The organism is Mycobacterium shigaense (assembly GCF_002356315.1).
In the GTDB taxonomy this organism is placed as follows: domain Bacteria; phylum Actinomycetota; class Actinomycetes; order Mycobacteriales; family Mycobacteriaceae; genus Mycobacterium; species Mycobacterium shigaense.
On the sequence record NZ_AP018164.1, the window covers coordinates 2356146 to 2413816 of the forward strand.

The 57671-nt window shown below is 68.1% G+C and carries 52 protein-coding genes and 2 pseudogenes (2 of these 54 cut by a window edge); 35 read left to right on the forward strand and 19 right to left on the reverse strand.

Annotation, left to right across the window (positions count from 1 at the left end):
* A protein-coding gene (gene dnaE, locus MSG_RS10995) for a DNA polymerase III subunit alpha (RefSeq protein WP_096439541.1) crosses the window boundary here: on the forward strand, positions 1-680 show its final stretch. It extends 2860 nt beyond the left edge of the window; the window shows 680 of its 3540 coding nt (coding positions 2861-3540); its start codon lies beyond the left edge, outside the window; the stop codon is at positions 678-680.
* Positions 681-872: 192 nt separating this feature from the next.
* Here dnaE and MSG_RS11000 read toward each other — a convergent pair whose 3' ends face one another.
* A complete protein-coding gene (locus MSG_RS11000) occupies positions 873-1718 on the reverse strand; it encodes a class I SAM-dependent methyltransferase (RefSeq protein WP_096439543.1) in 846 nt (281 codons plus the stop codon).
* 175 nt (positions 1719-1893) lie between these two features.
* Between MSG_RS11000 and MSG_RS11005 the strand changes: the two genes are divergently transcribed.
* From MSG_RS11005 to ilvA, 3 genes are read left to right on the forward strand one after another with little or no spacing between them, the layout of a single operon-like run.
* The gene (locus MSG_RS11005; protein ID WP_096439545.1) at positions 1894-3765 is read left to right on the forward strand and encodes a lysophospholipid acyltransferase; all 1872 of its coding nucleotides are present in this window, start codon (positions 1894-1896) and stop codon (positions 3763-3765) included.
* A gap of 10 nt (positions 3766-3775) precedes the next feature.
* Positions 3776-4213: a nitroreductase family deazaflavin-dependent oxidoreductase gene (locus tag MSG_RS11010; RefSeq protein ID WP_096444350.1), complete on the forward strand. Its 438-nt coding sequence runs from the start codon at positions 3776-3778 to the stop codon at positions 4211-4213.
* Positions 4214-4256: 43 nt separating this feature from the next.
* Positions 4257-5549, forward strand: coding sequence for a threonine ammonia-lyase (gene ilvA, locus MSG_RS11015; protein ID WP_096439547.1), 1293 nt, complete (start codon positions 4257-4259; stop codon positions 5547-5549).
* Between the two features lie 30 nt (positions 5550-5579).
* On the opposite strand, the gene MSG_RS11020 is transcribed toward ilvA, so the two are convergent.
* On the reverse strand, positions 5580-6233 hold the full coding sequence (locus tag MSG_RS11020; protein ID WP_096439549.1) for a pyridoxamine 5'-phosphate oxidase family protein: 654 nt from the start codon (positions 6231-6233) through the stop codon (positions 5580-5582).
* Positions 6234-6274: 41 nt separating this feature from the next.
* Here MSG_RS11020 and MSG_RS11025 point away from each other — a divergent pair, with 41 nt between their 5' ends.
* On the forward strand, positions 6275-7606 hold the full coding sequence (locus MSG_RS11025) for an aminotransferase class I/II-fold pyridoxal phosphate-dependent enzyme (RefSeq protein WP_096439551.1): 1332 nt from the start codon (positions 6275-6277) through the stop codon (positions 7604-7606).
* A 1-nt stretch (position 7607) separates the two neighbouring features.
* On the opposite strand, the gene MSG_RS11030 is transcribed toward MSG_RS11025, so the two are convergent.
* From MSG_RS11030 to MSG_RS11060, 7 genes and pseudogenes are all read right to left on the reverse strand, one after another.
* Positions 7608-8837 (reverse strand): serine hydrolase domain-containing protein, encoded by a 1230-nt coding sequence (locus MSG_RS11030; RefSeq protein ID WP_096439553.1) that lies wholly within the window; start codon positions 8835-8837, stop codon positions 7608-7610.
* A gap of 77 nt (positions 8838-8914) precedes the next feature.
* Entirely contained in the window at positions 8915-10639 is a 1725-nt protein-coding gene (gene treZ, locus MSG_RS11035) for a malto-oligosyltrehalose trehalohydrolase (protein WP_096439555.1), read from the reverse strand.
* Positions 10632-12932: a malto-oligosyltrehalose synthase gene (gene treY / locus MSG_RS11040; RefSeq protein ID WP_096439557.1), complete on the reverse strand. Its 2301-nt coding sequence runs from the start codon at positions 12930-12932 to the stop codon at positions 10632-10634. Before treY ends, treZ begins: the two co-directional genes overlap by 8 nt.
* Positions 12933-12935: 3 nt before the next feature.
* Positions 12936-15161 (reverse strand): glycogen debranching protein GlgX, encoded by a 2226-nt coding sequence (gene glgX / locus MSG_RS11045; RefSeq protein ID WP_096439559.1) that lies wholly within the window; start codon positions 15159-15161, stop codon positions 12936-12938.
* Between the two features lie 48 nt (positions 15162-15209).
* Positions 15210-17390, reverse strand: coding sequence for an acyltransferase family protein (locus tag MSG_RS11050; RefSeq protein ID WP_096439561.1), 2181 nt, complete (start codon positions 17388-17390; stop codon positions 15210-15212).
* A 312-nt stretch (positions 17391-17702) separates the two neighbouring features.
* Positions 17703-18362, reverse strand: a pseudogene (gene ripD / locus MSG_RS11055) (NlpC/P60 family peptidoglycan-binding protein RipD); the annotation flags it as partial.
* A 275-nt stretch (positions 18363-18637) separates the two neighbouring features.
* On the reverse strand, positions 18638-19126 hold the full coding sequence (locus MSG_RS11060) for a hypothetical protein (RefSeq protein WP_096439565.1): 489 nt from the start codon (positions 19124-19126) through the stop codon (positions 18638-18640).
* A gap of 62 nt (positions 19127-19188) precedes the next feature.
* Here MSG_RS11060 and MSG_RS11065 point away from each other — a divergent pair, with 62 nt between their 5' ends.
* Genes MSG_RS11065 through MSG_RS11080 form a run of 4 tightly spaced genes read left to right on the forward strand, consistent with a single transcriptional unit; the run spans position 19189 to position 22853 of the window.
* A complete protein-coding gene (locus MSG_RS11065) occupies positions 19189-20505 on the forward strand; it encodes an adenosylmethionine--8-amino-7-oxononanoate transaminase (protein WP_096439567.1) in 1317 nt (438 codons plus the stop codon).
* Positions 20506-20509: 4 nt separating this feature from the next.
* Positions 20510-21670: an 8-amino-7-oxononanoate synthase gene (locus MSG_RS11070; protein ID WP_096439569.1), complete on the forward strand. Its 1161-nt coding sequence runs from the start codon at positions 20510-20512 to the stop codon at positions 21668-21670.
* Positions 21667-22347, forward strand: a complete 681-nt coding sequence (gene bioD / locus MSG_RS11075; RefSeq protein ID WP_096439571.1) for a dethiobiotin synthase — start codon at positions 21667-21669, stop codon at positions 22345-22347. The genes MSG_RS11070 and bioD overlap by 4 nt, the downstream gene beginning before the upstream one ends.
* Complete coding sequence (locus MSG_RS11080) at positions 22347-22853, forward strand: 2'-5' RNA ligase family protein (protein WP_096444352.1); 507 nt, start codon at positions 22347-22349, stop codon at positions 22851-22853. The genes bioD and MSG_RS11080 overlap by 1 nt, the downstream gene beginning before the upstream one ends.
* Here the strand turns inward: MSG_RS11080 and MSG_RS11085 are convergent.
* The 4 genes from MSG_RS11085 to MSG_RS11100 all read right to left on the reverse strand — a co-directional run bounded on the left by MSG_RS11085 (position 22850) and on the right by MSG_RS11100 (position 26960).
* Positions 22850-24208, reverse strand: coding sequence for a hypothetical protein (locus tag MSG_RS11085; protein ID WP_096439573.1), 1359 nt, complete (start codon positions 24206-24208; stop codon positions 22850-22852). The genes MSG_RS11080 and MSG_RS11085 overlap by 4 nt on opposite strands.
* Positions 24205-24582: a hypothetical protein gene (locus MSG_RS11090; protein WP_170063150.1), complete on the reverse strand. Its 378-nt coding sequence runs from the start codon at positions 24580-24582 to the stop codon at positions 24205-24207. Before MSG_RS11090 ends, MSG_RS11085 begins: the two co-directional genes overlap by 4 nt.
* 3 nt (positions 24583-24585) lie before the next feature.
* Positions 24586-26418 (reverse strand): hypothetical protein, encoded by a 1833-nt coding sequence (locus MSG_RS11095; RefSeq protein ID WP_096444356.1) that lies wholly within the window; start codon positions 26416-26418, stop codon positions 24586-24588.
* Positions 26419-26777: 359 nt separating this feature from the next.
* A complete protein-coding gene (locus tag MSG_RS11100; RefSeq protein WP_096439575.1) occupies positions 26778-26960 on the reverse strand; it encodes a hypothetical protein in 183 nt (60 codons plus the stop codon).
* Between the two features lie 130 nt (positions 26961-27090).
* Here MSG_RS11100 and bioB point away from each other — a divergent pair, with 130 nt between their 5' ends.
* From bioB to MSG_RS11115, 3 genes are read left to right on the forward strand one after another with little or no spacing between them, the layout of a single operon-like run.
* Positions 27091-28140: a biotin synthase BioB gene (bioB, locus tag MSG_RS11105; RefSeq protein WP_096439576.1), complete on the forward strand. Its 1050-nt coding sequence runs from the start codon at positions 27091-27093 to the stop codon at positions 28138-28140.
* A gap of 18 nt (positions 28141-28158) precedes the next feature.
* Positions 28159-28386: a biotin synthase auxiliary protein BsaP gene (gene bsaP / locus MSG_RS11110; RefSeq protein ID WP_096439578.1), complete on the forward strand. Its 228-nt coding sequence runs from the start codon at positions 28159-28161 to the stop codon at positions 28384-28386.
* Positions 28383-29042, forward strand: a complete 660-nt coding sequence (locus MSG_RS11115) for a DUF2567 domain-containing protein (protein ID WP_096439580.1) — start codon at positions 28383-28385, stop codon at positions 29040-29042. The genes bsaP and MSG_RS11115 overlap by 4 nt, the downstream gene beginning before the upstream one ends.
* Before the next feature lie 27 nt (positions 29043-29069).
* On the opposite strand, the gene MSG_RS11120 is transcribed toward MSG_RS11115, so the two are convergent.
* Together MSG_RS11120 and MSG_RS11125 are read right to left on the reverse strand one after the other, a co-directional pair.
* Positions 29070-30410 (reverse strand): lipase family protein, encoded by a 1341-nt coding sequence (locus MSG_RS11120; RefSeq protein ID WP_096439582.1) that lies wholly within the window; start codon positions 30408-30410, stop codon positions 29070-29072.
* Positions 30411-30594: 184 nt separating this feature from the next.
* Entirely contained in the window at positions 30595-31314 is a 720-nt protein-coding gene (locus MSG_RS11125) for an NUDIX hydrolase (RefSeq protein WP_096439584.1), read from the reverse strand.
* Between the two features lie 46 nt (positions 31315-31360).
* On the opposite strand from MSG_RS11125, the gene nadA reads away from it, so the two are divergent.
* The 4 genes from nadA to MSG_RS11145 are packed head-to-tail and all read left to right on the forward strand — an operon-like array spanning position 31361 to position 35904.
* Positions 31361-32410, forward strand: a complete 1050-nt coding sequence (gene nadA / locus MSG_RS11130) for a quinolinate synthase NadA (RefSeq protein WP_096439586.1) — start codon at positions 31361-31363, stop codon at positions 32408-32410.
* On the forward strand, positions 32410-33996 hold the full coding sequence (locus MSG_RS11135) for an L-aspartate oxidase (RefSeq protein WP_096439588.1): 1587 nt from the start codon (positions 32410-32412) through the stop codon (positions 33994-33996). Before nadA ends, MSG_RS11135 begins: the two co-directional genes overlap by 1 nt.
* On the forward strand, positions 33996-34853 hold the full coding sequence (gene nadC / locus MSG_RS11140) for a carboxylating nicotinate-nucleotide diphosphorylase (RefSeq protein WP_096444358.1): 858 nt from the start codon (positions 33996-33998) through the stop codon (positions 34851-34853). Before MSG_RS11135 ends, nadC begins: the two co-directional genes overlap by 1 nt.
* 25 nt (positions 34854-34878) lie before the next feature.
* Positions 34879-35904: an alcohol dehydrogenase catalytic domain-containing protein gene (locus tag MSG_RS11145; RefSeq protein WP_096439590.1), complete on the forward strand. Its 1026-nt coding sequence runs from the start codon at positions 34879-34881 to the stop codon at positions 35902-35904.
* A gap of 118 nt (positions 35905-36022) precedes the next feature.
* On the opposite strand, the gene MSG_RS11150 is transcribed toward MSG_RS11145, so the two are convergent.
* Positions 36023-36436 carry a nitroreductase family deazaflavin-dependent oxidoreductase gene (locus tag MSG_RS11150; RefSeq protein WP_096439592.1) on the reverse strand — a complete coding sequence of 138 codons (414 nt, stop codon included), beginning with the start codon at positions 36434-36436 and terminating at the stop codon, positions 36023-36025.
* A 77-nt stretch (positions 36437-36513) separates the two neighbouring features.
* On the opposite strand from MSG_RS11150, the gene hisD reads away from it, so the two are divergent.
* Genes hisD through hisI form a run of 8 tightly spaced genes read left to right on the forward strand, consistent with a single transcriptional unit; the run spans position 36514 to position 42859 of the window.
* Entirely contained in the window at positions 36514-37830 is a 1317-nt protein-coding gene (hisD, locus tag MSG_RS11155) for a histidinol dehydrogenase (RefSeq protein ID WP_096444360.1), read from the forward strand.
* On the forward strand, positions 37827-38954 hold the full coding sequence (locus MSG_RS11160) for a histidinol-phosphate transaminase (protein ID WP_096439594.1): 1128 nt from the start codon (positions 37827-37829) through the stop codon (positions 38952-38954). The genes hisD and MSG_RS11160 overlap by 4 nt, the downstream gene beginning before the upstream one ends.
* The gene (gene hisB / locus MSG_RS11165) at positions 38951-39562 is read left to right on the forward strand and encodes an imidazoleglycerol-phosphate dehydratase HisB (protein ID WP_096439596.1); all 612 of its coding nucleotides are present in this window, start codon (positions 38951-38953) and stop codon (positions 39560-39562) included. Before MSG_RS11160 ends, hisB begins: the two co-directional genes overlap by 4 nt.
* Positions 39559-40179, forward strand: a complete 621-nt coding sequence (gene hisH, locus MSG_RS11170; protein ID WP_096439598.1) for an imidazole glycerol phosphate synthase subunit HisH — start codon at positions 39559-39561, stop codon at positions 40177-40179. Before hisB ends, hisH begins: the two co-directional genes overlap by 4 nt.
* Positions 40180-40914, forward strand: a complete 735-nt coding sequence (gene priA / locus MSG_RS11175) for a bifunctional 1-(5-phosphoribosyl)-5-((5-phosphoribosylamino)methylideneamino)imidazole-4-carboxamide isomerase/phosphoribosylanthranilate isomerase PriA (protein ID WP_096439600.1) — start codon at positions 40180-40182, stop codon at positions 40912-40914.
* Positions 40915-40921: 7 nt separating this feature from the next.
* Complete coding sequence (locus MSG_RS11180; RefSeq protein WP_096439602.1) at positions 40922-41722, forward strand: inositol monophosphatase family protein; 801 nt, start codon at positions 40922-40924, stop codon at positions 41720-41722.
* A gap of 1 nt (position 41723) precedes the next feature.
* Complete coding sequence (gene hisF / locus MSG_RS11185) at positions 41724-42509, forward strand: imidazole glycerol phosphate synthase subunit HisF (protein WP_096439604.1); 786 nt, start codon at positions 41724-41726, stop codon at positions 42507-42509.
* Positions 42506-42859, forward strand: a complete 354-nt coding sequence (gene hisI / locus MSG_RS11190; RefSeq protein ID WP_096439606.1) for a phosphoribosyl-AMP cyclohydrolase — start codon at positions 42506-42508, stop codon at positions 42857-42859. Before hisF ends, hisI begins: the two co-directional genes overlap by 4 nt.
* Positions 42860-42864: 5 nt before the next feature.
* On the opposite strand, the gene MSG_RS11195 is transcribed toward hisI, so the two are convergent.
* Complete coding sequence (locus MSG_RS11195; protein ID WP_162899193.1) at positions 42865-43941, reverse strand: FAD-dependent oxidoreductase; 1077 nt, start codon at positions 43939-43941, stop codon at positions 42865-42867.
* Positions 43942-44047: 106 nt separating this feature from the next.
* Complete coding sequence (locus MSG_RS11200; protein ID WP_096439610.1) at positions 44048-45556, reverse strand: serine/threonine-protein kinase; 1509 nt, start codon at positions 45554-45556, stop codon at positions 44048-44050.
* A 76-nt stretch (positions 45557-45632) separates the two neighbouring features.
* Between MSG_RS11200 and MSG_RS11205 the strand changes: the two genes are divergently transcribed.
* Positions 45633-46727, forward strand: a complete 1095-nt coding sequence (locus tag MSG_RS11205; RefSeq protein ID WP_096439612.1) for a calcium:proton antiporter — start codon at positions 45633-45635, stop codon at positions 46725-46727.
* 19 nt (positions 46728-46746) lie between these two features.
* Here the strand turns inward: MSG_RS11205 and MSG_RS11210 are convergent, their stop codons facing one another.
* Positions 46747-47211 carry a peroxiredoxin gene (locus MSG_RS11210; RefSeq protein ID WP_096439614.1) on the reverse strand — a complete coding sequence of 155 codons (465 nt, stop codon included), beginning with the start codon at positions 47209-47211 and terminating at the stop codon, positions 46747-46749.
* 51 nt (positions 47212-47262) lie between these two features.
* Here MSG_RS11210 and MSG_RS11215 point away from each other — a divergent pair, with 51 nt between their 5' ends.
* The 10 genes and pseudogenes from MSG_RS11215 to MSG_RS11260 all read left to right on the forward strand — a co-directional run.
* Positions 47263-48801, forward strand: coding sequence for an anthranilate synthase component I (locus MSG_RS11215; RefSeq protein ID WP_096439616.1), 1539 nt, complete (start codon positions 47263-47265; stop codon positions 48799-48801).
* The gene (locus tag MSG_RS11220) at positions 48794-49474 is read left to right on the forward strand and encodes a TIGR02234 family membrane protein (protein ID WP_096439618.1); all 681 of its coding nucleotides are present in this window, start codon (positions 48794-48796) and stop codon (positions 49472-49474) included. The genes MSG_RS11215 and MSG_RS11220 overlap by 8 nt, the downstream gene beginning before the upstream one ends.
* A gap of 102 nt (positions 49475-49576) precedes the next feature.
* A complete protein-coding gene (trpC, locus tag MSG_RS11225) occupies positions 49577-50395 on the forward strand; it encodes an indole-3-glycerol phosphate synthase TrpC (protein ID WP_096439620.1) in 819 nt (272 codons plus the stop codon).
* A gap of 62 nt (positions 50396-50457) precedes the next feature.
* Positions 50458-51723: a tryptophan synthase subunit beta gene (gene trpB, locus MSG_RS11230; RefSeq protein ID WP_096439622.1), complete on the forward strand. Its 1266-nt coding sequence runs from the start codon at positions 50458-50460 to the stop codon at positions 51721-51723.
* Entirely contained in the window at positions 51720-52526 is an 807-nt protein-coding gene (gene trpA, locus MSG_RS11235; RefSeq protein WP_096439624.1) for a tryptophan synthase subunit alpha, read from the forward strand. Before trpB ends, trpA begins: the two co-directional genes overlap by 4 nt.
* Positions 52523-53860, forward strand: a pseudogene (locus MSG_RS11240) (prolipoprotein diacylglyceryl transferase); the annotation flags it as partial. The gene trpA and the pseudogene MSG_RS11240, both read left to right, overlap by 4 nt.
* A gap of 768 nt (positions 53861-54628) precedes the next feature.
* Positions 54629-55012 carry a TM2 domain-containing protein gene (locus MSG_RS11245; RefSeq protein WP_096439628.1) on the forward strand — a complete coding sequence of 128 codons (384 nt, stop codon included), beginning with the start codon at positions 54629-54631 and terminating at the stop codon, positions 55010-55012.
* A 79-nt stretch (positions 55013-55091) separates the two neighbouring features.
* Positions 55092-55445 (forward strand): DUF2752 domain-containing protein, encoded by a 354-nt coding sequence (locus tag MSG_RS11250; protein WP_308737784.1) that lies wholly within the window; start codon positions 55092-55094, stop codon positions 55443-55445.
* Between the two features lie 99 nt (positions 55446-55544).
* Positions 55545-56963 (forward strand): pyruvate kinase, encoded by a 1419-nt coding sequence (pyk, locus tag MSG_RS11255; protein WP_096439632.1) that lies wholly within the window; start codon positions 55545-55547, stop codon positions 56961-56963.
* 14 nt (positions 56964-56977) lie between these two features.
* On the forward strand, positions 56978-57671 hold the 5' portion of the coding sequence (locus MSG_RS11260) for an acyl-CoA thioesterase II (RefSeq protein ID WP_096439634.1). 212 nt of this gene lie beyond the right edge of the window; 694 of the gene's 906 nt are visible here — the first part of the coding sequence; its start codon is at positions 56978-56980; its stop codon lies beyond the right edge, outside the window.

Consider the following 57671-nt stretch of genomic DNA (forward strand, 5'->3'; position numbering starts at 1 on the left):
ACACGGTGTTCACCATCAAGGTGCCCGACGACGAGTGGGAGGACAAGCACAAGCTTGCTCTGGAGCGGGAGATGCTGGGGCTGTACGTGTCCGGCCATCCGCTCAACGGCGTCGCGCATCTGCTGGCCGCCCAGGTGGACACCCAGATCCCGGCCATTCTCGACGGCGATGTCCCCAACGAGACCCAGGTGCGGGTGGGCGGAATCCTGGCCTCAGTGAACCGGCGGGTCAACAAGAACGGAATGCCTTGGGCGTCAGCCCAATTGGAAGACCTCACCGGCGGCATCGAGGTGATGTTCTTCCCGCATGCCTACTCGACCTACGGTGCGGACATCGCCGACGACGTGGTGGTCCTGATCAACGCCAAGGTCGCGATCCGCGACGACCGGATCTCGTTGATCGCCAACGAGCTCGTCGTGCCCGACTTCTCCCACGCCCAGCCGAACCGGCCGCTGGCGGTCAGCCTGCCGACGCGGCAGTGCACTATCGACAAGGTCAGTGCGCTCAAGCAGGTGCTGGCACGTCACCCGGGCACATCGCAGGTCCACCTCCGCCTGATCAGTGGCGACCGGATCACCACGCTGGAGCTGGATCAGTCGCTGCGCGTGACGCCCTCGCCGGCGCTGATGGGCGACCTCAAGGAGCTGCTCGGACCGGGGTGCCTGGGCGGCCAGAGTTGACGGCCGCTGCTCGTGCGGTCCCGGTCGTCCAGTGTGCGGTCGAGGCTTCGCCTGTGCGCTCAGGGATTTCCCCGTGCGTTCAGGGCGGGGTTTCGGCGCGGATTTGCCGCCACCAGCACACACTCAACGCCGTGACTACACAGTGGGCGCTGTAAGCGCACACCCAAACCCGCACCCGCCGACGTCCGCAGCCTAGAACCGGTAGCGCAGGATCCGCGCCTTGCGTGCGGACGTCTCGAACATGCCGGATAACTTGGTGGCCAAGCGAATCCACTCCGGAAACAGCTCGATCTCGGGTGCGTGCGCCAGGCTGGCCTCTTCGACCAGCGTCAACTTCGGATTCCACTGTTCGGGCACGCGTGCGTCCCGAAATCCCGGATAACCCCACTGCGCACCGACGCTGGCGAACATTCGCTGCGGGGCGAGTTTGACCGCGGCCCGGGTGAACCAGCCAATCCGCCCGTAGTCGTTGAAGGCCAGCTCCCCGGACTTGAAATGTTCGGTGAGACGGCGAAAGACGTTGACGATCACCGGCTCGGACAGGAACGCGAACAGCCCGTTGGAGATCACCATGGCGGGCCGTTGCGCGGGGATGCCGTCGGCCCAGGTGTGGTCGGCCACCGAGGCGGTCACCGAATGCGCCCGCCTGCTGATCGGCAGCAGCCGCTTGCGCAAGGCGATGACGTGCGGCAGATCGACGCTGTACCAATCGACCGCGGGCGGCACGCTAACCCGAAACGGGCCCGAGTCCAGGCCGGCACCGAGGTCGACGACGACGGCGTCGGGATTCTCGGACGTGAACGCGCGCACCCGTTCGTCGAGCATCTTGGTGCGCAGCGCGCACTGGCACACCACGCTCTTGGGGACGCCGAGCCCGTCAAAGTCGAAGTCGATCTTGCTGACGACGTCGGCGGCCAGGGTGTCGCCGAGAATGGGCTGTGGCCACCGGCTGTCCAGCGTACGCGCGTATTCGGTGAGCAACGCCGTCTGCTCAAGTGGTGACAGATCGCTGACATCAATGCCGCGACCGGACCGCATGATTCCGAACGTACTAGCTACCCGCGGTTCGCGGATGGTTGTCCGGAATAGAAATCACGCATTGTATTCCGTGCCGCCCGCGCCGGACGTACGCTCACCGATGTGATGCGGGCACATCGCAAGCACGACGAGCCACCGTCGCACCGGCGCGGTCGGCCCGAGCGGAAAGCGGGTGATGACGGTGCGTGAACCCGGTCGGGCGGAACTGCGAAAGGGGTTGCAACGCATCGGACTTATCCACGAGTCCGTGACGCCACTGTCGACCGATCCGGCCGAGGTCGTGCAGCTGCTGGGTGCGCCCTGGTTTGACCAGCGGCTCACCGAGTTGGCCGACGAGCTCGGGCGGGAACCCCACGGCGTGCGTGCCGAGGCCGCGGGCTATCTGCGGGAGATGTCGGCCACGCTCGACGAGAGGGCCGTGCAGGCCTGGCGCAGGTTCAGCCGCTGGCTGATGCGGGCCTATGACGTGCTGGTCGACGAGGATCAGATCGCTCAGTTGCGCAGGCTGGATCGCAAAGCGACGCTGGCGTTCGCGTTTTCTCACCGGTCGTATCTGGACGGCATGCTGCTGCCGGAGATGATCGTGGCCAACCGGCTCTCGCCGGCGCTGACCTTCGGCGGGGCGAACCTGAACTTCTTCCCGATGGGCGGTTGGGCGAAGCGCACCGGGACGATCTTCATCCGGCGGCAGACCAAGGACATTCCCGTCTACCGGTTCGCGTTACGGGCCTACGCCGCGCAGCTGGTGCAAAACCACGCCAACCTGAGCTGGTCGATCGAAGGCGGCCGCACCAGGACCGGCAAGCTGCGGCCTCCCGTGTTCGGGATCCTGCGCTACATCACCGATGCCGTGGACGAAATCGACGGTCCCGAGGTGTATCTGGTGCCGACCTCCATCGTCTACGACCAGCTGCACGAGGTGGAGGCCATGACCACCGAGGCCTACGGCGCGGTGAAACGGCCCGAGGACTTCCGCTTCCTGGTCCGGCTCGCGCTGCAGCAGGGCAAGCGGTTGGGCCGCGCCTACCTGGACTTCGGTGAACCGCTGCCGCTGCGCAAACGCCTGGAGGAGATGCGCGCCGACAAGTCGGGCACCGGCACCGAAATCGAGCGCATCGCCTTGGACGTCGAGCATCGGATCAACAGGGCGACGCCGGTCACCCCGACCGCCGTGGTGAACCTGGCGTTGCTGGGCGCGGACCGGTCGCTGTCCATCAGCGAGGTGCTGGCCACCGTTCAGCCCCTGGCCAGCTACATCACCGCCCGGAACTGGACGGTCGCCGGCGCGGCCGATCTCACCAATCGCTCCACCATCCGATGGACGCTGCACCAGCTGGTCGCGTCGGGCGTGATCAACGTCTACGACGCCGGCACCGAGGCGGTGTGGGGGATCGGCGCGGACCAGCATCTGGTCGCGGCGTTCTACCGCAACACCGCCATCCACATCCTGGTCGACCGGGCCATCGCCGAGACGGCGCTGCTCGCCGCGTCGGAAACGTCCACGGACGGCACGGTGTTGCCGGTGACCGTGCGTGACGAGGCGCTGAAGCTGCGTGAGCTGCTGAAGTTCGAGTTCTTGTTCTCGGCCCGCGCGCAGTTCGAGAAGGACCTCGCCGACGAGGTGCGGCTGATCGGGCCTGTCGAAGACACCAGCAAATCCACCACCGCAACGGTGGTCCGGGGGCTGCTGGAATCGGCCGACATGCTGCTCGCGCACCTGGTGCTGCGGCCGTTCCTGGACGCCTACCACATCGTCGCCGACCGGCTGGCCGCCTACGACGACGAACCGTTCGACGAGGAGACCTTCCTAGCCGAGTGCCTCGAGGTCGGCAAGCAATGGGAGCTGCAGCGCCGCATCGCCAGCGCCGAATCCCGGTCGATGGAGCTGTTCAAGACCGCGCTGCGGCTGGCCCGGCACCGCGAGCTGGTCGACGGGTTCGAATTCCCCGACTTGGCCAAGCGGCGCCGCGAGTTCGCCGACGAGATCGCCACCGCCATCCGGCGGGTCAACGAGATCGCCGAGCTGGCCAGGCTGCGCTCCGCCTAGAGTGGTGGGTATGCCGCTCACCGGAGAGTACGAACCATCGCCCTGGGACTGGTCCCGCGAACAAGCCGAAAAATACGCCGAATCGGGCGGGGCCGAGGCCGCGGACATGAAGGGCAAGCCGATCATCCTGCTGACCACGGTCGGCGCCAAGACGGGCAAGCTGCGCAAGACGCCGCTGATGCGCGTCGAGCACGACGGCGAATACGCCGTTGTCGCCTCGCTGGGCGGGGCCCCGAAGAACCCGGTCTGGTACTACAACATCGCCAAGAACCCCCGGGTGGAGCTGCAGGACGGCTCCGTCACCCGCGACTACGACGCCCGCGAGGTGTTCGGCGACGAGAAGGCGCTGTGGTGGGAGCGCGCCGTGGCCGCCTATCCCGACTACGCCGACTACCAGAAGAAGACCGACCGCCAAATCCCGGTGTTCGTGCTGACGCCCGTGAGCTGAGTCGCCTCACCAGGGGTGAAGCCCCTCGTGGCACCATTGACCGGTGTCCGCCGAACTGAGCAGTACCCCGCGCACCCAGAAGATGCAGCCGCTGTCAGCGGCCGACATCGACGCGGCGGCGCAGCGAATTGCTCCGGTGGTCACGCCCACCCCGCTGCAGTTCAGCGACCGGCTGTCGGAGATCACCGGCGCGCGGGTCTACCTCAAACGCGAGGACCTGCAGGTCGTGCGGTCATACAAGCTGCGCGGCGCCTATAACCTGCTGGTGCAGCTGTCCGACGCGGAGATCGGCGCCGGGGTGGTCTGCTCGTCGGCGGGAAACCACGCGCAGGGCTTCGCGTACGCGTGCCGCAAGCTGGGCGTGCGCGGTCGCGTGTACGTGCCGGCCAAGACCCCGCGACAGAAGTGTGACCGGATCCGTTATCACGGCAGGGAGTTCATCGACCTGATCGTGGGCGGGTCGACCTATGACCTGGCCGCCGAGGCGGCCCTGGGCGACGTGAAGCGGACCGGCGCGACGCTGGTGCCGCCCTACGATGACCTGCGGACCATGGCCGGGCAGGGGACTATCGCCATCGAGGTGCTCGAGCAGCTGGAAAGCGAGCCCGACGTGGTGGTGGTGCCGGTGGGCGGCGGTGGATGCATCGCCGGCATCACGACCTATCTGGCGGAGCGGACGACCACCACGTCCGTGCTGGGCGTCGAGCCGGCCGGAGCCGCGGCGATGATGGCCGCGCTGGCCGCCGGCGAACCGGTGACGCTGGACCATGTCGACCAGTTCGTCGACGGCGCCGCAGTGCGTCGCGCCGGCGAGCTGACCTACTCCGTGCTGGCGGCGGCGGGCGACATGGTGTCGATCACCGCGGTCGACGAGGGTGCGGTGTGCACCGCGATGCTCGACCTCTATCAGAACGAGGGCATCATCGCCGAACCTGCGGGCGCTCTGTCGGTGGCGGGGCTGCTGGAAGCCGACATCGAGCCCGGCTCGACGGTGGTGTGCCTCGTCTCGGGCGGCAACAACGACGTGTCGCGCTACGGCGAGGTGCTGGAGCGCTCGCTGGTGCACCTCGGCCTCAAGCACTACTTCCTGGTCGACTTTCCGCAGGAGCCGGGCGCGCTGCGCCGATTCCTCGACGAGGTGCTCGGGCCCAACGATGACATCACCCTGTTCGAGTACGTCAAGCGCAACAACCGGGAGACCGGTGAGGCGCTCGTCGGCATTCAGCTGGGATCGTCCGCCGACCTCGAAGGCCTGCTGGACCGGATGCGCGGCACCCAGATGCACGTCGAAATACTCAAGCCCGGATCGCCGGCCTACCGCTACCTGCTGCTGTAGCCGCCCGCCTGCTTTCGACGTCGGGCGCCCTCACCGCGAGTACGCGGCCAGGTACGGCGGCGCCGGGGTCGCGGGATCCAGGTCGTCCGCGGGCACCGGCGTTCCGGCCGTCACGCTCAACGGCAGCACCCCGGCCCAATGCGGCAGCGCGAGGTCCTCGGGATCGTCGGTTGGACCGCCGCTGCGGACCTTGGCCGACACCTCGACGAGGTCTAGGGCGAGCACCGCGGTCGCCGCCAGCTCGCGCGCGTTCGGCAGCCGGCAATCGCTCGCCCGGCCCGCGGCGACGTGATCAAGTAGGCAGCCCAGCGCCCGCAGCTTTTCGTCCGGGTCGTCGACCAGGCGCGCGTCGCCGTGCACGACCACCGAGCGATACACCAGCGAGTGGTGCAGCGCGGAGCGGGCCAGCACCAGCCCGTCGACGAGGGTGACGGTGACGCAGACGGGCAGGCCGTCGGTGGCGCCCAGCATCGGCCGGCTGCCGGTGGATCCATGCAGGTAGAGGGTCTCGCCGCAGCGGGCATGGGTGGTCGGCAGGACCACCGGCCGGCCGTCGCCCAGGTAGCCGAGGTGACAGATCAGGGCCTCGTCGAGGATGCGATGCACGACGTCGCGGTCGTAGCTGGCGCGGTCGCGGTAACGAGAGGGCGTGCTGCGCGGAGTGGGGTCGTATGTGGTGGCCAACGGAATTGCCTCACCTTTTGTAATAGTACAGAATATATTTCGTGCCAGTACAACAGAGCATAGCGGGAACCGGGGCGGAGTCCATAGCGGCGAACATCGAGGAGGCCATCTCGGTGGGCGACCTGACGCCCGGCGACGCGTTGCCGCCGATCCGGGAGCTGGCCGCCCGGCTTGGGGTGAACGCGAACACCGCAGCAGCCGCGTACCGGCTGCTGCGCGATCGCGGGGTCATCGAAACCGCGGGCCGGCGCGGCACTCGGGTGCGGCACCGGCCGGCAACCTCGCCGCGCTCGCTGCTCGGGCTCGACGTCCCCGCGGGTGTGCGTGATCTGTCCACCGGTAACCCCAACCCCGACCTGTTGCCCATTGCTGCTGTCCCGCAGCTGAATTGGGATACTGGCGGCCGGGCGGTGCTGTACGGGGACCCGGCGGTGTCGTCCGCGCTGGCCGAGTATTCCCGCTCGGCGCTGGCCGTCGACGGTGTCCCGGCCGAGCACCTCGCGGTGACCAGCGGTGCCCTCGATGGCATCGAGCGGGCGCTGGCCGCGCACCTGCGCCCGGGCGACCGGGTCGCGGTGGAAGATCCCGGCTGGGCCAACCTGTTAGATCTGCTTGCGGCACTTGGGCTTTCGGCGGAATCCGTCGAGGTCGACGACGACGGGCCGGTTATCGCCGACGTCACCCGGGCGCTGGACCGCGGCGTGCGTGCGCTGATCGTCACCGGTCGTGCGCAGAACCCGACGGGGGCCGCGCTGTCGGCGGAACGATCCGCCGCGCTGCGCGCGGTGCTGGCCGAACGCGCCGGCGAGTTGTTGCTGGTCGAGGACGACCACTGCGCGGGCATCTCCGGCGCGCCGCTGCACACGCTGGCCGGGTCCACCACGCATTGGGCTTTCGTGCGCTCAGCCTCCAAGGCGTACGGCCCGGATCTGCGGGTCGCGGTCCTCGCCGGCGACCAACGCACCGTCGAGCGGGTGCACGGACGACTGCGGCTCGGTCCCGGTTGGGTGAGTCACCTGCTGCAGGGCCTCGCGGTGAGCCTGTGGTCCGACCACGCGGCGACGCGGCTCGTCGACGCCGCCGAAAAGCGCTACGCGGCCGCCCGCAACGGCTTACGGGCCGCGCTGGCGCAACGGGGTGTCGTCGCGCACGGGCGGTCCGGCCTCAATGTGTGGATCCCGGTTCCCGACGAGACGGTCGCGATCACCCGGCTGCTCGCCGCGGGCTGGGCCGCCGCCCCGGGGAGTCGGTTCCGTATCCGCACAGCGGCGGGCATCCGCATCACCATCGCCGATGTGGCCGACGACGAGATCGAGCCGCTTGCCGACGCGGTGGCCGACGCGCTGCGCGGCGGCGGGCGGTCCAGCGTCTAGGTCAGCTTTGCGTTCGGGCGCCCAGGACGTCGCGGAAAAGGGCCTGGCGCAAGGCGAGTTCCCGAGGGTCGCTCACCAGGTAGAAGCCCAGCTTGTTCATCACGTAGCCGAATCCGATGCCGGTGTCGGGATCGGCAAACCCGAACGAGCCGCCTGCGCCCGGCGTGCCGAAGGCGTTCATCGACGAGCCGAAGAGGCAGAGGGGGCTGGGCTTGCTGAAGCCCAGGGTGAAGTTCGTGTCGACGTGTAACACCTTGTCGCGCGACCCTTTCGTCGGCGGTTGCGCAGGACTCTTCAGGGCGTCGAGCGTGCCGGCGCTCAGGCCGAGCGCGGGATCGCCGATGGCGGCGCTGCCGTACAGTTTGGCGATCGCGCGCGCGGTGCCGGTGCCGTTGACGGCGGGCATCTCGACGACGCGGAGTTCGTCGCGGTTGAAATCCTCCAGGTTGTTGATCCCTTTGGCGATGGCCAGCGCCGGTGCGGCGAGGTCGAACGGGTTGAACAAGGCCAGGGCCAGACCTCGCGGCATGGTGTTCAGCTGAAACAGCAGCTGGGGCAACGACCAACCGTCGAGATGCGCGACGCGGTCGCGGTCGACCGAGTCCGGCAGACCGATGTGAAAGTCCAGGCCGAGGGGGCGGGCGATCTCCTCGGCGAAGAACCGGCCCAGCGAACGCCCGTTGGGGTCGGTCCGGCGGATCAGCTCACCTTCGTACCAGCCCAGCGTGATGCCGTGGTAGCCATGCCTGGTTCCCGGCGTCCACGCCGGTGCCTGGGTCGCGAGTCTGGCCGACATCCTCGGCGGGTCGGCCAGCTCCTGCAGCGTCAGCGGCGGTTTGACGACGGGCAAGCCGGCCTGATGGGCAAGCAGTTGGCGGACGGTGACAGCGGCTTTGCCGGCCTGGGCGAATTCTGGCCAGTAGTCGGCGACCTTGGCGTCATATGAGAGGTGGCCGCGCGAGGCGGCGAGCGCGACGGCAAGGGACGCAACGCCTTTGGTGGTCGAGAAGACGTTGACGACAGTGTCCTGCTGCCACGGCGCGCGCGTGTTCCCGTTGCGGTAGCCGCCCCACAAGTCCACGACCTTGCGGCCATCCCGATAGACGGCGACAGCGGCGCCGATCTCCTGCCCGCTGTCAAGGTTGCGGCGAAACGCGTCGGCGACCTTTCCGTAACCCTCGTCGACATCGCCGCCGATGAGGTCGGGCGGGATCTGCACTTTTTGCGCCATGTGCTGCTCCGTTGCATCGCCGCGAACTGTCCGCGGGTAGCGGTGATGGTAGCGCTGCCCACGCGATAGATCGAGATCTACCCCTGGCGCACTACGGCGAGAGAATGGCCGGGCAACAACGTGCTGTCGGCGCCGACGGCCGGCTCGCCCCAGGCCAAGACGACGTCACCGGCGACGGGCACCGTCACCGGCTCGGTGCCGAGGTTAGCCGCGATGCGAATCTGGCCGCGCGCCAGGATGATCCAACCCTGCTCCTCGTCATAGTCGACGGTAAGGTTGTTCAGCCAGGGGTCGGCGAGGTCGGGTTCGCTGCGCCGCAACGCGATCAGGTCGCGGTAAAAGCGCAGTAGCGGGGCGTGTTCGCCCTTCTCAAGCTCATCCCAGGCCAGCTTCGACCGCTGGAAGGTCTGCGGGTCCTGCGGGTCGGGAACGTCGTCGGCATCCCAGCCGTGCTCGGCGAATTCGGCCTTGCGGCCCTCGGCGGTGGCGCGCGCCAGTTCCGGCTCCGGATGGGAACTGAAGAACTGGAACGGTGTGGACGCGCCCCATTCCTCGCCCATGAAAAGCATTGCGGTGTAAGGTGATCCGAGTATCAGGGCAGCCTTGATCGCCAGCTGACCGGCGTCGAGGTTCTGCGACGGTCGATCACCCAGGGCGCGGTTGCCGACCTGGTCGTGGGTGCAGGTGTAGGCGACCAGGCGAGTCGCGGGGATGGCCGAGGTGTCCAGCGGGCGCCCGTGGCGGCGGTGCCGGAACGACGAATACGTCGCGGCGTGAAAGAAGCCGTGGCGCAGTGTCTGGGCCAGCGTAGCCAGCGAACCGAAGTCGGCGTAATACCCCTGACGTTCGCCGGATACCGCCGTATGAATGGCGTGGTGAATGTCGTCGGCCCACTGCGCGGTGATCCCGAGGCCGCCCCGGTCACGGGGCGTGACGGTCCGTGGGTCGTTCACGTCGCTCTCGGCGACCAGCGACAACGGGCGCCCGACTTGTGCAGACAGCCAATCGGTTTCGGCGGCGAGCTCTTCGAGGATGTGGATGGCGGTGGTGTCGACGAGGGCGTGCACGGCGTCCAGGCGCAGCCCATCGGCGTGGAAGTCGCGCATCCAGCGCAGCGCGCAGCCGATGATGTAGCGGCGCACCTCGTCGGAGTCGGCGTCGGCGATGTTGATGCCTTCACCCCACGGGTTGCTGCCCGAGGACAGGTAGGGCCCGAACTTCGGCAGGTAGTTGCCCGACGGGCCGAGGTGATTGAACACGGCGTCGATCAGCACCGCCAAGCCCTTGGCGTGGCAGGCGTCGACGAACCGTACCAGCCCGTCGGGCCCGCCGTAGGGTTCGTGCACGCTGTACCACAGCACCCCGTCGTATCCCCAGCCGTGCGTGCCGGCGAAAGAGTTGACCGGCATCAGCTCGACGAAGTCGACGCCGAGTTCGACCAGATAGTCCAGCTTCTCGATCGCGGCGTCGAAAGTGCCTGCTTCGGTGAAGGTCCCGACGTGCAGCTCGTAGACGACCGCGCCGCCCACGGGCCGGCCCGCCCAGCCGCCGTCGGTCCACGCCGCGGTGGCGGCGTCCCACAATTGCGAGCGGGCATGCACCCCGTCGGGCTGCCGGGCCGAGCGCGGGTCGGGTAGCACGGTGGGGTCGTCGTCGAGCACGAATCCGTAGCGCGCATCCGGCGCCGCAGCCAGGTCGGCATGCCACCACCCGTCCTCCGAGCGGGTCATCGGGTGCACCGCACCCTCGACGTCCAGCTGCACCCGGGCGGGTTTGGGTGCCCACACGCGGAACTCAGTCATGATGGCGCTCCAGCAGGACGACGGGGAGGTCGGCGAACAATTGAGCCGCCGAGGTCGGCCCGTCCGCGATGACCCCGGTGATGGTGTCCTTCCAGTTGCCTTTGGGCAACGGCAAAACCGTGTTGCCCCAACCGATTTCGGACAGTCGCACCGTCCAGCGGGTCACCGCGACGACGATGTCGGCCCCACGCGAGAAGGCCAGTACGTGCTCGCCGGCGTCCCCGTCGGCCAGCAGCGGGATGTAGTCGCCGTGCCCAAACGTGTCGGGATGCGCACGGCGCAGGCGCAGCGCCGTTGTGACGACCCGAATCTTCGGGTGTTCCAGCGCCTGCAGTGCGGCCCGGCGGGCGGCGTAATCCACCTCGCGGCGGTTGTCGGGGTCGACCAGGCTGTCGTCCCATAACTCGGTGCCCTGGTAGGTATCCGGTGTCCCCGGCACAGTCAACGCCAGCAGCTTCTGGCCCAGCGCGTCGCTGGCCGCGTGCGGATTGAGTCGGGCGACCAGCTCGGTCAGCTGGCCGGCCACCGGGCCGTCGAGGACGGTGTCCAGCCAGCCGTGCACCGCCTCCTCGAACGCGGCGTCCGGGTCGCTCCACGAGGTGTGCCAGGCGGCCTCCCGAATGGCCTTCTCCGCGTAGCCGTGCAACCGGTCGCGCAGCTCGCCGGTGACTTCGCCACTGACCGGCCAGACCCCGAAGATGTTCTGCCACAGGAACTGGCCGGTCGCCGGGTCGGGGGAGGGCGCGGCGATCTCCCAGCGGGCCACGAACTCGGTCCACAGTGACGGCACCTGGGACAGCACCCCGATGCGGGCGCGCACGTCCTCGCCGCGCTTGGTGTCGTGCGTGGTCAGCGTCGTCATGGTGCGCGGCCACAGCCGTGCCCGCGTGGCGGCGCTGCAATGGAACTCGGCGCTGCCGACGCCGAATCGATGTGGTTCGCCGCCCACCTCGTTGAGCGATACCAGGCGGGCGTCGCGGTAGAACAGGCAATCCTCGACGGCCTTGGCCGTCACTGCCCCGCACAGTTGTTGCAACCGCGTGGCGGGCTCGACGCCGCGGGCCAGCGCCGCGGCGATCACTTGCAGGGCGGGCCCGAGCTCCGGCTGCGCGGCCTGAGTCTCGGCGAGCGCGGCCGGCAGGACGGCTGCCAGACCCGGGTAGTCGGAGCGATAGACGTCGATGCGGCTGAGCAGTGCGGCCACCGCTTCGGGCAGCAGCCGATGATCCGTGCCCGCCGCCGCGACGATGCTGCGGCGCAGCCGGCGCAGCTCGCTGCCCAACGTGTCGGTGGCCGCGTGAATCTTCAGCTCCGCCAGCATCTTCGGCATCGCGTCGTAGTCCACCCCCGCCGATCGGACGAGCTCGGTGAGTGCGGCCGCCCCGGCGGGGTCGACAAACACGCCGCCCACTTCGCGCAGCACGTCGTAGCCGGTGGTGCCGTCGACGGGCAGCGTCGGCTCCAGGGCCTCGTCGACGGCCAGGATCTTCTCGATGACGATGTAGGCGTCCGAGCCCAACAGCGCGCGCAGCCACGCCAGATACCCGGTGGGATCGGCCAATCCATCGGGATGGTCGATGCGCACCCCATCGACGAGACCTTCGTGAACCCAACGGGCGACCTCGGCATGGCTGGCGTCGAACACCGCGCGGTCCTCTTGGCGCAGCCCTGCCAGCGAGGTGATGGAGAAGAACCGGCGATACCCGACGACCCCGCTGCGCCAGCCCACCAGCCGGTAGTGCTGTCGGTCGTGCACCTCGGGACCGCTGCCCGCGCCGGTCCCGGGGGTGATCGGAAATGCGAGCTCGCCCAACCGCAGCAGCTCACCGTCGACCTTCAAGTCTGCGGCGTCGTCGTCAGAACCCAAGACGGGCAGCACAATTCGGCCGTCGTTGTCGAGGTCCCAGTCGATGTCGAAAAACGTCGCGTAGGACGAGGAGCGCCCGTGCCGCAGTACGTCCCACCACCAGGCGTTCTGCTCGGGCTGGTCCACCCCGACGTGGTTGGGCACGATGTCGACGATCAGGCCCAGGCCGCGGGCCTTCGCCGCCGCCGACAGCCGGGCCAGCCCATCGGGACCGCCCAACTCGGCGGATACCGACGTCGGGTCGGTGACGTCATAGCCGTGGCTGGAGCCGCGCGCGGCGGTGATGATCGGGGACAAGTACACGTGCGACACCCCGAGGTCGTCGAGATAGTCGAGCAGGTTCTCGGCGTCGGCGAAGGTGAACGCGAATCCACTGGACTCACCGCGCAGCTGCAACCGATAGGTGGACAGCACCGGAAATGGCATATGTTAGGCGGTCTTCCGCAGTATCAGGACCGAGCGCGCGGGCACGGTGAGCTTGTCCTTGGCACGCACGACCATCTCGGCGGCGCCGGCGGAATGGTTGGTGTCGAGCTCGACGGTCCACTCCTGGGCGTAATCGTCGTGCGGAGTGACGAATTCGACGTCGCGCTGGTGGGCGTTGAAGCACAACAGGAATGAGTCGTCGACGACGCGCTCACCGCGGGCGTCGGGCGCGGTGATGGCCTCGCCGTTGAGGAACACGGCAACGCACTTGTCGAATGCCTGGTTCCAGTCGTCGTGGGTCATCTCCCGGCCGCCCGGTGTCAGCCAGGCGATGTCGCGGACCTCGTCGCCGCTGCGGATCGGTTCGCCGTCGAAGAAGCGGCGCCGGCGAAACACCGGATGCCTCTTGCGCAATTTGGTCACTTTGCGGGCGAACTTCAGCAGGTCGGCGTTCTTCTCGGCCAAAGACCAGTCCACCCAAGACACTTCGGAGTCCTGGCAATAGGCGTTGTTATTGCCCTGCTGCGTGCGCCCGAACTCGTCGCCGTGGGCGATCATCGGAGTGCCCTGGCTGAGCATCAGGGTGGTCCAGAAGTTCCGCATCTGTCGGGAGCGCAGCTCGACGATCTCGGGGTCGTCGGTGGGCCCTTCCACGCCGCAGTTCCACGACCGGTTGTGGCTTTCCCCGTCGCGGTTGTCCTCCCCGTTGGCCGCGTTGTGTTTCTCGTTGTAGGAAACCAGGTCGTTGAGAGTGAACCCGTCGTGGGCGGTGACGAAGTTGATACTGGCGCTGGGCCGCCGGCTGCTCGCCGCATACAGGTCCGACGACCCAGTCAGCCGGGAAGCGAACTCGCCCAGGGTTGCGGGCTCGCCCCGCCAGTAGTCGCGCACAGTATCGCGGTACTTCCCGTTCCACTCGGTCCACAAACCCGGGAAGTTTCCGACTTGGTAGCCGCCCTCGCCCACATCCCACGGCTCGGCGATCAATTTGACCTGACTGACGATCGGGTCTTGTTGCACCAGATCGAAGAACGCGCTGAGCCGGTCGACGTCGTAGAACTCGCGGGCCAGTGTCGCGGCCAGGTCGAAGCGGAACCCGTCCACGTGCATCTCGGTTACCCAGTAGCGCAGCGAGTCCATGATCAGCTGCAGCACGTGCGGGTGTCGCGCGTTGAGGCTGTTGCCGGTGCCGGTGAAGTCCTTGTAGAGCCGCAGGTCGCTGTCGAGCAGGCGATAGTACGCGGCGTTGTCGATGCCGCGGAAGTTGATCGTGGGACCCAGGTGACTGCCCTCGGCGGTGTGGTTGTAGACGACGTCGAGGATGACCTCGATTCCGGCCTCGTGCAGGCTGCGCACCATCATCTTGAATTCGGCGACCGCGCCGCCGGCCTGCCGGTTGGCCGCGTACTGGTAGTGCGGTGCGAAGTAGCCGAATGTGTTGTAGCCCCAGTAGTTTCGCAGCCCAAGGCCGAGTAGCCGCTCGTCATGCATGAACTGGTGGACGGGCATCAGCTCCAGGGCGGTGACGTTCAACGACTTGAGGTGATCGATGATCGCGGGATGGGCCAACCCGGCGTAGGTGCCGCGCAGGCTTTCGGGGATGCCGGGATGGGTCTGCGTCAGGCCCTTGACGTGGGCTTCGTAGATGACGGTCTCGTGATACGGCGTGAGCGGCGCGCGGTCGAACGCCCAGTCGAAAAACGGGTTGATCACCACGCTGGTCATGGTGTGGCCGAGCGAGTCGATCATCGGGGGAGTGCCGGTGGCTGCCGTGTCGCCGCCCTGGTCGACGGCGCTCAGGTCGTAGGAGAACAACGCCTGGCCGAAGGTGAAGTCGCCGTCGAACGACTTGCCGTACGGGTCGAGCAGCAGCTTGCTCGGGTCGCAGCGGTGGCCGGACGCCGGGTCGAACGGGCCGTGCACGCGAAATCCGTAGCGCTGTCCCGGGCTGATGTTGGGCAGATAGGCGTGCCACACGTAGCCGTCGACCTCATCGAGGGTGATGCGCGTTTCGTCGCCGCGCTCGTCGATCAGGCACAGATCGACCTTGTCGGCGATCTCGGAGAACAGCGAAAAGTTCGTGCCCGCGCCGTCGTAGGACGCCCCGAGGGGGTACGCATTGCCCGGCCACTTGGTGGGAGCGGTGGGTGCGCCGGTTTCAGGTGACACAGCGCGCGATGCTGAGTCCGTTCGGGAGACCGGCGTGGACGCCGGGTTGGTGGACGGCATGTGTCGACCTTATCGGCGCGCGCTCGGCCGGGCGGGCTAAGCGGTGGATCACCACCAGCCGGTGGCCGCCGCGATTTGCCGGCCGAGTTCGTGGGCCATGGTGCGCATGTAGGTCGGGGTGATGTGGTGAGCGCCGTTGTAGATCAGCACGTTCCCCTCGACCGGGCGGCAGAGGTCGCTACGGCATATCGCATCCGACATGTCGAGCACCTTGAGCAGCGGGAATTGGTCGACGAAGTCCAGGGTCTGATTGCGATCGGCGAGCAGATCGGACCGCTTGATCGCGCAAGTCTGGGCGTTGCCGCTCTTCTTGGCCAGGCAGTCCGCCGGGTCGAACGGCTGGCCGTTTTTGACCAGCCACGGCGTGTCCCGCACGCCGAGAATCGGAATGTTGTTGTCGGATAACGTTTGCCAGATGCCGATATACGTGGCAGGCATCACATCGCCGGACTTGATGTTCCACGGCCGGGTGGTCGTGGTGAACACGTAATCGGGGCGGTCGGACACCAGCTTGGCCATGGTTCGTTGCACCCACTCGCGGCACTGCGGGTACGGCGCGTTGTTGCCCATGATCAGGGGGACCTGTTCGGTCGACAGCGGGCAGCCCATTTTCAGATACGTCACCACTTTGAAGTGGTGCACCTGTCCGAGCAGCTCCAGCGCTGGCAGCCAGTGCTCGGCGTGCGACCCGCCGGCGAGCGCGACGGTGCGGGTCGCGGCCAGGTCGCCGTAGACGCAGTTGACCACCGCCGGGTTGACGAAGTCGCTGATGCACCCGTCCCGGGTCGACGCCGGGTGCTCCTCCTTGACTTCCAGCACCGTGGGCCGCATCGGCAGGGTGGGTACCCGCACGTGTTCGGTCAGGGCTCGCGCGCCCGGGTAATCCTGCGGGTTGAGCACGCTGAGCTCCTTGCCGGCCGCACGCAACACCGTGACGTGCTGCCGCCAGCTGAACGCCGTGGCGGTCAGCGCGACGCCCAGCAGCACCACCGCCGCGCCCAGTGCCATCGTGGGTCGGCGCAGCCGCGACTGCCAGGGTGTGGCCACCGCGGGCAGCGGTGACCCGGCACCCTGCGGGGCGCGGTAGCGCAGCGGGTCCTCGACGAGCTGAGTCGTGAGGTAAGCCAGCACCCCGGAGAGCAGCAGGATCGCGATGCCGTCCAGGAAGCCGGCGTGCCGATGGCCGGAGTAGGACAGCCAGAAGATGAGCAGCGGCCAATGCCACAGGTATAGCGAGTACGCGATCGCGCCCAGCGTGATCAGCGGCCGGGTGGCCAGCAGCCGATTCGGCAGCGGCAGTCGGCCGGCGGTCGACGGGAGCGCCTGCAGGTTGGCCCCGGCCAGGATCATCAGCATGGTGGCGCCGATGGGCACCAGCGCCCACGGCCCGGGGAATTCCTTGACGCCGTCGATCAGGGCTCCGCAGGACACGACGGCCGCCAGCGCGACGCTCGCCAGGGTGGTGCGCAGCCACATCGGCCAGCGGACGCCGCCGACCAGCGCGCCGACGAGCACGCCGAGCAGCAGTTCCCACGCCCGCGCGAAAGTGCTGTAGTAGGCCAGCGCCTGGTTGTCGGAATGCGCGGCGATCGCGTAGGTGAAGGAGGCCACCGTCAACGCGCCGAGCAGCACGATGAAGCCGGTTCGCAGGTGGGGGGCCTTGCGGCTCCTGAACAGGCGCTGCGACAGGTAGGCGCAGCCGGCGACCATCAGCAGGAAGCCGATGTAGAACTGGCCCTGCACCGACATGGACCAGATGTGTTGCAGGGCACTGACCGACTCGCTGGCCCGCAGGTAGTCCGACGCGGTGTTGGCCAGCTCCCAGTTCTGGTAGTAACCCAGGCTGGCCAGGCTCTGGTCGGCGAAGGTCTCCCAGCGCGTCTGCGGTTGCACCAGGATGGTGAGCACAGCGCAGCCGGCCAGGACGACGACCAATGCCGGAACGAGGCGGCGGATCAGGCGGATCGTCTCGGCCGCTGGCGATAGCGAGACGGCCGGGTTGAGGGCCGCGCGAAGCATTTTGCCGCCGAAAAAGAACCCGGACAGCGCCAGGAAGACGTCGACGCCGCCGGACACTCGCCCGAACCAGATATGGAACACGGCGACCAGCGCGATGGCGATACCCCGCAGGCCGTCCAAGTCGTAGCGATAGAAGCCCGTCGCTCGCGGTCTCATCGCGCCGACCCCGGGCTGGGGTTGGCGAGCGGCAAGGGGCGACGAGGACAGCATGATCGACCGCCAATTTACCGAAACCCACCACCGGCTCGGAGAACGCTCACGTCGGCAGCGGGGCTGCTCAGCGGGCCCGCCGGGTGGTAACTCGGTCGGCGGAGGAGCAAGTGGCGGGTTGTCGGCGGACGCGAAGGTAGCCCGCGCAAGCGGCGCGGGCTACCGGGTAGTGCCGGCGGGCGCTTGCTGCAGCGGAGCCTGTTGGGTCGGTAGCTGCTGGAGCGGGGCCTGTTGGGTCGGTAGCTGCTGGACCGGGGCCTGTTGGGTTGGCAGCTGCTGGACCGGCGTCTGCTGCGCCGGCAGCTGCTGGCCGGGCAGTTGCTGTGCTGGCGACTGTTGGATCGGCACCTGCTGCAGCGGGGTCTGCTGACCCGGTAGCTGTTGGGCCGGCGTCTGCTGTCCCGGTACCTGCTGCGCGGGACTCTGCTGGGCGGGCAGCTGCTGCAGCGGGGCTTGCTGCAGCGGAGCCTGCTGGGTGCCCAGCACGCGGACCAGGTACGGCGTCATGCCGTTGGCACGCACCGGCGAGACCTGCACGACGTCGCCGACCTCGAGCATCTGGTTGTTCCCCAGATACATCGCGACGCTCTGGGTGCCCTCGGGGCCGTAGAAGATCATGTCGCCCTTGCGTGCCTGCTGCGGCAGCACCTTCTGGCCTACCTGGTAGATCGCGCCCGACGAGCGCGGCAGCTTGATCCCGGCGCCGGCGTAGGCGTACTGCATCAGGCCTGAGGCGTCGAATCCGACGGTGTTGATCCCCGTGCCGGTGCCGCGGCTCGGGCCGTTGATCCCGCCGCCGGCCCACGAGAACGGCACGCCGCGCTGTGAAAGACCGCGCATCACCACGATGTCGGTCACCTGCTGGGAGTTGTCCATCGGCCGGGTGCCGGGGTCGGCGTTCGCGACGATCGGTGCGGCCATTGGGGCCGCCGCGATGGCCAGGCCTACGGCGAAGGCGTAAATGCGTTTCATGGTTGTTCCAACCTCTCTGTTGGTGGCTTGGGCGCGGCGTCGCGTCCAAGCCGCCGTTTTTGACTCATGCGCGTCAACGTCGTCGAATCACACCAGTCACTACAGCAACATTTACAACAGAAATTGGACGCGGAAAAGCGCTGGTGGGGCCACGGCGGCATTCTTTGTCGGACCGTGACCGGATGGTGACTGGAGTGCCGAATTCCCTGTGCGCAGTTGTGATTTCGCTCTCACAGGGACCTACGGCCCTAGTGGGGTTAGCGCGAGCTATGCGCTCAGCGCCAATAGGGCTGGCTGAAAATCGTCAGAATGTCGCCCGCGACCGAGGCGACCATCAGGATCGCGAGCGACAAAACCGGCCAGAAGGACATGTACCAGCCCTTCAGCAGCGAGACGAAGGGGCCGACGCCTGCCGCGGCGATCGCCGCACCCACCCCGCCCCAGACCACCGGGTAGATGTACATGTCCACCCCGTAGGGCACCGGACCGCAGGTTTCCCCGGTGCACACGTCCGACAGGAAGCCGAACAGCCGCCACGGCCAGTTCGTCGCCGTGGCCAGCACGATCAGCAACGTGATCAGTACCAGCGTGCTGATCACGTCCCAGGGCACCACCCGCAGCCGAATCGTCGCCGGGGCCTCGTCGGCGCCGGCGTAGGCGTCGTAGGGCAGCGCGTCCTCCACGTGCTGGGCGTCCGGGGGGACCGGCGCGGGGTCAGCGTCAGCGCCCGAATGCAGACCGTCGGACCGGTGAGGCGAAGCCATGCCGTTAGATGCTCCCCGATGGCCGCAAATTGTGCGACTCGTCTGCTTTACGCTCGGTCTCTATGCCAGCGGCGACACCCGGGTTGACGCCCGAGGAAATCAGCGCGGTCGACGCCGCCCACCTGTGGCATCCCTACAGCACCATCGGCGCCGAGGCCGTCGCGCCCGTGGTGGCCGTCGGCGCCCGCGGCGCCTGGCTGACCCTGGTCCGCGACGGCCGGCCGGTCGAGGTGCTCGACGCGATGAGCTCCTGGTGGACGGCGATTCACGGGCACGGCCACCCTGTCCTGGACGCCGCGCTGACGACCCAGCTGGCGACGATGAACCACGTCATGTTCGGCGGGTTGACCCACGAACCGGCGGCCCGGCTGGCGCAGCTGCTGGTGGACATCACCCCAGACGGTCTGGAGACGGTGTTCTTCAGCGACTCCGGCTCGGTGTCGGTCGAGGTCGCGGTGAAGATGGCGCTGCAGTACTGGCGCAGTCGCGGCCGGCACCGCAAGCACCGGCTGATGACCTGGCGCGGCGGCTACCACGGCGACACCTTCACGCCGATGAGCGTCTGCGACCCCGACGGCGGCATGCACTCGCTGTGGACCGACATCCTGGCCGACCAGGTGTTCGCCCCGCAGGTCCCGCGCGACTACGACGCCGCCTACAGCGTGGCGTTCGAGGAGCAGTTGACCCGGCACGCGACCGAGTTGGCCGCGGTGGTCGTCGAACCCGTCGTGCAGGGTGCCGGCGGCATGCGCTTCCACGACGCCCGCTACCTGCGTGACCTGCGCGACATCTGCCGCCGGCACGACGTGCTGTTGATCTTCGACGAGATCGCCACCGGGTTCGGCCGCACCGGCGAATTGTTCGCCGCTGACCACGCCGGGGTCAGCCCCGACATCATGTGCGTCGGCAAGGCGCTGACCGGCGGATATCTCAGCCTGGCCGCTACCCTGTGCACCCCCGAGATCGCGCAGGTCATCAGCACCGGCGAGGCGGGCGCGCTGATGCACGGACCCACCTTCATGGCCAATCCGCTGGCCTGTGCGGTCTCGGTGGCCAGCGTCGAGGTGCTGGTTGCCCAGGATTGGCGGTCGCGAATCGCCGAGATCGGGGCCGGGCTCTCGGCGGGGCTCGAGGCCGCCCGGGCGCTGCCCGGCATCGCCGACGTGCGGGTGCTAGGCGCCATCGGCGTCATCGAATGTGACGCGCCGGTTGACCTGGCCCTCACCACGCCGCGAGCCCTCGACAGCGGCGTCTGGCTGCGGCCGTTCCGCAACCTGATCTACGCGATGCCGCCCTACATCTGCGGGCCCCGCGACGTCGCCCAGATCACCTCGGCGATGGTCGAGGTCGCCCGGCTCGCGGGCTCTCGTAGTGTGTAGGGCTATGAAGGCCACCCAGCAGGCACCGATTGAGGTTTCGCCGCTGGCCTGGCTGGAGGCGGTCGCCCAGCAGCGCCGCCACGACGGGCTGCGTCGCACGCTGCGCCCGCGGCCAGCCGTCGCGACGGAGCTGGACCTGGCGTCCAACGACTACCTTGGTCTGTCCCAGCACCCCGATGTGATCGAGGGCGGCGTTGCGGCACTGCGTATTTGGGGTGCCGGCTCTACCGGTTCCCGACTCGTCACCGGCGACACCGAGCTGCATCAGCAGTTCGAATCCGACCTCGCCGACTACGTTGGCGCCTCGTCGGCGTTGTTGTTCTCGTCGGGATACACGGCGAACATCGGCGCGGTCGTCGGCCTGTCGGGCCGGGGTTCGCTGCTGATCTCCGATGCGCATTCGCACGCATCGCTGGTGGACGCCTGCCGGCTGTCGCGGGCGCGCGTGGTCGTGACGCCGCACCGCGACGTTGACGCCGTGGACGCCGCGCTCGGCGCGCGCGACGAGGAGCGCGCCGTCGTCGTCACCGACTCAGTGTTCAGCGCCGACGGCGCGCTGGCTCCCGTTCGGCAACTGCACGACGTGTGCCGCCGCCACCGGGCGCTGCTGATCGTCGACGAAGCCCATGGGCTGGGTGTGCGCGGCGGCGGGCGCGGCCTGCTGCACGAGGTCGGGCTGGCCGGCGCGCCCGATATCGTGATGACCACGACGCTGTCCAAGGCTCTGGGCAGCCAGGGTGGCGCCGTGCTGGGGCCCGCCGAGGTGCGCGCACACCTGATCGATGCGGCCCGGCCGTTCATCTTCGACACCGGGCTGACGCCGGCGGCCGTCGGCGCCGCGCTTGCCGCCCTGCACCTTCTGCAGGCCGAAGCGTGGCGTCCGGACGCCGTACTGCGCCACGCCCGCGAGCTCGCCGAGATCTGCGACGTGCCGGGGCCGCCGACCTCGGCGGTGGTGTCGGTGATCCTGGGGCAGCCGGAGGTGGCGCTGGCCGCCGCGACGGACTGCCTGCAGGCGGGGGTTCGGGTGGGCTGCTTCCGGCCGCCGACCGTACCCGCCGGAACGTCGCGGCTGCGGCTGACCGCGCGCGCGTCGTTGGACGCCGCCGAGATGGAGCTGGCCCGCCGGGTGCTGGCGGATGTTCTTGCCGTGGCCCGCCGTTGACCGTTCTGGTCGTCACAGGCACCGGCACTGGGGTCGGCAAGACGGTCACGGTAGCCGCGCTGGCGTTGCACGCCCGTCGGGCCGGCATCGACGTCGCGGTGTGCAAACCCGTGCAAACCGGCACCGATTCGGGCGATGACGATCTGGCCGAGGTGGGCCGCTTGTCCGGGGTCGGCGAGCTCGTCGCCCTGGCCAGATATCCGGAGCCCCTGGCGCCGGCCGCCGCGGCCGAACGGGCCGGAATGGCGCTGCCCACCCGCGATCAGCTGCTCGGCCTCATCGTCGGCCTGGACCGCCCGGGCCGGTTGACATTGGTGGAAGGCGCGGGCGGGCTGCTGGTCGAACTCGCCGACGGCGGCGTCACGCTGCGTGATCTCGCCGTCGAGTTGGGCGCCGCGGCGCTAGTCGTGGTCGCCGCGGAACTGGGCACCCTCAACCACACCGCCCTTACCTTGGAAGCCCTTGCCGCGCAATGTGTTTCGTGCGCCGGACTGGCGATCGGCAGCTGGCCATCGAAGCCGGGGCCGGTCGAGGATTCCAACCGATCCGCGTTGGCCCGGCTGAGCCCGGTGCGCGCGGTGCTGCCGGCGGGGGCCGGGGCGCTGGGCGTCGACGACTTCGCGGCGCTGGCCGACGCGGCGTTCGAGCGCGAGTGGGTCGGCACGCTGGCCGGCTGATGGTCCATTCGATCGAGCTGGTCTTCGACCGCGACACCGAGGCGGCGATCCGCCGCATCTGGGACGACCTGGCCGATGCGGGAATTCCCAGCCAGGCCCCGGCCGGCCGCCCACATGTCACACTGGTTGTCGCAGAGACCATTTCGGCGGACGTCGACGAGCTGCTGGGGCGGCTGAGCAACCGCCTCCCGCTGGCCTGTACGGTCGGCGCTCCGGTGCTGTTCGGCCGCAGCAGCCCCGTGTTCGCGCGCCTGATCGTGCCGACCGGTGAGCTGCTGGATCTGCACGCCGAGGTGCACCGGCACTGCTGCCCGCATCTGGCACCCGCGCCGATGGCGAACTCGCTGCCCGGGCAGTGGACCGCGCACGTCACGCTGGCCCGCCGGGTCGGCGGCGCCCAACTGGGCCGCGCGCTACGCGTCGCGGGCCGGCCGGCGCAGCTCGAGGGCCGCTTCGCGGGTTTGCGCCGCTGGGAAGGCAATACCAAGATCGAGCACCTGCTCTAGCCGCCGAACAGCAGGTACAGGCCGGTGAAGGTGTAGCAGACCATCACCACCATCATCGTGAGCTGCCCGGTGAGTTGATGACCGGCGGGCAGCAGTCGCAGTGCCTTGTCGTGGGCCGCGATCACCGCCACGATGTGCCCGGTCACTACGCAGGCCACCTTGACGCCGGCTAGCACCGGGGGGTGCGTGGATAACACGTAGGCGACGTGAGCGTGGCCCAGTCCCAACGGATTCCAGCCCCGGCCGAACGGATCGGCCAGGGCGATGACGGCCTGCTGTCCGCGCTCCACCAGGTAGGACAGGTAGTGCGCGAAGATGTAGCCCACCACGATCGGGACCAGTGAATGCGCCAGCTGCCCGGGCAGCGCCCGGCGCTGCGCGCGGTCGACTCCACCCGTCGCTCGCGCGGCCAGCGAAAATGTCAGTGCGACAACCAAAATGAAGACAACCAGACCGACGGTCTTCAGGCCAGACGACGCCAGCGTGGGTGGCACACCGTGGACCGACCGCGACACCCCGTCGGAGAAGTTGCGCCATGTCGGCGACCCCGAGTAGCTGTCGAAGGCCGTCGACCCCAGCAGCACGGCCAGCATCGCCACCACGCCCGGGCGCACCGGCAACGACGGTAGATGATCGAACGGGTTACCGATGACTATATGTCCGGCCGGTGAGCGGCGAAACGGGGAAAGCCGCGAGACCGCCATGCTGTAACCGCCGAACGGGTCGGCTCGGGCCAGCCAGCGTTGCCCGCACAGCCACGCTCCGCCCAGCAACAGCAGCGCATAGCTCAGCAGCCAGGTGCGCACCCAAGGCGGCGACGCCGAATTCGGGCTCGCCAATTCCATCCATACGAACGCGAACAGGCCCACGGCCGCCGGGCGGTAGCCCCAGCCCTCGGGATAGGGAAGCCGGGGCCGGCCGATCCGAGCCGGCAGGGCGCGTCGGGTCAGCAGATAGACGGTGCGCACCGGCGAGATGAGCCGCCATACCGGCCCGAAAAGCACTGACACGGCGGCCAATCCGACCCACAGCAGCACGTAGAACGTGCCGAGCAGAGCGTTGTCCTGGGTCTGCGGGCCGAGGAGGCCGGCCAGCACCACCCATGCGGCGAAGGCGAGTGCCACGCCCGCGGCCGCCCAGCGCGTCGCGCGGGCGTCAATCAGTGCGGTCAGTCTGGGCAGCGGGCGGCCGGGCGCGTCGGCGTCGAATCGTGGTCGCCGCCAGGCGAACGCGATCAGTGCGAAGGTGAATGTCAGTGCCCACGCGGCACCCACCATCGCGTAGGCGTAGGGCACCGGAAGATCGCCGGAGCCGCCCAGACCATGCGCCAGTACCGCCGCATGATCACCGGTCACGGTTGAACTTGAATGGTGGCGATCGTGCGATCCAGATGATGCGCTTCGACTTCCACGTTGCCCGGGACGTCCACGCTGAACTGAAATGTCTGATTCGGCGCGGCCGCGATCTCGAACTTGTGGTCCGGCACCGAGTGCACGTGCAGCTCGTCGGCCGCGTCACTGGTCACGTGAAAGGTGATCTGCTGTTTGACCTTTGCCTGCAGGGTGGCGTTGGTCGGGGTGACCTGCCCCTTGGCGATGGTGACGTTGACGTCCAGGGCCGTCGCGGGGGGCGGGTGTTGCGCACCGCCGCAGGCCACCAGGCCGCAGGTCGCCAGGCCGCAGGTCGCCGCCGCCGCCCACGCCGTGATGACGGCATTGCGAAATGCCATGCCTCAGGCCGCTTTCGAGAGGGCTTGCTTCTCGTCGACCGGCTCCGGGCCCGACAACGAATTGTTGAGGCGGCCGGCGCCCCAGGTCAGGGCGGCGATCACGATCAGGGAGAACATCAACACCACGATCGAGCCGGCGGTGAACAGCCACGCCGGAGCGTTCTGGTCGCGCTCGCGCTGCAGGATCGTGACTTCCTGCACGAACGGCCGGTCGATCGCCGACGGCGCCGGGACCTCGGCCGCCGGGATGGCGTCATCGGCGGGTTCGTAGATCGGGACGCCGGTCATCGTGTAGCCGTCCTGAACCCGCAGCAGCGTCTTCCACGATCCCCACACCGGCACCGGCCGGGTGGACCGGTAGTGGCCGGGCCCGATGCGGTCGAGGCAGTCGATCACCAGCCCGCGCTGGTTGTCCATGCGGCCTTGCCAGGACAGAATCGTCACCCAGTCGGGCTGGCCGCTCACCATGTCGGGCGGCGTGATCTGCACGTCGGCCGAGACCATGCGCTGCCCGGCCGGGCTGGGTAGCTCGCTCAACGTGATCGTCGCACGATTCTGTTGCGGCACAACGATATGTAGTCCGTTGGCGACAGCCCCGCCGATCACCAGCACGGAGGCGACCACCACCCCGATGCCGATCCGCCGGCCCGGCAGGCGCTGCCCGGTCAGCACCATGCCGAACATCGCGCCACACGTCCCGGCCAGCACCGCGACCGGCACCGCCATCGCCAGCGCTTCGCCCCACATGCTCGGCGGCCACGGGTAGTGGTAGACGGCCGAAATCCACAGTGACTCCAGCCATAGCCCGACGCTCCCCACCGCAAGACCGGAGACGGCCCCGAATGCGATGGGGCGCTTGAACAACGGCGTCAGTGCGACCAGCTCGACCACCAGCGCGGGCCCCAGATACAGCGGGAACCAGTTGATGGGCGCGCCCAGGACCGGGCCGACCAGCAGCGCCACCCCGCCGCGCAGCGCGATGGCGAACAACGCCGCGATCACCGCCGCGCCGCGGCCCATCGTGATGCGGGCGGCGGCGGCCGCCAGGGCGGCCGCGAAGGCGATCATCATCGGCTGCAATACCAGCCGGAATTGCTCGACGCCGAAGTCGTATTCGATCTGGTAAACCGACAGGCCGATGAACATTCCCCCGAACGACAGGTAGCGCAGGAACGTGACGAAGGCGCCGTGGTAGACCTCGTCGGCTTCGTCGGCTTCGCCTTCGCGCTCCAGCATCAGGACCGCGAAAAGCGAAAAGCAGGCGCCGCCGATCATCATCAAATGCGTTGGGCCCCAAAGGGTGACATCTTGCCCGAAAATGCGGTGCCAGATGTCGTCGAGCGGGAATCCGGTCATGGCGTACAGGCCGCAGGCTGCCATCAACACGCCGCCGACCGGCGCATGCCAGTTCTGGGTGATGCGCACCGCCGCGGGGCCGGGCTTGTCGAACGGCAGGACGATCGCGGTCATGCCAGCCAGGAAGATGCCGAACAGCCCGATAATGATGAAGTAGTGCGCGGGGTTGGCCAGCGGGCCGGGATCGCGCCCATTGCCGATGTGCCAGCTGACGTCCCAGATGAACCCGAACAGGGCGCAGATGATCGACGTGGTGAACACCACGACCGGCAGCGCGACCCAGTTGGGGCGGTGGAACTTCTCGCCCAGCTTGTCCGCGACCCGCGTCAACCACGGAATCCGATGCGTGCGGTGCGCGTGGCCTACCCACAGCATCACCAGCGTGATGAGCACGGCGGCGATCGAGAGTCCGATCACCTGGTTGAGGCCCGCGCCGCGCGCCGAGGGCTCGGCAACGAATGTCAGCGGTGTCGACGTCATCGTCATACCTCCGAACCGCGCCCGGCCCTGCCGAGCGATTTGATCCGACTGCTTGACCGGAATGCCCAATCCGACGGGCGCTCAATCACCCTTTTCCCGAGGTGCATCGCCTCGTCGGCACCGCGATCGGACTCTCGCGCCAGCATGAATTTCCCCCTGACAACACGTCGGGTCGGCTACCCCCGCCTCCGGGCTGTGGTTCCGTAGGTTACCCACTGGTCGGGCCGCGACGCAATGATTGGGTGAACATATGTCCACTTCTATGGTGTCATAGATCATGCCTTAAGCCAGCACTTACACCGCGAAGGTGACGAATCGGGTGAACATCTAGCACGACGGATGCGTGCTCCTCCGTCACGCTATTGCTCGGGGGCGTCAGTGCCGGACGTGGGCGATTCGTCGCGGCCCGGGTGCTGGGCGGCGCGCCGGTCCCGCAGGGCGACATACAGGACCACGCCGACGACGATGACCGCGGGCAAGAACGCTGGCGCCGCCAACAAAATCCAGTGGTGCGCCACGTAGTCGACATGGGCAGTGGTCATGGTGGTCGTATACCCCGGCGGTCCGGTTGTCCTCAGGCCGTTACCCTACTTTGAACACGTTTTATCGATGCCGGCCCGGAACGGCCGCCGGTGCGTGACGCGCACACGACGAAAATGCAGGAGAGTACTGGTGACTCAAGCGGCCACTCGACCGGAAACCGAAGCCGACGGCACCGCTGATCAGGAAGCCGACATTCTGGCATTAGCCCGGCAGCAGGTGCTCGAGGGCGGCGAGGGACTGAGCAAGGACCAAGTGCTCGAGGTCCTGCAGCTGCCCGACGATCGGCTCGAGGAGCTGCTGGCCCTGGCCCACGAGGTCCGGATGCGCTGGTGCGGTCCCGAGGTCGAGGTCGAGGGCATCATCAGCCTCAAGACCGGCGGGTGCCCGGAGGACTGCCACTTCTGCTCCCAGTCGGGGCTGTTCTCGTCGCCGGTGCGCAGTGCCCGGCTCGACATCCCGAGCCTGGTCGAGGCGGCCAAGCAAACGGCCAAATCCGGCGCCACCGAATTCTGCATCGTCGCGGCGGTCCGTGGGCCCGACGAGCGGCTGATGGCCCAGGTCGCGGCCGGTATCGAGGCGATTCGCGACGAGGTCGAGATCAACGTCGCCTGCTCGCTGGGCATGCTGACCGCCGAGCAGGTCGACGAGCTGGCGGCGATGGGCGTGCACCGCTACAACCACAACCTCGAGACCGCCCGCTCGTTCTTCACCAACGTCGTCACCACCCACACCTGGGAAGAGCGCTGGGAGACGCTGTCGATGGTGCGCGACGCCGGTATGGAGGTGTGCTGCGGCGGCATCCTGGGCATGGGCGAGACCCTGGAGCAGCGCGCGGAATTCGCCGCCGAGCTGGCCGAGCTGAGCCCCGACGAGGTGCCGCTGAACTTCCTGAACCCGCGCCCAGGCACACCGTTCGGTGATCTGGAGGTGCTGCCGGCGACCGAGGCGCTCAAGTCGGTGGCCGCGTTCCGGCTGGCGTTGCCTCGCACGATGCTGCGTTTCGCGGGCGGCCGGGAGATCACCCTCGGCGATCTGGGCGCCAAGCAGGGCATCCTGGGCGGCATCAACGCCGTGATCGTCGGCAACTACCTGACCACGCTCGGGCGACCCGCCGAGGCCGATCTGCAGCTGCTCGACGACCTGCAGATGCCCCTCAAGGGGCTCAACGCCAGCCTGTAGCGATTGGTTTTGAACGTTGTGAGTAGCGATCTCGGTGCTCCGGTCAGCGCCGGCATCTACAACGTCTACACGGGGGAATTGGGCGGCACGACGACGCCGACGGCAGCCCGGCTGGGCCTCGAACCTCCCCGGTTCTGCGCGGAATGCGGACGCCGGATGACCGTTCAGGTCCGTCCCGACGGCTGGCGCGCGCAATGCTCGCGGCACGGCCAGGTGGACTCGACCGACCTGGAGGCCCAACGATGACCGACCAAATCGGGGCCGTGACCACCGAGCCCGTCGGCCAGCCCGCGACGCCGCCGACCCGCGCGACCGTGGTTCTGACGCTGGGGCTGGCGATGGCCGGGGTCGTGGTCGGCGCCCTGTGGGCGTGGATCGCCCCGCCGATTCACCTGGTGGTGGCCATGACCCGGGCGGGTGAGCGGGTGCACGACTACCTGGGGACCGAGTCCGACCACTTCTTCGACGTGCCCTGCCTGATGCTGGGATTGCTGACCGTGTTGGCGGTCATCACTCCGGTGTTGGTGTGGCAGTGGCGCGCACACCGGGGGCCGAGGATGGTCATCGGGATATCGATCGGCATGGTGCTCGCGGCCGCCGTCGCCTCGGGCCTGGGGGCGGTGCTGGTGCGACTGCGATACGGCGCGCTGAATGTCGACTCGGTAGCGCTGTCGGGCAAGCCGTCGGTCGCCTATGTCGTGGAGGCGCCGCCGGTGTTCTTCGGGCACGGGCCCCTGCAGATCGCGGCGACCCTGGTGTGGCCCGCCGCGATCGCGGCGCTGGTCTACGCGGCGCTCGCGGCCGGGAATGCCCATGACGACCTGGGTGGATTTCCCCCGGACGGCCACGACCCACACGCTGCGCGGGTCAAACCGGAAGCCCCCGAGGGCGCCGTCTCCTAGCCGGTTCTGCGCCCGCGACAGCCGCCTTTACAGCGGGCGGCGGTGGATCTTCCGCCCCGTGATCACCTTGGCGGCGGTGATGCCCAGCCGGACCATGCCGGCATAGGTCATAGGGTTGAGCATGGTCGGCCACACCGTCCTGATCAGGTGGTCGGTCAGCGGCCGGCGGGCGAACCGGTCGGTGAGCCAGCGCAGCGTCATAGGGGCGGACAGCGGGTGCAGGAACATGTGCTCGTTGAATGCGTCGCGGTGGTAGCTGACGCTGGCGCCGCCGGCCGAATAGGCGTCGGCCAGCGCGTCGATGTCGTGCACGTCGATCAGATAGTCGTGCACGGCCTGCACGATCAGGACCGGCGGTGCGGGCGTCGCGGTACCGAGTTTGATCCTGTCGAAGACGCCGGAGACCTCCGGCGTCGCCAGGATGTCCTCCAGCGGCTCGTCCAGGTAGTCGCCCATGTTCTTGCCGGCCATGTGCAGGACGGCTTCCACCGTCGTCATGTCTTGAAGCCGGTCGAGCAGCTCGCGGCCCTCGTCGTTGGTGTGCTCTTTGATCACGCGGTCGAGGTCGGGATAGATCTGGGACAGCGCGGCGACCACCAGCGCCGGCAGTCCCGCGAAGAAGCCGCCGTTGAGCCGCCGGAACGTGTGGCCCAGGTCGCCGACGGGTGAGCCCAGTACGGCTCCGACGATGTCCAGCTCGGGCGCGTAGTCGGCACACACTTCGGCGGCCCACGCGCTGGCCAGCCCGCCGCCGGAGTATCCCCACAGGCCGATCGGCGCCGACGAGGGGATCCCGACGTGGTCTGAGTTCAGCGCGGCGCGGATGCCGTCCAGCACGCGGTAGCCGGGTTCGTAGGGGGCACCCCACATGCCGCGCAGACCTTCGTGATCGGGCACCGAGACCGCCCAGCCTTCGGCGAGGGCGGCGGCGACGAGCAGCAGCTCCAACTGGGCCACCGAGCCGAGGGCTTTCGCCCTGCGCCGCAGGGCGTACGAGGGGAAACAGCGCGATGACATGGCGTCGATCGCGCACTGATAGGACAGCAGCGGGATGAGGTGCCCGGGCGCGCGTTCGGCCGGGACGATCACGGTGGTCACCGACGCCTCCGGCTTGCCGTTCATGTCCGTGGTGCGGTAGAGCAGCTGAACGGCCCTGATCGGCTGCGGAATCAGGCCGAGAAAGGCCAGCTCGACGTCGCGGGAGCGCAGCACTGTTCCCGCCTCGGCGTGCTGAAAGCCGGGTGGGGGCTGGTAAAACGGGTCGTCGCAGGGCAGCACCGGCAGCGCCTTGAGTTGCAATTGTTCGTGCTGCGGCCAGCCGATCCACTCGGCGCCGCTCGTCCCCGCCAAATTGCCGAGTTCGGACATTGAGTTCCCTTCTAGGCCATTCGGCATTTTCGCGCATGAACGGGTGGTAACCAAAATGTCGTGGCCGGCTGTGAGCCATTTCGCGCTGCCCCGGTGGCTCGTCGGCGTCCTATCGCAGCCCAATGTACCGGCGCGCCGGAAATTGGCCTTCCGCCCACGCGGGTGGTCGGGATAATGCGCCGAATCAGGACCCAGGCGGTCTCAGGGCGGCGAATTCGTCGGTGACCCGCAGCTGGGAATCGGTGAAGTGGTACAGGGCTGCGGGCCGGCCCCCGCTGCGGCCCGACTGTGCGATGGTGCCGGTCTGCGTGATTACGCCGCGGCGCACCAGGACGCGCTGCAGGTTCGTCGTGTCCACCTGATATCCGAGCGCGGCGCAGTAGATGTCGCGCAGCGTGGAAAGTGCGAATTCCCTTGGTGCTAAGGCAAATCCAATGTTGGTGTAGGACATCTTGGCGATCAGCCGGGTGTGGGCGTGGCTCACCATCGTGCCGTGGTCGAACGCCATCGGCGGCAGGGAGCTCACCGGGTGCCAGCGGGTGTCCGGCGGCAGTTCGGGCGTCGCGGGGGAGGGCACCAGCCCCAGGAATGTCGTTGCGATCGTGCGGGGGCCCGGCACCCGGCGCGGGTCGGAGAACACGGCGAGCTGCTCCAAGTGAGCAAGCTCTCGTAAATCGACTTTTTCGGCCAATTGGCGGCGCACCGAGGTGGTCAGGTCCTCGTTATTGCGTAATTTGCCGCCCGGCAGCGACCATGCGCCGCGCTGCGGATCCTGGGCGCGTTGCCACAACAACACGTTAAGCTGCGGTTTTCCTATGCGGTGGGTTCCCTTAACCTGCTCGGGATCCTGTCGAACCTGGAACACGGCCGCGAGCACTTCATGGGCGGTGCTACCATTGGGCATGTTTTCGATTATAAGTCGAAAACCTCCGAGGCCGAAAGGAGCCGCCGTGACGGTCGTGAATCGCATGGACACGCTCGCCGACGACATGATTGCCAACATCGTCGACTCGCCCACCGGCTATCACGGCGTCGACGGTGACGCGATCTGGGCCGCGGAGATCCGCCGACTCGTCGACTTGCGCGGGGCCACCCTGCTGGCGCACAACTATCAGCTGCCGGCCATCCAGGACGTCGCCGACCATGTCGGCGATTCGCTTGCGCTGTCGCGTATCGCCGCCGACGCCGCCGAGGACACCATCGTGTTCTGCGGTGTGCACTTCATGGCCGAGACCGCCAAGATCCTCAGCCCCGACAAGACCGTGCTCATTCCGGATCAGCGGGCCGGCTGCTCGCTGGCCGACTCGATCACGCCGGAGGACCTGCGGGCGTGGAAGGACGAGCACCCCGACGCCGTCGTCGTCTCCTATGTCAACACCACCGCCGCCGTCAAGGCGCTCACCGACATCTGCTGCACGTCATCCAATGCAGTCGACGTGGTCGAGTCCATCGACCCCGACCGCGAAGTGTTGTTCTGCCCGGACCAATTCCTCGGGGCACACGTCCGTCGGATGACGGGACGCAAAAACCTGCACGTATGGGCCGGTGAATGCCACGTGCACGCCGGCATCAACGGCGACGAACTCGCCGAACAGGCCCGCGCCAATCCCGAGGCCGACCTGTTCGTGCACCCGGAATGTGGCTGTGCCACTTCGGCTTTGTACCTGGCCGGGGAGGGCGCGTTTCCGCCGGACCGGGTGAAGATCCTGTCCACGGGCGGCATGCTCGACGCCGCGCACGAGACCCGCGCCCGCAAGGTCCTGGTCGCCACCGAGGTCGGCATGCTGCACCAGTTGCGCAGGGCCGCACCAAAAGTCGACTTCCAGGCCGTCAACGACCGCGCGTCGTGCCGGTACATGAAGATGATCACCCCCGCGGCGCTGTTGCGCTGCCTGGTCGAGGGCGCCGACGAGGTGCACGTCGATCCGGATGTCGCGGCGGCCGGACGCCGCAGCGTGCAGCGGATGATCGAGATCGGCCAGCCGGGCGGCGGCGAATAATGGCCCGCAGCGTCTGGACGGATTCTGCCGACGTCGTCGTCATCGGTACCGGTGTCGGCGGACTGGCCGCGGCGCTGGCCGCTCATCGCGCCGGGCGCAGCGTCGTCGTGCTGAACAAGGCCGAACGCACCCACGGGGTCACCGCGACGCACTACGCGCAGGGCGGTATCGCGGTGGTGCTGCCGGACAATGACGATTCCATCGAGGCTCACGTCGCCGACACCCTGGCCGCGGGCGCCGGGATGTGCGATCCCGACGCGGTGTACTCGATCGTCGCCGACGGCTATCGCGCGGTCACCGAATTGGTCGGACACGGGGCGCAATTCGACGAATCCGGACCCGGGCAGTGGGCGCTGACCCGCGAGGGCGGGCACTCGCGGCGGCGCATCGTGCACGCCGGCGGCGACGCCACCGGTGCCGAGGTGCAACGCGCCCTCGACCACGCCGCCCGGACACTGGACATCCGCCCCGGCCATGTCGCGCTGTGCGTGCTGCACGACGGCACCGCGGTTACCGGCGTGTCAGTGGGCAACGGGGACGGAATCGGGATCATCAGCGCCCCTTCGGTGATCCTCGCCTCCGGTGGACTCGGGCACCTCTACAGCGCGACAACCAACCCCGACGGATCGACCGGCGACGGTATCGCGCTGGCGTTGTGGGCCGGTGTCCCGGTTGCTGATATCGAGTTCATCCAGTTCCACCCGACCATGCTTTTTGTAGCCGGTCACCGGTCCGCTGCCAACGGCCGCCGGCCGCTGATCACCGAGGCCATCCGCGGCGAGGGGGCGGTATTGCTTGACCGGCACGGCAATTCGGTGACGGTCGGCGTTCACCCGATGGGCGACCTGGCGCCGCGCGATGTCGTCGCGGGCGCGATCGACGAGCGACTGAAGGCCACCGGCGATCCCTGCGTCTACCTCGACGCGCGCGCGATCGAGGGTTTCGAAGCGCGATTCCCCAACGTCACTGCCTCGTGCCGGGCCGCGGGCATCGATCCGGTCCGCCAGCCCATCCCCGTGGTCCCCGGCGCTCACTACAGCTGCGGCGGCGTCGTCACCGACGTCCATGGCCAGACGCAGCTGTCCGGTTTGTTCGCCGCGGGTGAGGTGGCTCGCACCGGCATGCACGGCGCAAACCGCCTGGCGTCCAACAGCTTGCTGGAAGGCCTGGTGGTCGGGGGCCGCGCCGGGAAGGCCGCGGCCGCGCACGCGCAGGTGGCCGGCCGGGCGGACGCCGCCGAGCCCGAGCCGATCGTCCACACGGCCGTGTCGCGCCGCGATCTGCAGACCGCGATGACCAACGATGCCTCGGTCGTGCGCAATTGCAGCGGACTGCAACGCCTTTGCGCGACGCTGTCGCAGGCGAAAGCTCGCGCCGTGGCCAGCCGCCGAGACTTCGAGGACGTGGCGTTGACCGTGACCGCCCGGGCCGTGGCCGCCGCGGCGTTGGCCCGCAACGAAAGCCGGGGGTGTCACCACCGCGCCGAGTATCCGGACACCGCGCCGGAGCAGGGCCGCAGCATCGTGGTCCGGCTGTCCGAGGACCGAAGCGCGGTATGCGCCGAAGCGCTGACGGCGGTGTGCTGATGGCGCTGTCCGACGAGGAGCTGACCGCAGCCAGGGACCTCATCCGGCGTGGCCTGGACGAGGACCTGCGCTACGGGCCCGACGTCACCACGCTGGCGACGGTGCCCGCCGGAGCGCGGGCCACGGCCTCGATGGTGCCACGGGAGCCGGGCGTGATCGCCGGCCTGGACGTCGCGTTGCTGGTCCTCGATGAGGTGCTGGGCGCCGGTGGTTACCAGGTGCTCGATCGGGTCGATGACGGCGCCCGGGTGGAGCCGGGCCAGTCGGTGTTGACGCTGACCGCCGAGACCCGGGGCCTGCTGACCGCCGAACGCACCACGCTCAACCTGATCTGCCACCTGTCGGGCATCGCGACCGCCACCGCGGCCTGGGTCGGCGCCGTCAGCGGCACCCGCGCCAAGGTCAGGGACACCCGCAAAACGCTGCCCGGCCTGCGCGCGCTGCAGAAATACGCGGTGCGCGTCGGCGGCGGCGTCAACCACCGGCTTGGGCTGGGCGACGCCGCGCTGATCAAGGACAACCATGTCGCGGCCGCGGGATCGGTGGTGGAAGCGCTGCGGGCGGTCCGCGAGGCCGCGCCCGATCTGCCGTGCGAGGTCGAGGTCGACTCCCTCGAGCAGCTCGACGAGGTTCTGCCGGAGAAGCCCGAGCTGATCCTGCTGGACAACTTCCCCGTCTGGCAGACGCAGATGGCCGTGCAGCGCCGGGACAGCCGTGCTCCAGCGGTTCTGCTGGAGTCCTCGGGTGGGCTCAGCTTGGAGAACGCCGCCGCGTACGCCGGCACCGGCGTGGACTATCTCGCCGTCGGGGCGCTGACCCACTCGGTCCGCGTGCTCGACGTCGGTCTGGATATGTAGCCGCGTCGCGCCCGACAATGCTCGGATGAGGCAGCTGACTTACGAAGAGGCCGGGCGATACGCCTGGCGCGACGTTCCCGATCCGGAGATCACCGCGCCCGAGCAGGCGTTGGTTAGGCCCTTGCAGGTGGCGTGCTGCGACCTCGACGTGGCGGTCGCGCACGGCCGGGCGCCGCTGCCGCCCGGCTATGCCGTCGGGCACGAAGGGCTGGCCGAGGTCGTCGCCATCGGTGCCGGCGTCACCGATGTGCGGGCCGGCGATCGGGTGGTGGTGCCGTTCCAGATCAGCTGCGGGCAGTGCGCGCGGTGCCGTCGGGGTGCGACGGGTTCGTGCGGTTCGGTGCCGCTGATGGCGATGTACGGGCTGGGCCCGCTGGCCGGCCTCAACGGCGGCGGGTTCATGTCAGATCTGGTGCTGGTGCCCTACGCCGACGCGATGCTGCTGCGAGTTCCCGACGGCGTGGCCGCCAGCGCCGTCGCGTCACTGTCGGACAACATCCCCGACGGCTGGCGTGGAGTCGGGCCCTACGCGGCGGAATTAGCCGCGCTCGACCCCGCCGATCGCCGGATCCTGGTGGTCGGAAGGCTGTCGATCGGGCTGTACGCGGCGGCGTGTGCGGTCGCATATGGCGCCCACGTCGACTATGTCGACACCGACGAGGGGCGGCTGGCGGCCGCCGAGCAGCTGGGTGCCGCGGTCCATGATCGGCCGAAGCCGGACAAGTCCTGGGAGCCGTATCCGGTGACGATGCACACCGCGGGCGACGTGTCGTCGCTGAATGCCGCGCTGCGGGCAACCTGGCCGGACGGCGTGTGCACCGACACCGGCATCTACTACACGCCGGTGGAGATGCCGGTCCTGCAGATGTACACCCGTGGCGTGCGGTTCGTCACCGGCCGGGTCAACGCCCGCGCCGCCATCCCGCACGTGCTCGAACTGCTGGCGGGCGGATGCGACTTCGGCCCGGCGGTCGATCGCGTCGTCGAATGGGACGACGCCCCCGAAGTCTGGCCGACGATGACCGGCAAGACCGTCTTTACCCGGGCCTAGCCGGCCGCATCCACGGCGTTGAGATTGCGTCCAGGGCGGCAGATCGCCGGAACGCGCCGTCGTCGCACACTCAAAGCTCCGCGCGCACGCTCGACGCGCGCCAGGCGGCCCGCGACACTCAAGCGACGACGTCGCTGACCAACACCGCCATGCGGCGCAACTGCACGCGGGCCAGCCAGGGCAGCCCTTCGCCGTCGGCCCCTGCGGGCAGCACCCGGGGATTGGTGAGGTGCACGTCGCTGCGGGCGAAATGCAGGGTGGCCTGGCCCTCGGCCAGCACGTTCTTCACCCAATCCGTCTTGCCGTGGCCCAACGCGATCGCCAGCACCTTGCCCTTGCGGTAGGCGGTGACGATGGTGTTATAGGTCTTGCCGGACTTGCGGCCGTGGTGCTCGATCGTGCCGGTTCCGGGCAGATAGCGGGCAATCGGTTTGAGTGCCGAATTGAGGTACTTGACCTGGAGGTTCTCAAACCAGACCGGGTAAACCATCGGGAAGCCCGGCGCGACGTTCGGGTGATCCTTGGGGGACATAACGGGCACAGTACCGGTCGGAAATGTATTTGAGCTGCTCTGGGACAATGGACAACGTGACTGCCAGCCGGCCACCTGTGATGGCCCGTATCGACCTGCGGGGCGCGGCGTTGACGGCTGCCCGCCTGCGCGCCGCGTTGCCGCGCGGCGGCGCCGACGTGGAGGCGGTGTTGCCCAAGGTGCGGCCGATCGTGGAGGCCGTCGCCGAGCGGGGTGCCGAGGCGGCGCTGGAATACGGGGAGTCGTTCGACGGCGTGCGCCCGCCCGCAGTGCGGGTACCCGATGCCGCCCTGCAGGCGGCGCTGGACCACCTCGTCCCCGACGTGCGCGACGCCCTGCAGGTGATGATCGAACGTACCCGCGCCGTGCACGCGGACCAGCGCCGCACCGATGTCACTACCACGCTCGGCCCCGGCGCGACGGTCACCGAGCGGTGGGTTCCCGTCGAGCGGGTGGGCTTGTATGTGCCCGGCGGCAATGCTGTCTACCCGTCCAGCGTGGTGATGAACGTGGTCCCCGCACAGGCCGCCGGGGTTGGCTCGCTGGTGGTGACCAGCCCGCCGCAGGCGGCGTTTGACGGTTTGCCGCACCCGACCATCCTGGCCGCGGCGCGGCTGCTTGGGGTCGACGAGGTGTGGGCAGTCGGCGGGGCGCAGGCGGTGGCCTTGCTCGCCTACGGCGGCACCGATACCGACGGGGGCGAGCTGACGCCGGTCGACATGATCACCGGGCCCGGCAACATCTACGTCACCGCCGCCAAGCGGCTGTGCCGCTCGCAGGTGGGTATCGACGCCGAAGCCGGACCGACCGAGATCGCGATCCTGGCCGACCACACCGCCGATCCGGTGCACGTCGCCGCCGACTTGATCAGTCAGGCCGAACACGACGAGATGGCCGGCAGCGTGCTGGTGACCGCCGACGAAGACCTGGCCGTTGCCACCGAAGCCGAATTGGCCGCCCAGCTGCAGACCACGGTGCATCGTGAGCGGGTGACGGCCGCCCTGACGGGACGCCAGTCGGCGATCATCCTGGTCGACGACCTAGACGCGGGCATCAGCGTCGTCAATGCGTACGCCGCGGAACACCTCGAGATCCAGACCGCCGACGCATCCCGGATCGCCGGCCGAATACGTTCGGCGGGAGCAATTTTCGTCGGCCCGTACGCGCCGGTCAGTCTGGGCGACTATTGCGCGGGCTCCAACCACGTGTTGCCGACGGCGGGCAGCGCCCGGCATTCCAGCGGCCTGTCGGTGCAGACATTCCTGCGCGGCATCCATGTCGTCGACTACACGGAGGCGGCACTGAAAGACGTATCGGGACACGTCGTCACGCTGGCCAAGGCCGAGGACCTGCCGGCTCACGGCGAGGCGGTACGGCGGAGGTTCGAACGATGACGCCGGACGAACCGACACTTGACGACCTGCCGTTGCGCGACGACCTGCGGGGCAAATCGCCTTACGGCGCACCGCAATTGGCGGTCCCGGTGCGGCTGAACACCAACGAGAATCCGCACCCGCCGACCAAAGCGCTGGTCGACGACGTCGTGCGGTCCGTGGGGGAAGCGGCCGCCGATTTGCACCGGTACCCGGACCGCGACGCCGTGGAGCTGCGCCGGGATCTGGCCGGCTACCTCACCAGGCAGGCCGGCGTATCGCTGGCCGCCGAAAACATTTGGGCTGCAAATGGTTCCAACGAGATACTGCAGCAGCTGTTGCAGGCGTTCGGCGGGCCGGGGCGCAGCGCGATCGGGTTTGTCCCGTCCTACTCGATGCACCCGATCATCGCCGACGGCACCCGCACCGAATGGCTCGAGGCCGCCCGCGCCGACGATTTCAGCCTCGACGTCGACGCCGCCGTGGCCGCGGTCACCGAGCGGCGACCCGACGTGGTGTTCGTGACGAGCCCCAACAACCCAACCGGACAGAGCATTCCGCTGTCCGACTTGCGCCTGCTGCTGAACGCCGCGCCGGGGATCGTGATCGTCGACGAGGCCTACGGGGAATTCTCTTCGCAGCCGAGCGCGGTGGGATTGCTCGAGGAGTACCCGACCAAGCTGGTGGTGTCGCGGACCATGAGCAAGGCGTTCGCCTTTGCCGGCGGACGGCTGGGTTACCTGGCGGCGACCCCGGCGATGATCGACGCGTTGCTGTTGGTCCGGCTGCCGTATCACCTGTCCTCGCTCACGCAGGCCGCCGCCCGCGCGGCGCTGCGGCACGCCGACGACACATTGGGCAGCGTCGCGACGTTGAGCGCCGAACGCGACCGAGTCGTCACGGCGTTGAGCGACATGGGTTTTCGGGTCATCCCCAGCGATGCGAACTTCGTGTTGTTCGGCGAATTCGCCGACGCGCCCGCCACCTGGCAGCGGTATCTGGACGACGGCGTCCTGATCCGCGACGTCGGCATCCCCGGCTACCTGCGCACGACGATCGGACTGGCCGACGAAAACGATGCATTCCTGGCCGCCAGCGCACGCGTGGCCGCCACCGAACTGGCCCAGTCGTTAGGAGCGTCATGACCGGCCGTCGCGCGCGAATCGAGCGCACAACCAAGGAATCCGACATCGTCGTCGAGCTCGATCTCGACGGCTCCGGGCAGGTCCACATCGACACCGGCGTCGCGTTCTACGACCACATGCTGCACGCACTGGGCAGTCACGCCAGCTTCGACCTGACCGTGCGCACCAAGGGGGACGTCGAGATCGAGGGCCACCACACCATCGAGGACACCGCGATAGTGCTCGGTCAGGCGCTGGGGCAGGCCCTCGGTGACAAGAAGGGCATCCGGCGGTTCGGGGACGCGTTCATCCCGATGGACGAGACGCTGGCCCACGCCGCCGTCGACGTGTCCGGGCGGCCCTACTGTGTTCACTCGGGCGAGCCGGATCACCTGCAACACACCACCATCGCCGGCAGTTCGGTGCCCTATCACACCGTCATCAACCGGCACGTCTTCGAAACGTTGGCCAACAATGCCCGCATCGCCCTGCACGTGCGGGTGTTGTACGGGCGCGACCCGCATCACATCACCGAAGCGCAGTACAAGGCGGTGGCCCGCGCGTTGCGTCAGGCGGTCGAGCCCGACCCGCGTGTCTCGGGTGTGCCGTCGACCAAAGGTGTTCTGTGACAGCGAAATCCGTAGTCGTCTTGGATTATGGCTCCGGTAATCTGCGATCGGCTCAACGCGCACTGCAGCGAGTCGGTGCCTCGGTCGAAGTCACCGATGACGCGCGTGTGGCCGCAGCGGCCGACGGGCTGGTGGTGCCGGGCGTCGGCGCCTTCGAGGCCTGTATGCGGGGCCTGCGCGAGATCGACGGCGAACGGATCATCGCCGACCGGGTGGCCTCCGGGCGCCCGGTGCTCGGGGTCTGCGTCGGCATGCAGATCATGTTTGCGCGCGGCGTGGAATTCGGGGTCGAGGCCGCCGGCTGCGGGCAATGGCCAGGGGCAGTCACCCGGCTCGACGCCCCGGTCATCCCGCACATGGGCTGGAACATCGTGAAAGCGGGCCCGGGCAGTGCACTGTTCAAGGGGCTGGACGACACCGCGCGCTTCTACTTCGTGCATTCCTACGCCGCGCAGGACTGGCAGGGCGCACCGGACGCGGTGTTGACCTGGGCCACACATCACGTACCGTTTTTGGCTGCCGTTGAGGACGGGCCGCTGGCCGCCACCCAATTCCATCCGGAAAAGAGTGGCGATGCCGGTGCGGCCGTATTGAGCAATTGGGTCGAGGGACTGTAGATGCCGCTGATCTTGTTACCCGCTGTCGACGTGGTCGAGGGCCGGGCCGTGCGCCTGGTCCAGGGCAAGGCGGGCAGCGAAACCGAATACGGCTCGGCGCTGGACGCCGCGCTGGGCTGGCAGCGCGACGGCGGCGAATGGATCCACCTGGTGGACCTGGACGCCGCGTTCGGCCGCGGCTCCAACCGGGAATTGCTCGCGGAGGTGGTGGGCAAGCTCGACGTGAAAGTCGAACTGTCCGGGGGTATCCGCGACGACGATTCGCTGACCGCGGCTCTGCGGACCGGCTGCGCTAGGGTCAACCTGGGGACCGCAGCCCTGGAGGACCCGCAGTGGTGCGCGCGGGCGATCGCCGAGCACGGCGACAAAGTGGCCGTCGGCCTGGATGTCCAGATCGTCGACGGGCAGCACCGGTTGCGCGGACGCGGCTGGGAGACCGACGGCGGCGATCTCTGGGAGGTGCTGGAACGCCTTGACAGTGAAGGCTGTTCGCGGTTCGTCGTCACCGACGTCACCAAGGACGGCACCTTGGGCGGCCCGAACCTCGACCTGCTGGCGCGCGTCACCGAGCGCACCGACGCACCGGTGATCGCCTCCGGTGGGGTGTCCAGCCTCGACGACCTGCGCGCCATCGCGACGCTGACCGACCGCGGCGTCGAGGGTGCGATCGTCGGCAAGGCCCTCTACGCCGGGCGGTTCACTCTGCCCCAGGCGCTGGACGCGGTACGGGAGTAGGAGCGCAATGGACCTCAACGCGCTGGTGGCCGAGGCGTCGGTCATTCTCGACGCGGCGGTCGAGCCGTTCCTGGCCGGTCATCGCGCCGATTCGGCGGTGCGCAAGAAGGGCAACGACTTCGCGACCGCCGTCGATCTGGCGATCGAGCGGCAGGTCGTCGCCGCGCTGGAAAAGGCCACCGGCATCGGCGTGCACGGGGAGGAATTCGGCGGCACGCCCGTCGACTCGCCGTGGGTGTGGGTGTTGGATCCGGTAGACGGCACCTTTAACTACGCCGCGGGATCGCCGATGGCCGCGATCCTGCTGGGGCTGCTGCACGAGGGCAAGCCGGTGGCGGGGCTGACCTGGCTGCCGTTCACCGACGAGCGCTACACCGCGGTCGAGGGCGGCCCGCTGCTGAAAAACGATGTGCCGCAACCATTGCTGACCCCGGTCGACGTCACCGACTCGCTGATCGCTGTCGGCACGTTCAACACGGACTCCCGCGGTCGGTTTCCCGGACGGTATCGGCTGGCGGTATTGGAAAACCTGAGCCGGGTGTCGTCACGGCTGCGCATGCACGGCGCCACAGGCATCGACCTCGCTTACGTTGCCGACGGAATACTCAGCAGCGCAATTCATTTCGGTGGGCAAGTCTGGGACCACGCCGCCGGCATCGCACTGGTGCAGGCCGCGGGCGGCGTCGTGACCGAACTGAGCGGTCAGCCCTGGACCACCGCCTCGCGGTCGGTTCTGGTCGCGGCGCCGGGCGCCCACGCGCAGGTCCTCGAAATCCTGCGTGCCACCGGCAGACCGGAGGACTTCTGACATGGACTTGGGCACCGACCTTGCCGTGCGTGTGATTCCCTGCCTGGACGTCGATGACGGGCGGGTCGTCAAGGGAGTCAACTTCCAGAATTTGCGCGACGCGGGCGACCCGGTGGAGCTCGCGGCGGCCTACGACGCCGAGGGCGCCGACGAGCTGACCTTTCTCGACGTCACCGCGTCGTCGTCGGGCAGGGCCACCATGCTCGAGGTGGTCCGCCGCAGCGCCGAGCAGGTTTTTATCCCGCTGACGGTGGGCGGCGGGGTGCGGGCAGTGGCCGACGTCGACGTGTTGTTGCGGGCGGGAGCCGACAAGGTGTCGGTGAACACCGCGGCGATCGCGCACCCGGATCTGTTGGCGGAAATGGCAACACAGTTCGGCTCGCAGTGCATCGTGCTGTCGGTGGACGCCCGCACGGTGCCCGCCGGGTCGACGCCTACGCCGTCGGGCTGGGAGGTGACCACCCACGGCGGCCGGCGTGGGACCGGGATCGACGCGGTCGAGTGGGCGGCGCGCGGCGCCGAGCTCGGTGTGGGGGAGATCCTGCTGAACTCGATGGACGCCGACGGCACCAAGGCCGGCTTCGACCTGGCCATGCTGCGCGCGGTCCGGGCGGCGGTCACCGTGCCGGTGATCGCCAGCGGCGGCGCCGGAGCGGCCGAACATTTCGCGCCCGCGGTTGCCGCCGGTGCCGATGCGGTGCTGGCGGCCAGCGTCTTTCACTTCGGCGAGTTGACGATCGGACAGGTGAAGGCCGTCATGGCGGCAGCAGGGATCACCGTACGATGACGCTCGATCCGCGAATCGCCGCACGTCTAAAACGCAACGCCGACGGCCTGTTCGCCGCCGTGGTACAGGAGCGCAGCAGCGGCGACGTGTTGATGGTCGCCTGGATGGACGACGAGGCGTTGGCCCGCACCCTGGAAACCCGTGAAGCCACCTACTTTTCGCGGTCCCGCGGCGAGCAGTGGATCAAGGGCGCGACATCGGGGCACACCCAGCGCGTGCACTCGGTGCGCTTGGACTGCGACGGGGACACCGTGCTGTTGACCGTCGATCAGGTCGGCGGCGCGTGCCACACCGGAGACCACAGCTGCTTTGACGCCGACGTGCTGCTAGAGCCGGATGATAGGCCCTGACCCGACTAGCAGCGGAACTTCACGAAAAAGTTCCGGTGGGCATCGAGGATGCGTTCAATGTCTGCCGGTTGTGCGGTGGCATCTTGAACGTGATGTTCGTAGGTGCCACCCAAGATGATTCCGTCGGTCCGGGGAATCATGTAGCCAATGTCCTGGAAGTGGTAGGAGTAACGGATTTCGGGCTGTGGCAATAGGATTGCTAGTTGTCCACGTACTGGAATCAATTCGCTGTCCCCGGTCAGCGCGGCGGCGCCAAATCCGGTGCAGTTGAAGACGAGCTGCTCTGGTAGCCCTGTGATATCGCCGATAGACGCGAACTCACGGATTTGGATTGTCCCGCCGGCGGTTTGCAGATCGCGGATCATCTGACGCAAGTAGCGGCCAGTTTCGACATACAGGGTCTCGAAATATGTGACTTCGTCGATGGGGAATGGATGTTCATCTCGTGACAACACGCGGCGGTTGGGTGGAAATGTGGGAAGAAGTTCGGATACAGCGTTGCTGTCTTCGTAGCTGGCGAGCCAGCGAACGCCGTAGTCGTCACCAACCAGGGTCTGGAATCGGCGCCAGCTGTAGGCGGCGGCGGTGAGGAATCGCTGGCGCCATTCCGCGGTGACTATCTTTTCGTCGAAGTGATTCACCGGTTCCCACTTTCCGCCAGCAATATCGGAGGTGGTGTCCGGTGGCAGTGTCTTGGTGTAGACCGTCACGTCAAAGCCGGCTTCCTGCACTAGGCGTGCGGTGCTGAGTCCCACGACTCCGGCCCCAATCACCGCGACCGGCCCGTGATGGCCTGGCAGGCCGAGATCGACCGCGAGTTTGGAGGTACCCCAGGACAGTGTGATCCCAGCCCCGCCGTGGCCGTAGTTATGCACCAACCGCTGAGCACCAACGGATTCGGCGCGTACGACGAACCCGCCGGGACGGTACGGCCGCAGGCCTGCCGTGGTGTGGATTACTCGCTGCGGGGTGACCTCGACCATAGGCATGCACATATCGCCGGGCATCTGCTTACGACCCGGTGCCGACAGGATTGTCGAGACTGCTGCTGCGGCCTTCATTGGGAAACCGAGACGATCCACGCGCATCTCCTAGCCAGGCACGAACGACGACTCCGATAACAATATATGATCAAACTCGGGATATGTGATCGTCGCCGCAGGCGAGGTGGCTACTGGCACCCGAGAATCAAGCCCGACCCACGTCCAAACTATTGGCCGCTGCGATCGCCGCGCGGGGCCACTCGTGTCGGAACACCGCCGGTGAGATGCGTTCGCGGCGAATGACTTCGAGATCGATCGCCCTCCCGTTGATCACCGCGTTCGGCACCCGGAACGAGTAGGCCGGCTCGTCGGTGGCCACGGCCAGGATGGCGTCCTTATCGGTGAAGTTGTTGGCGCGCATGGTGTCCTCGGCCCAGCGCAGCGGCTTGAGGCCGTCGAAGTTCTTGACGTACACCACCCACAGCCTGCTGCCTTGCGTGTCGTAGAGCTTGCGAAGCGCTCGGTTTACCGCGTCGTACTCGAGGGGACCGAGCGCATTCGCGTTGTCGGTGATTTGGCCGGACAGCTTGAGCGCCGGCTTGGCCGACGGCTGGCTACTTGGCGGTGCCACCGGTTGCGAGGTGGCTGCGCCGTTGCCGGATTGGCTGGAGTCGCCCAGCAGGCGGACGCCGACGAGTACCGCAAGCCCGATCAGCGCGACGCCGACGATCGCCGAGACCGCGAGCGCCGTGCGCCGGTTGCTGCGCACGGGCGGCGTTGCGCCCGAGGTGATTCGCGGCGCGGCGATCACATCCGTCGCGATCGCGGCGGCCTGGGTCGGAGCCACCGCCTCGGCCGCTGGCGAGGTGCCGAGCTGCGCGCCCAGCGCGGCCGCGAAATCCGCGCACGTCGCATAGCGGTTGGCCGGATCCTTCGCAAGCGCCTTATCGAGCGCGCCGTCAAGGTCGGCCAACTCGGGCCGGCGCTCACTGATTGACGGCGGTGGCTCCGACAAATGCTGGGTGATGACCACCGCCGGGTTGGAGTTGTGGAACGGGGCCGAGCCGGTCAGCAGGTTGAACGCGGTGCAGCCGAGGGCGTATTGGTCGGCGCGGCCGTTAAGGTCCAGCCCTCGCAGTTGCTCGGGCGCGCAGTAGGCGGTCGTGCCGATCAACATGTTCGTCGCGGTCAGGCCGCTGACCTCGCCCAGCTCGCGGGCGATACCGAAGTCGGCGAGCAGGATGCGCCGCCGTGGATTGGCCTCACCCAGCAGAATGTTGGCCGGTTTGACATCGCGGTGCAGCAGGCCGCGCGAGTGGGCGTAGTCGAGCGCGTCGGCGACGGCCGAAACGATCTCGACGACGTCGGCTTTGGGCATTCCCGAAGGGAACCGCTCCCGAAGCAGCCGCGCGGCGTCGGTGCCCTCGACGTAATCCATCGAAATCCACAGTCGGCCTTCGTATTCGCCGCGGTCGTGGATGCCGACGATGTGCTCGTTGTACAAGCTGCCTGCGAGGTCGGCTTCCCGGTTAAAGCGTTGACGGAATTCGAGGTCATCGGTCAGTTCGGCGGGCAGGATTTTCAGCGCATCGCGCCGGGGCAGCCGTGGGTGCGCAGCCAGATACACCTCGCCCATGCCGCCGACCCCCAGCCGGCGAACGATCGTGTATCCAGCGAAGTCGGTGCCTTCGGGTAGCCCGTCGCTTTGCGGCATGTGAGCATGCTACTGAGACGACATGGCGATCACGGACTGTGACGCCGCCGGCTGATTTCCACAAGAATGGCGGGCGATGCGCAATAGCCGGGTGTCCTGGAATGTGGTTGTCCCGCTAATAGCCCTCGTCCTGCTGGCACTGACCTGGGGCGCGACGCCCGGGCCGATGCTCGCCCTCCTCGAGGCGGTCTTTCTCATCGGGTCGGTGCTGGCCGCGGTGCACCACGCGGAGGTGGTCGCACACCGGGTCGGAGAGCCGTTCGGGTCGCTGGTGCTTGCCGCAGCCGTGACGGTCATCGAGCTGGCGCTGATCGTCGAGCTGATGGCCTCCGGCGGCAGCGACGCGGCGACCCTGGCCCGAGACACCGCGTTCGCCGCGCTGATGATCTGTACCAACGGCATCGCCGGCTTGTCGCTGTTGCTCGGCTCCCATCGGTACGGCGTGACCTTGTTCAACCCGCACGGCAGCGGCGCGGCGCTGGCCACGCTCATCACGCTGGCGACGTTGAGCCTGGTGCTGCCGACGTTCACCACCAGCCATAGCGGGCCGCAATTCTCGCCCGGCCAGCTTGAGTTCGCCGCCGTCGCCTCGCTGCTGCTCTACCTGCTGTTCGTTTTCACCCAAACCGTGCGGCATCGCGACTTTTTTCTGCCCGTCGCGCAGAAGGGTCAGCAAGGCCTGTTCGAGGACGACACCCACGCGGATCCGCCGAGCACGTCGGCGGCGCTGCGCAGCCTGGGGCTGCTGATGGTGGCGCTGGTCGCGGTCGTGGGCCTGGCCGAACAGGAATCGCCCGCCGTCGAGAAATTGGTGTCGGCCGCGGGATTCCCGCACTCGTTCGTCGGTGTGGTGATCGCGTCGCTGGTGCTGCTGCCCGAGACCCTCGCGGCAGTGCGCGCGGCGCGGCAGGGCCGCATCCAGACCAGCCTGAATCTGGCCTACGGTTCGGCGATGGCCAGCATCGGGCTCACCATTCCGGGTATCGCGCTCGCGTCGATCTGGCTGCAGGGCCCGCTGATTCTCGGCCTGGGCCCCACCCAGCTGGTGCTGTTCGCGTCTACCGTGGTGATCAGCATGCTCACCGTGGTCCCAGGGCGGGCCACCCGACTGCAGGGTGAAGTTCACCTGGTATTACTCACCGCTTATGCGTTTCTGTCGATCATCCCGTAAAGCCAAGCAGCGCAACCCATTACGCCGACGAACGGGCCCGTAGTGTCGCGAGTGCCTGGTCGGCGTGGGTGTCCATGCTGAATTCGCTGGCGATCACGTCGAGCACGGTGCGGTCCGTGTCGATCACAAAGGTGGTGCGTTTAACCGGCATCAGTTTGCCCAGCAGGCCGCGCTTGACCCCGAATTGGTTTGCCACGGCGCCGTCGTTGTCCGACAGCAGGGGATAGTCGAAGTTCTCCTTGTCGGCGAACTTGGCCTGCTTGGCGACCTCGTCGGTGCTGATGCCGACCCGGTTGGCGCCGACGGCAGCGAATTCGGCGGCGAGGTCGCGGAAATGACACGCCTCCTTGGTGCAGCCGGGCGTCATCGCTGCGGGGTAGAAGAACAGGACCACGGGCCCGGTGGACAGGAGCTCGCTGAGTTTGCGGGGCGTTCCGCTCTGATCGGGAAGTTCGAAGTCGGCGACGATGTCTCCAGATTTCATGGCCGTCAGGCTACGCCCGGGCGCGGCATTCGGATCTGCGAGGATGGTTTCGTGCCCGCCCATCTCGCCGCCACCACCTCACGAGAGGAATTTCGCCTGCTCGCCGTCGAGCATCGTTTCGTCCCGGTGACCCGTAAGGTCCTGGCGGACAGCGAGACGCCGCTGTCGGCGTATCGCAAGCTCGCAGCCAATCGGCCAGGCACTTTCCTGTTGGAATCGGCCGAGAACGGCCGCTCCTGGTCGCGATGGTCATTCATCGGTGCAGGGTCGCCGTCGGCGTTGACCGTGCGGGACGGCGCGGCGGTGTGGCTGGGCGCGGTGCCCCAGGACGCGCCCACCGGCGGTGACCCGCTGGACGCACTGCGCGCCACGCTAGAGCTGCTGGCCACCGCGAAACTGTCGGGGCTGCCGCCGCTGTCGGGCGGACTGGTCGGCTTCTTCGCCTACGACCTGGTACGGCGCCTGGAACGGCTGCCCCACTCGGCGGTCGACGACCTGCAGCTGCCGGACATGCTGCTGCTGCTGGCCACCGACATGGCGGCCGTGGACCACCACGAGGGCACCATCACGCTGATCGCCAACGCCGTGAACTGGAACGGCACGGACGAGCGGGTCGATGAGGCCTACGAAGACGCGGTCGCACGCCTGGACGTGATGACCGCGGCGCTGGGCCAACCGCTGCCGTCGACGGTCGCGACGTTCAGCAGGCCCGAGCCTCGGTACCGGGCGCAGCACACCGTCGAGGAATACGGCAAGATCGTCGACTACCTTGTCGAGCAGATCGCGGCCGGTGAAGCCTTCCAGGTGGTGCCCTCGCAGCGGTTCGAGATGGACACCGACGTGGACCCGATCGACGTATATCGCATGCTGCGGGCGACCAACCCCAGCCCCTACATGTATCTGCTGCACGTGCCGAATAGTGTTGGCGCAACGGACTTTTCGATCGTCGGCTCGAGCCCCGAGGCGCTGGTCTCCGTCGTCGACGGCCGGGCCACGACGCACCCGATCGCCGGCACCCGGTGGCGAGGCCAGAACGAGGAAGAAGATCAGCTGCTGGAAAAGGAGCTGATGGAGGACGAGAAGGAGCGCGCCGAGCACCTGATGCTGGTCGATTTGGGGCGCAACGACCTGGGCCGGGTGTGCACGCCGGGCACCGTCCGCGTCGAGGACTACAGCCACATCGAACGCTACAGCCATGTCATGCATCTGGTGTCGACCGTGACCGGCATGCTCGGCGCGGGCCGCACCGCACTGGACGCGGTGACGGCCTGCTTCCCGGCCGGGACGCTGTCCGGCGCACCCAAGGTGCGGGCCATGGAGCTGATCGAAGAGGTGGAAAAGACGCGCCGCGGCCTGTACGGCGGCGTCATCGGCTACCTCGACTTCGCCGGAAACGCCGATTTCGCGATCGCCATCCGCACCGCGCTGATGCGCGACGGCACCGCCTATGTCCAGGCCGGCGGGGGTGTGGTGGCCGATTCCAACGGCCCGTATGAGTACGCCGAGGCGAGCAACAAGGCGCGCGCGGTGCTCAACGCGATCGCCGCCGCCGAGACGCTGACCGTCCCGGGCGTGCACACAGATGGCTAAGACTCGCCGCGGCCGGCTGACCACCGGGGTAGCGCAGTTACTGCTCGTGGTCGCGGCCGGTGGGCTGTGGACGGCCTCGCGGCTGCCCTGGGTGGTGATCCGGTCGTTCGACGGGCTGGGGCCCCCCAAGGAGGTGACCTTGTCCGGCGCGTCTTGGTCGACGGCGCTGCTGCCGCTGGCGCTGCTCGACCTGGCGATGGCCGTGGCCGCGCTGGCGGTGCGAGGCTGGGCACTGCGGGCACTGGCCGGCCTGCTGGCGCTGGCTAGCCTCGCGGTCGCCTATCTGGGCATCAGCCTGTGGGTGGTGCCCGACGTGGCCCTGCGCGGCGCCGACCTCGCGCACATTTCGCTGCTGACGCTGGTCGGGAGCGAACGGCGACATGGCGGGCCGACAATCGCCGTGCTGGCCGCGGTGTGCACATTGGTCGCCGCGGTGCTGTTGATGCGGTCGGCGTCGGTCCTGGCGTCGGACAGCTCGGGCGCGACAAAATATGCCGCGCCCGCGACACGTCGCTCAATTGCGCGACGGGAAGACCCCGCGGGGGCGATGCTGGAGGAGCCGGGCACACCAGAGATGTCGGAGCGGATGATCTGGGACGCGCTTGACGGGGGCTATGACCCGACAAGGGCCCCGACCGATACGCCCCGCGAGTCTGACACCGAGGGTCGGTGACGCGCCGCGGGCCAGCGGTCGCTACCCTTCATGAACGTCGCCGAAACAGCTTGGGGACCGGCTAGGTGACAGTAGGTAGCTGTGGGAAGGGAAACGACAGGCATGAGTCCGGCTTCCGTGCTTGACTCCATCCTCGAGGGAGTCCGGGCCGACGTTGCCGCGCGCGAAGCGCTGATAAGCCTGTCCGAGATCAAGGCGGCCGCCGCGGCGGCGCCTCCGCCGCTCGATGTGATGGCCGCGCTACGCGAGCCAGGAATCGGTGTGATCGCTGAAGTCAAGCGCGCCAGCCCATCGGCGGGTTCGTTGGCGACCATTGCCGATCCGGCGAAACTCGCTCGCGCTTACGAAGACGGTGGCGCGCGCGTCATCAGTGTTCTGACCGAGGAGCGGCGTTTCCAGGGTTCTCTCGACGATCTCGACGCGGTGCGTGCCGCGGTGTCGGTTCCGGTGTTGCGCAAAGACTTTGTGGTCCAGCCGTATCAGATTCATGAGGCGCGCGCGCACGGCGCCGACATGCTGCTGCTGATCGTCGCCGCCCTGGATCAGTCGGCGCTGGTGTCGATGCTGGACCGCACCGAATCGCTTGGCATGACGGCTCTTGTCGAGGTGCATACCGAACAAGAGGCCGACCGGGCGCTGAAGGCCGGGGCCAACGTGATCGGGGTCAACGCACGCGATCTCACGACTCTGGACGTGGACCGCGATTGCTTCGCGCGCATCGCTCCAGGCTTGCCCAGCAAGGTGATCAGGATCGCCGAGTCGGGGGTGCGCCACACCGGTGACCTGCTGGCGTATGCCGGCGCGGGAGCCGACGCGGTCCTGGTCGGCGAGGGATTGGTCAAAAGCAACGACCCCCGGGCCGCGGTTGCCGATCTGGTCACCGCGGGCACCCACCCATCCTGTCCGAAACCGGCCCGCTGAAGATTGGCAGAGTCACTGCGGGGCCCCGGCGCTGAAACGTTGAACCCAATGAGCCGTTGGTGATGGTAGATCTAACCCGCCCCGAGCTTCCGCTTTCGAGCGCGGCCATCTCCCACCCCACCCGTCACGATCCGGACCCGGGGGGCCATTTCGGCGTATACGGCGGCCGTTACGTCGCCGAGGCGTTGATGGCAGTGATCGAGGAGGTCACCGCGGCCTACGAGAAGGAACGCGTCAACCCGGATTTCCTGGACACCCTCGACGAGCTTCAGGCCAACTACGCGGGCCGGCCCTCGCCGCTGTACGAGGCGGCTCGCCTCGGCGAGCACGCCGGGTCGGCGCGCATCTTCCTCAAGCGAGAAGACCTGAACCACACCGGTTCTCACAAGATCAACAATGTGCTCGGTCAGGCGTTGCTCGCCAAGAGAATGGGCAAGACGCGAGTCATCGCCGAGACCGGAGCCGGCCAGCACGGCGTGGCCACCGCCACCGCGTGCGCACTGCTCGGCCTGGAATGCGTGATCTACATGGGCGCCGTCGACACCGCGCGCCAGGCGCTCAACGTGGCGCGGATGCGGTTGCTCGGTGCCGAGGTCGTCTCCGTCGAGACCGGCTCGCAAACCCTCAAGGACGCGATCAATGACGCGTTCCGCGACTGGGTTACCAACGCCGACAACACCTATTACTGCTTCGGCACCGCGGCCGGGCCGCACCCGTTCCCGACCATGGTTCGCGACTTCCAGCGAATCATCGGCCTGGAGGCGCGCGTCCAGATTCAGGCGCAGGCGGGCCGGTTGCCCGATGCGGTCGTCGCGTGCGTCGGAGGCGGCTCCAACGCCATCGGAATCTTCCACCCGTTCATCGACGATCTGGGCGTGCGGCTGATCGGCTACGAGGCCGCCGGTGACGGCGTCGAAACGGGCAGGCACGCAGCCACATTCACCGGTGGTTCGCCCGGTGCGTTCCAGGGATCGTTCTCGTACCTGCTGCAAGACGAGGACGGGCAGACGATCGAGTCGCATTCGATCTCGGCAGGTCTCGACTATCCGGGCGTGGGTCCCGAGCACGCCTGGCTCAGGGAGACGGGCCGTGCCGAATACCGGCCGATCACCGATTCGGAAGCGATGGACGCCTTCCGGTTGCTGTGCCGCACCGAGGGCATCATTCCGGCCATCGAATCCGCGCACGCCGTCGCGGGTGCGCTCAAGCTGGGCAACGAACTGGGACGCGGCGCGATCATCGTGGTCAACCTGTCGGGCCGCGGTGACAAGGACGTCGAGACGGCCGCCAAGTGGTTCGGCCTGATGGACGACCGGGATCAGCGGTGACAGTGGAGCAGACTCAGGCAAGCCGGCTCGGGCCGGTCTTCGACTTCTGCCGCAACGAGAATCGGGCGGCGCTGATCGGTTATCTGCCCACCGGCTATCCCGACCTGCCGACGTCGGTGGACGCTATGACCGCGCTGGTCGAATCCGGCTGCGATCTGGTCGAAGTCGGCGTGCCTTACTCCGATCCCGGCATGGACGGTCCGACCATCGCGCGGGCCACCGAGGCCGCTTTGGCGGGGGGAGTGCGAGTCCGCGACACGCTGGCCGCGGTCGAGGCGATCAGCCGGGCCGGCGGCCATGCTGTGGTCATGACCTACTGGAATCCGGTGCTGCGCTACGGGGTTGATGCGTTCGCGCGCGACCTGGCGTCGGCCGGTGGTTACGGGCTGATCACCCCAGATCTCATCCCGGACGAGGCCCACGAGTGGATGGCGGCATCCGAGGCGCACCGGTTGGACCCCATTTTCCTGGTGGCGCCGTCATCGACGCCGCAGCGGCTGGTGACCACGGTCGAGGCCTCGCGCGGATTCGTCTATGCTGCCTCGACGATGGGGGTAACGGGGGCACGTGACGTGGTGTCGAATGCCGCACCCGAACTGGTCAGCAGGGTCAAGGCGGTGGCCGACATACCCGTTGGCGTGGGGCTTGGGGTGCGGTCGCGAGAGCAGGCCGCCCAGATCGCCGGTTACGCCGACGGTGTCATCGTCGGTTCGGCGTTGGTGTCGGCGCTCGGCGAGGGTATGCCCGCGCTGCGCGCGCTGACCGAGGAACTGGCCGCGGGCGTGCGGGTGTCCGCGGCATGACGATGTTGCCCACCTATTTCCCCAGCCCGCCGCAAGGCGTCTGGCATCTTGGGCCGTTGCCGATTCGCGCGTACGCGCTGTTCATCATCACCGGGATCGTGGCCGCGCTCATCATCGGGGACCGGCGCTGGGAGGCCCGCGGCGGCCAGCGCGGAGTCATCTACGACATCGCCTTGTGGACAGTGCCTTTCGGCCTGATCGGTGGTCGGCTCTATCACCTGGCCACAGACTGGCGGACGTACTGGGGGCCGGGTGGCGCGGGCATGAGTGCGGCGCTGCGCATCTGGGACGGCGGGCTCGGTATCTGGGGTGCGGTGGCCCTCGGTCTGCTCGGCGCGTGGATCGGCTGTCGGCGCCACGGGATTCCGTTGCCGGCTTTCGTCGACGCGCTAGCCCCGGGAATCATCTTGGCACAGGCCATCGGTCGGCTGGGCAACTACTTCAATCAGGAGCTCTACGGCCGGGAGACGACGCTGCCGTGGGGCCTGGAGATCTTCTATCGCAAGGACCCGTCGGGATTCGTCGACCCGCATTCGCTCGAGGGCGTATCGACGGGCGAGGTGGCCGTCGTGGTTCAGCCGACGTTCCTATACGAATTGATCTGGAATCTTCTGGTTTTCGTCGCTCTGCTGTATATCGACAGACGATTCAGGATTGGCCACGGGCGGCTGTTCGCGTCGTACGTCGCGCTGTATTGCATCGGGCGCTTCTGGGTAGAGTTGCTGCGAGACGACACTGCGACACACATCGCGGGTATCCGGATCAACACGTTCACATCGACTTTCGTGTTCATCGCGGCGGTGGTGTACATCATGGCGGCGCCGAAGGGCCGCGAGGACCCCAAGACGTTGCGAGGCAGCGAACAGGTCGAAAGCGCCGAAGCCGAGCCGGAAGCCGAACCGGCCGAAGAACTTGCGGCGGTGGCCGCGGCCGGGGCCGCAACGGCGGCGACGCCGGTGGTCGCGGGCAAGGACGACGGATCGACCGATGCGCGGGAAAAGGCCGAGCCCGTCGTACCGGAGGCCGGAGAAATCGAAGAGTTCGGGGCCGAGACTGGCGAGGTCGAGCCGGTAGTGTCCGAGGCTGAGGTCGAGGAGCCCGATTCCGAATCGGAGGTTGCTGAGGCCGAGGAGTTCGGGGCCGAGACTGGCGAGGTCGAGCCGGTAGTGTCCGAGGCTGAGGTCGAGGAGCCCGATTCCGAATCGGAGGTTGCTGAGGCCGAGGAGTTCGGGGCCGAGACTGGCGAGGTCGAGCCGGTAGTGTCCGAGGCTGAGGTCGAGGAGCCCGATTCCGAATCGGAGGTTGCTGAGGCCGAGGAGTTCGGGGCCGAGACTGGCGAGGTCGAGCCGGTAGTGTCCGAGGCTGAGGTCGAGGAGCCCGATTCCGAATCGGAGGTTGCTGAGGCCGAGGAGTTCGGGGCCGAGACTGGCGAGGTCGAGCCGGTAGTGTCCGAGGCTGAGGTCGAGGAGCCCGATTCCGAATCGGAGGTTGCTGAGGCCGAGGAGTTCGGGGCCGAGACTGGCGAGGTCGAGCCGGTAGTGTCCGAGGCTGAGGTCGAGGAGCCCGATTCCGAATCGGAGGTTGCTGAGGCCGAGGAGTCCGGGGCCGAGACTGGCGAGGTCGAGCCGGTAGTGTCCGAGGCTGAGGTCGAGGAGCCCGATTCCGAATCGGAGGTTGCTGAGGCCGAGGAGTCCGGGGCCGAGACTGGCGAGGTCGAGCCGGTAGTGTCCGAGGCTGAGGTCGAGGAGCCCGATTCCGAATCGGAGGTTGCTGAGGCCGAGGAGTCCGAAGCCGAGACCGACGAGGCCGAGACCGTAGAACCCGAAGGCGATGAGCCGCCCGACGAGCACGCCGCCCCCACCGAAGAGCCCGCGTCTGCCGACGTCGAGACCGAGGATGCGGCCGTCGTCGAAGAACCCGAAGAGGCCGGCACGGAGAGCGACACGACGCCGGAACAAGCCGCCGCGCCGCAAGCCGCCGGCGACGACGATACGAAACCCCGCAGACGCTGGCCATTGCGGCGCAGGAATCGCGGCTAGGGCCCAGCGCTTGCCCGCCGCAGAGGGCGCGGCAAAAGACGCCGCATCTGGCATGCTGAACGTGTGACAGAACCGTCGTGGCACGACCCCGCGGAACCGGGCCCGCAATCCCCACCGCCGGGATATCCGCCGCAAAACCCGCCGTATCCGCAATACCCCGCTGCCGGGCCGCACTTCGACCCGTCCGCGCCTTATGGTCGCCATCCCGTGACCGGGCAGCCCTACTCTGACAAATCGAAGCTCACGGCGGGGCTGTTGGAGCTGCTGGCCCTGGTCGGGATCGGCGGCATCGGTCGGTTCTACATCGGCGATACCGGCATCGGCGTCGCGCAGCTGCTCACGGGCCTGTGTGGAGTCGGCCTGATCTGGAGCATCGTGGACGGGGTGCTGATATTGGTCGGCAATGTCAATGACCCGCAGGGGCGGCCGCTGCGTGATGGAACGTAATTCGGGCGTCGAGACCGCCACGGGGTGTGATCATCGTGACTCGCACCGCCATCGCGCTCCCGCCGCAGTCGGCGCCGGGGTGTTACTGACAGGCGTTCTCGGTTACATCCGCTTCGCGAACCCGCATGACCCGCATTCGACGTACCCGCCGTGCCCCTTCAAGTTGTTGACCGGCTGGAATTGCCCCTTCTGCGGCGGCCTCCGAATGACCTACGACGTGCTCCATGGCGACCTGCTGGCCAGCATCAACGACAACGTCTTTGCGCTCGTCGGCATCCCGTTGCTGGCCGGGTTGTTGGTGATGCGGCGGCGCAACGGCCGGCGATCACTGCCGCTGGCGGCGGTGCTTACGCTTGTCGTCGTCACGATCACATGGACGGTGGTACGAAATCTCCCCGGGTTTCCGTTGATTCCGACGGTCCTGAGTGGCTAGCCGCCGGTCATCGGCCGCGGCCGAATTTCCCAGACGGCTCAATGCCTGGCCACCTTCGAGTCACCCCGATCTCGAACAGCACGACTATGCTGATTCGGCGTGACTAGACGCGGGAAGATCGTCTGCACCATTGGCCCTGCGACTGCGTCGGACGAGTCGATTTTGGCCCTGGTTGAGGCGGGGATGGACGTCGCCCGCCTCAACTTCAGTCACGGCGACTACGGCGACCACAAGGCCGCGTACGACCGGATTCGCGCCGCGTCGGACGCCACCGGGCGCGCCGTGGGCGTGCTCGCCGATCTACAAGGTCCCAAGATCCGGCTGGGGCGTTTCGGCACCGGGTCCACCTTCTGGGCCGACGGCGAATCGGTCCGGATCACCGTCGCCGACTGCGAAGGCACCCACGACCGGGTGTCGACCACGTACAAGCGGCTGGCCGCGGATGCGATGGTGGGCGATCGGGTGCTGGTCGACGACGGCAAGGTCGGCTTGGTGGTCGAGGGCATCGACGGCGACGACGTGATCTGCACGGTCGTCGAGGGCGGCCCGGTCAGCAACAACAAGGGCATGTCGTTGCCCGGCATGAATGTTTCGGCACCGCCCTTGTCGGACAAGGACATTGAGGATCTCACCTTCGCTCTGGGACTCGGCGTCGACCTGGTGGCGCTGTCGTTCGTGCGCTCGCCGTCGGACGTCGAGCTGGTGCACGAGGTGATGGACCGGGTGGGCCGACGGGTGCCGGTGATCGCCAAGTTGGAGAAGCCGGAAGCGATCGACAACCTCGAAGCGATTGTGCTGGCATTCGATGCCATCATGGTGGCCCGCGGCGATCTGGGCGTAGAGCTGCCGCTGGAAGAGGTTCCGCTGGTGCAAAAGCGGGCCATCCAGATGGCCCGGGAGAACGCGAAACCCGTCATCGTGGCAACCCAGATGCTCGAGTCGATGATCGACAGTTCGCGGCCCACCCGGGCCGAGGCCTCCGACGTCGCCAACGCCGTGCTCGACGGCGCCGACGCCGTGATGCTGTCCGGGGAAACCTCGGTCGGCAAGTACCCGCTGGCCGCGGTCCGCACCATGGCGCGCATTGTGACGGCGGTCGAGGACAACTCCACGGCGGCTCCGCCGTTGACCCACGTGCCGCGCACCAAGCGGGGCGTCATCTCCTATGCCGCCCGCGACATCGGTGAGCGGCTGGACGCCAAGGCGCTGGTCGCATTCACCCAGTCCGGTGACACCGTGAAGCGGCTGGCGCGGCTGCACACGCCGCTGCCGCTGCTCGCGTTCACCGCGTGGCCCGAGGTGCGCAGCCAACTGGCCATGACGTGGGGGACCGAGACCTTCATCGTGCCGATCATGGACTCCACCGACGAGATGATCCGCCAGGCCGACAAATCGCTGCTTGAGCTGGGTCGCTACAAGCGGGGCGACCTGGTGGTGATTGTCGCGGGAGCACCGCCTGGCACAGTAGGGTCAACCAACCTGATCCACGTCCATCGGATCGGGGAGGACGACCTGTAACCCAAGGAGAGCCCGTGCCGCCCGGCGATCAGCCGAACGTTCCGCAACAATCGACGGCTGACTTCGACGAACTGCTGGCGGTGCTGGACCTCAACCGTATCGGCGAGGATCTGTTCATCGGTTCCCACCCGAGCAAAAACCCGATGCGAACCTTCGGTGGGCAGCTCATGGCGCAGTCGTTCGTCGCCAGCAGCCGCACCTTGGTTCACCCGGACATACCGCCCAGCGCGCTCACCGTGCACTTCATCAATGGCGGTGATATCGACAAGGACATCGAATTCCACGTCGTTCGGCTGCGCGAGGAGCGACGCTTCGCCAATCGGCGCGTCGACGCGGTGCAGGACGGCGTGCTGTTGTCCTCGGCGATGGTTGCGTACATGTCCGGCGGCAGCGGCCTCGAGCATGCGATCCAGCCGCCGCCGGTCGAGCAACCCCACACCCAGCCGCCGATCTCCGAGCTGCTGCGCGGTTATGAGGACACCGTCCCGCACTTCGTCAACGCGCTGCAACCGATCGAGTGGCGCTACACCAACGATCCGGCCTGGGTGATGCGGGACAAGGGTGGACGGTTGCCGTACAACCGGGTCTGGGTCAAGGCGCTCGGTCAGCTGCCCGACGATCCCGTGCTGCACACGGCGGCCATGGTGTACTCGTCGGATACCACGCTGCTGGACTCGATCATCACCACCCACGGGCTGTCGTGGGGCT

Coding starts and splice junctions, on each gene's coding strand:
- MSG_RS11010 (WP_096444350.1), top strand. CDS start 3,776: ATGCCGCTCACCGGAGAGTACGAACCATCGCCCTGGGACTGGTCCCGC.
- MSG_RS11205 (WP_096439612.1), top strand. CDS start 45,633: ATGCGCAATAGCCGGGTGTCCTGGAATGTGGTTGTCCCGCTAATAGCC.
- MSG_RS11145 (WP_096439590.1), top strand. CDS start 34,879: ATGAGGCAGCTGACTTACGAAGAGGCCGGGCGATACGCCTGGCGCGAC.
- MSG_RS11080 (WP_096444352.1), top strand. CDS start 22,347: ATGGTCCATTCGATCGAGCTGGTCTTCGACCGCGACACCGAGGCGGCG.
- hisF (WP_096439604.1), top strand. CDS start 41,724: ATGGACTTGGGCACCGACCTTGCCGTGCGTGTGATTCCCTGCCTGGAC.
- MSG_RS11100 (WP_096439575.1), bottom strand. CDS start 26,960: ATGACCACTGCCCATGTCGACTACGTGGCGCACCACTGGATTTTGTTG.
- MSG_RS11000 (WP_096439543.1), bottom strand. CDS start 1,718: ATGCGGTCCGGTCGCGGCATTGATGTCAGCGATCTGTCACCACTTGAG.
- MSG_RS11180 (WP_096439602.1), top strand. CDS start 40,922: ATGGACCTCAACGCGCTGGTGGCCGAGGCGTCGGTCATTCTCGACGCG.
- treZ (WP_096439555.1), bottom strand. CDS start 10,639: ATGACTGAGTTCCGCGTGTGGGCACCCAAACCCGCCCGGGTGCAGCTG.
- MSG_RS11060 (WP_096439565.1), bottom strand. CDS start 19,126: ATGGCTTCGCCTCACCGGTCCGACGGTCTGCATTCGGGCGCTGACGCT.
- MSG_RS11005 (WP_096439545.1), top strand. CDS start 1,894: ATGACGGTGCGTGAACCCGGTCGGGCGGAACTGCGAAAGGGGTTGCAA.
- MSG_RS11050 (WP_096439561.1), bottom strand. CDS start 17,390: ATGCTGTCCTCGTCGCCCCTTGCCGCTCGCCAACCCCAGCCCGGGGTC.
- MSG_RS11160 (WP_096439594.1), top strand. CDS start 37,827: ATGACGCCGGACGAACCGACACTTGACGACCTGCCGTTGCGCGACGAC.
- MSG_RS11070 (WP_096439569.1), top strand. CDS start 20,510: ATGAAGGCCACCCAGCAGGCACCGATTGAGGTTTCGCCGCTGGCCTGG.
- MSG_RS11030 (WP_096439553.1), bottom strand. CDS start 8,837: ATGGCGCAAAAAGTGCAGATCCCGCCCGACCTCATCGGCGGCGATGTC.
- treY (WP_096439557.1), bottom strand. CDS start 12,932: ATGCCATTTCCGGTGCTGTCCACCTATCGGTTGCAGCTGCGCGGTGAG.
- MSG_RS11200 (WP_096439610.1), bottom strand. CDS start 45,556: ATGCCGCAAAGCGACGGGCTACCCGAAGGCACCGACTTCGCTGGATAC.
- MSG_RS11115 (WP_096439580.1), top strand. CDS start 28,383: ATGACCGACCAAATCGGGGCCGTGACCACCGAGCCCGTCGGCCAGCCC.
- MSG_RS11150 (WP_096439592.1), bottom strand. CDS start 36,436: ATGTCCCCCAAGGATCACCCGAACGTCGCGCCGGGCTTCCCGATGGTT.
- MSG_RS11065 (WP_096439567.1), top strand. CDS start 19,189: ATGCCAGCGGCGACACCCGGGTTGACGCCCGAGGAAATCAGCGCGGTC.
- MSG_RS11210 (WP_096439614.1), bottom strand. CDS start 47,211: ATGAAATCTGGAGACATCGTCGCCGACTTCGAACTTCCCGATCAGAGC.
- MSG_RS11135 (WP_096439588.1), top strand. CDS start 32,410: ATGGCCCGCAGCGTCTGGACGGATTCTGCCGACGTCGTCGTCATCGGT.
- glgX (WP_096439559.1), bottom strand. CDS start 15,161: ATGCCGTCCACCAACCCGGCGTCCACGCCGGTCTCCCGAACGGACTCA.
- MSG_RS11090 (WP_170063150.1), bottom strand. CDS start 24,582: ATGGCATTTCGCAATGCCGTCATCACGGCGTGGGCGGCGGCGGCGACC.
- hisI (WP_096439606.1), top strand. CDS start 42,506: ATGACGCTCGATCCGCGAATCGCCGCACGTCTAAAACGCAACGCCGAC.
- trpC (WP_096439620.1), top strand. CDS start 49,577: ATGAGTCCGGCTTCCGTGCTTGACTCCATCCTCGAGGGAGTCCGGGCC.
- nadC (WP_096444358.1), top strand. CDS start 33,996: ATGGCGCTGTCCGACGAGGAGCTGACCGCAGCCAGGGACCTCATCCGG.
- trpB (WP_096439622.1), top strand. CDS start 50,458: ATGGTAGATCTAACCCGCCCCGAGCTTCCGCTTTCGAGCGCGGCCATC.
- MSG_RS11125 (WP_096439584.1), bottom strand. CDS start 31,314: ATGCCCAATGGTAGCACCGCCCATGAAGTGCTCGCGGCCGTGTTCCAG.
- MSG_RS11120 (WP_096439582.1), bottom strand. CDS start 30,410: ATGTCCGAACTCGGCAATTTGGCGGGGACGAGCGGCGCCGAGTGGATC.
- hisB (WP_096439596.1), top strand. CDS start 38,951: ATGACCGGCCGTCGCGCGCGAATCGAGCGCACAACCAAGGAATCCGAC.
- MSG_RS11220 (WP_096439618.1), top strand. CDS start 48,794: ATGGCTAAGACTCGCCGCGGCCGGCTGACCACCGGGGTAGCGCAGTTA.
- MSG_RS11095 (WP_096444356.1), bottom strand. CDS start 26,418: ATGACGTCGACACCGCTGACATTCGTTGCCGAGCCCTCGGCGCGCGGC.
- priA (WP_096439600.1), top strand. CDS start 40,180: ATGCCGCTGATCTTGTTACCCGCTGTCGACGTGGTCGAGGGCCGGGCC.